The sequence below is a fragment of the Anaerofustis sp. genome (genome assembly GCF_019420015.1).
Classification (GTDB): domain Bacteria; phylum Bacillota; class Clostridia; order Eubacteriales; family Anaerofustaceae; genus Anaerofustis.
The window spans coordinates 1-57,671 of record NZ_JAHZIA010000008.1 but is presented as its reverse complement, the minus strand read 5'-3'; the positions used below and the strand labels follow the sequence as shown (position 1 = coordinate 57,671).

60 protein-coding genes, 1 pseudogene and 2 riboswitches (1 of these 63 running past the window's edge) are annotated in these 57,671 nt (G+C 31.5%); of the genes and pseudogenes, 45 read left to right on the top strand and 16 right to left on the bottom strand.

Features of this window, described 5'->3' with window-relative positions:
- The 8 genes from QZ357_RS01665 to QZ357_RS01630 form a co-directional block, all read left to right on the top strand.
- Nucleotides 1–98, top strand: the 3' end of a protein-coding gene (locus QZ357_RS01665) for a Cof-type HAD-IIB family hydrolase (protein ID WP_290771100.1). It extends 712 nt beyond the left edge of the window; 98 of the gene's 810 nt are visible here — the last part of the coding sequence; its start codon lies beyond the left edge, outside the window; the stop codon is at nt 96–98.
- A gap of 266 nt (nt 99–364) precedes the next feature.
- Entirely contained in the window at nt 365–1,213 is an 849-nt protein-coding gene (locus QZ357_RS01660; protein WP_290771098.1) for a patatin family protein, read from the top strand.
- Between the two features lie 171 nt (nt 1,214–1,384).
- Nucleotides 1,385–2,443: a D-alanine--D-serine ligase VanG gene (gene vanG, locus QZ357_RS01655; protein WP_290771095.1), complete on the top strand. Its 1,059-nt coding sequence runs from the start codon at nt 1,385–1,387 to the stop codon at nt 2,441–2,443.
- Nucleotides 2,427–3,173, top strand: coding sequence for a D-alanyl-D-alanine carboxypeptidase family protein (locus QZ357_RS01650; protein WP_290771093.1), 747 nt, complete (start codon nt 2,427–2,429; stop codon nt 3,171–3,173). The genes vanG and QZ357_RS01650 overlap by 17 nt, the downstream gene beginning before the upstream one ends.
- 1 nt (nt 3,174) lies before the next feature.
- Nucleotides 3,175–4,200, top strand: a complete 1,026-nt coding sequence (locus QZ357_RS01645; RefSeq protein WP_290771091.1) for an acyltransferase — start codon at nt 3,175–3,177, stop codon at nt 4,198–4,200.
- Nucleotides 4,187–5,293, top strand: coding sequence for a serine racemase VanT catalytic subunit (vanT, locus tag QZ357_RS01640; RefSeq protein ID WP_290771088.1), 1,107 nt, complete (start codon nt 4,187–4,189; stop codon nt 5,291–5,293). The genes QZ357_RS01645 and vanT overlap by 14 nt, the downstream gene beginning before the upstream one ends.
- A 126-nt stretch (nt 5,294–5,419) precedes the next feature.
- Nucleotides 5,420–6,247 (top strand): Mrp/NBP35 family ATP-binding protein, encoded by an 828-nt coding sequence (locus QZ357_RS01635; protein ID WP_290771086.1) that lies wholly within the window; start codon nt 5,420–5,422, stop codon nt 6,245–6,247.
- A gap of 19 nt (nt 6,248–6,266) precedes the next feature.
- Nucleotides 6,267–6,560 carry a Dabb family protein gene (locus QZ357_RS01630; protein WP_290771084.1) on the top strand — a complete coding sequence of 98 codons (294 nt, stop codon included), beginning with the start codon at nt 6,267–6,269 and terminating at the stop codon, nt 6,558–6,560.
- Nucleotides 6,561–6,664: 104 nt separating this feature from the next.
- Here QZ357_RS01630 and hemZ read toward each other — a convergent pair whose 3' ends face one another.
- From hemZ to dtd, 4 genes are read right to left on the bottom strand one after another with little or no spacing between them, the layout of a single operon-like run.
- A complete protein-coding gene (hemZ, locus tag QZ357_RS01625) occupies nt 6,665–8,014 on the bottom strand; it encodes a coproporphyrinogen dehydrogenase HemZ (protein ID WP_290771082.1) in 1,350 nt (449 codons plus the stop codon).
- Nucleotides 8,015–8,641: an MBL fold metallo-hydrolase gene (locus QZ357_RS01620; RefSeq protein ID WP_290771080.1), complete on the bottom strand. Its 627-nt coding sequence runs from the start codon at nt 8,639–8,641 to the stop codon at nt 8,015–8,017. It lies immediately after the preceding gene.
- A gap of 1 nt (nt 8,642) precedes the next feature.
- The gene (locus QZ357_RS01615) at nt 8,643–9,170 is read right to left on the bottom strand and encodes a hypothetical protein (protein WP_290771079.1); all 528 of its coding nucleotides are present in this window, start codon (nt 9,168–9,170) and stop codon (nt 8,643–8,645) included.
- A 3-nt stretch (nt 9,171–9,173) separates the two neighbouring features.
- On the bottom strand, nt 9,174–9,623 hold the full coding sequence (dtd, locus tag QZ357_RS01610) for a D-aminoacyl-tRNA deacylase (protein ID WP_290771077.1): 450 nt from the start codon (nt 9,621–9,623) through the stop codon (nt 9,174–9,176).
- A 343-nt stretch (nt 9,624–9,966) separates the two neighbouring features.
- Here dtd and QZ357_RS01605 point away from each other — a divergent pair, with 343 nt between their 5' ends.
- Genes QZ357_RS01605 through QZ357_RS01580 form a run of 6 tightly spaced genes read left to right on the top strand, consistent with a single transcriptional unit; the run spans nt 9,967 to nt 16,113 of the window.
- The gene (locus tag QZ357_RS01605; protein WP_290771075.1) at nt 9,967–10,524 is read left to right on the top strand and encodes a nucleoside triphosphate pyrophosphatase; all 558 of its coding nucleotides are present in this window, start codon (nt 9,967–9,969) and stop codon (nt 10,522–10,524) included.
- Between the two features lie 4 nt (nt 10,525–10,528).
- A complete protein-coding gene (gene radC, locus QZ357_RS01600) occupies nt 10,529–11,203 on the top strand; it encodes a DNA repair protein RadC (protein WP_290771073.1) in 675 nt (224 codons plus the stop codon).
- A 33-nt stretch (nt 11,204–11,236) separates the two neighbouring features.
- Nucleotides 11,237–11,935, top strand: a complete 699-nt coding sequence (gene ispD, locus QZ357_RS01595) for a 2-C-methyl-D-erythritol 4-phosphate cytidylyltransferase (RefSeq protein ID WP_290771071.1) — start codon at nt 11,237–11,239, stop codon at nt 11,933–11,935.
- 9 nt (nt 11,936–11,944) lie between these two features.
- Nucleotides 11,945–13,783, top strand: a complete 1,839-nt coding sequence (locus QZ357_RS01590) for a thiamine pyrophosphate-dependent dehydrogenase E1 component subunit alpha (protein ID WP_290771069.1) — start codon at nt 11,945–11,947, stop codon at nt 13,781–13,783.
- On the top strand, nt 13,780–14,760 hold the full coding sequence (locus tag QZ357_RS01585) for a transketolase C-terminal domain-containing protein (protein ID WP_290771067.1): 981 nt from the start codon (nt 13,780–13,782) through the stop codon (nt 14,758–14,760). The genes QZ357_RS01590 and QZ357_RS01585 overlap by 4 nt, the downstream gene beginning before the upstream one ends.
- A gap of 21 nt (nt 14,761–14,781) precedes the next feature.
- The gene (locus QZ357_RS01580; protein WP_290771065.1) at nt 14,782–16,113 is read left to right on the top strand and encodes an E3 binding domain-containing protein; all 1,332 of its coding nucleotides are present in this window, start codon (nt 14,782–14,784) and stop codon (nt 16,111–16,113) included.
- A 30-nt stretch (nt 16,114–16,143) separates the two neighbouring features.
- Here the strand turns inward: QZ357_RS01580 and QZ357_RS01575 are convergent, their stop codons facing one another.
- From QZ357_RS01575 to QZ357_RS01555, 5 genes are all read right to left on the bottom strand, one after another.
- Nucleotides 16,144–18,177: a hypothetical protein gene (locus tag QZ357_RS01575; RefSeq protein ID WP_290771062.1), complete on the bottom strand. Its 2,034-nt coding sequence runs from the start codon at nt 18,175–18,177 to the stop codon at nt 16,144–16,146.
- A complete protein-coding gene (locus QZ357_RS01570; protein ID WP_290771060.1) occupies nt 18,174–18,887 on the bottom strand; it encodes a hypothetical protein in 714 nt (237 codons plus the stop codon). The genes QZ357_RS01575 and QZ357_RS01570 overlap by 4 nt, the downstream gene beginning before the upstream one ends.
- A 174-nt stretch (nt 18,888–19,061) precedes the next feature.
- A complete protein-coding gene (locus QZ357_RS01565) occupies nt 19,062–19,304 on the bottom strand; it encodes a helix-turn-helix transcriptional regulator (protein WP_290771058.1) in 243 nt (80 codons plus the stop codon).
- A gap of 160 nt (nt 19,305–19,464) precedes the next feature.
- Nucleotides 19,465–20,181, bottom strand: coding sequence for a class I SAM-dependent methyltransferase (locus QZ357_RS01560; protein WP_290771056.1), 717 nt, complete (start codon nt 20,179–20,181; stop codon nt 19,465–19,467).
- Nucleotides 20,181–21,281, bottom strand: coding sequence for an HAD-IIB family hydrolase (locus QZ357_RS01555; protein ID WP_366934105.1), 1,101 nt, complete (start codon nt 21,279–21,281; stop codon nt 20,181–20,183). Before QZ357_RS01555 ends, QZ357_RS01560 begins: the two co-directional genes overlap by 1 nt.
- A gap of 77 nt (nt 21,282–21,358) precedes the next feature.
- Between QZ357_RS01555 and sfsA the strand changes: the two genes are divergently transcribed.
- From sfsA to QZ357_RS01535, 3 genes are all read left to right on the top strand, one after another.
- Nucleotides 21,359–22,048, top strand: coding sequence for a DNA/RNA nuclease SfsA (gene sfsA, locus QZ357_RS01545; RefSeq protein WP_290771054.1), 690 nt, complete (start codon nt 21,359–21,361; stop codon nt 22,046–22,048).
- A gap of 103 nt (nt 22,049–22,151) precedes the next feature.
- A complete protein-coding gene (plsY, locus tag QZ357_RS01540) occupies nt 22,152–22,775 on the top strand; it encodes a glycerol-3-phosphate 1-O-acyltransferase PlsY (RefSeq protein ID WP_290771052.1) in 624 nt (207 codons plus the stop codon).
- Between the two features lie 30 nt (nt 22,776–22,805).
- Nucleotides 22,806–24,389, top strand: a complete 1,584-nt coding sequence (locus QZ357_RS01535; RefSeq protein ID WP_290771050.1) for a hypothetical protein — start codon at nt 22,806–22,808, stop codon at nt 24,387–24,389.
- A 61-nt stretch (nt 24,390–24,450) separates the two neighbouring features.
- On the opposite strand, the gene QZ357_RS01530 is transcribed toward QZ357_RS01535, so the two are convergent.
- A complete protein-coding gene (locus tag QZ357_RS01530) occupies nt 24,451–25,734 on the bottom strand; it encodes a hypothetical protein (RefSeq protein ID WP_290771048.1) in 1,284 nt (427 codons plus the stop codon).
- A 141-nt stretch (nt 25,735–25,875) separates the two neighbouring features.
- A riboswitch (THF riboswitch) is annotated at nt 25,876–25,968 on the top strand.
- A 64-nt stretch (nt 25,969–26,032) separates the two neighbouring features.
- Between QZ357_RS01530 and QZ357_RS01525 the strand changes: the two genes are divergently transcribed.
- The 6 genes from QZ357_RS01525 to QZ357_RS01500 all read left to right on the top strand — a co-directional run bounded on the left by QZ357_RS01525 (nt 26,033) and on the right by QZ357_RS01500 (nt 34,990).
- On the top strand, nt 26,033–26,566 hold the full coding sequence (locus QZ357_RS01525; protein WP_290771046.1) for a folate family ECF transporter S component: 534 nt from the start codon (nt 26,033–26,035) through the stop codon (nt 26,564–26,566).
- Between the two features lie 16 nt (nt 26,567–26,582).
- The gene (locus tag QZ357_RS01520) at nt 26,583–28,256 is read left to right on the top strand and encodes a formate--tetrahydrofolate ligase (RefSeq protein ID WP_290771044.1); all 1,674 of its coding nucleotides are present in this window, start codon (nt 26,583–26,585) and stop codon (nt 28,254–28,256) included.
- 72 nt (nt 28,257–28,328) lie between these two features.
- Nucleotides 28,329–28,706 carry a dihydroxyacetone kinase phosphoryl donor subunit DhaM gene (gene dhaM, locus QZ357_RS01515; protein ID WP_290771042.1) on the top strand — a complete coding sequence of 126 codons (378 nt, stop codon included), beginning with the start codon at nt 28,329–28,331 and terminating at the stop codon, nt 28,704–28,706.
- A 64-nt stretch (nt 28,707–28,770) separates the two neighbouring features.
- Nucleotides 28,771–28,868, top strand: a riboswitch (SAM riboswitch).
- A gap of 65 nt (nt 28,869–28,933) precedes the next feature.
- The gene (metK, locus tag QZ357_RS01510) at nt 28,934–30,085 is read left to right on the top strand and encodes a methionine adenosyltransferase (protein WP_290771040.1); all 1,152 of its coding nucleotides are present in this window, start codon (nt 28,934–28,936) and stop codon (nt 30,083–30,085) included.
- Between the two features lie 92 nt (nt 30,086–30,177).
- A complete protein-coding gene (locus QZ357_RS01505; protein WP_290771038.1) occupies nt 30,178–30,603 on the top strand; it encodes an Lrp/AsnC family transcriptional regulator in 426 nt (141 codons plus the stop codon).
- Nucleotides 30,604–30,721: 118 nt separating this feature from the next.
- Nucleotides 30,722–34,990 (top strand): 2-hydroxyacyl-CoA dehydratase, encoded by a 4,269-nt coding sequence (locus QZ357_RS01500; RefSeq protein ID WP_290771036.1) that lies wholly within the window; start codon nt 30,722–30,724, stop codon nt 34,988–34,990.
- Nucleotides 34,991–35,022: 32 nt separating this feature from the next.
- Here the strand turns inward: QZ357_RS01500 and QZ357_RS01495 are convergent, their stop codons facing one another.
- From QZ357_RS01495 to QZ357_RS01475, 5 genes are all read right to left on the bottom strand, one after another.
- Nucleotides 35,023–35,667, bottom strand: a complete 645-nt coding sequence (locus QZ357_RS01495) for a D-Ala-D-Ala carboxypeptidase family metallohydrolase (protein ID WP_290771034.1) — start codon at nt 35,665–35,667, stop codon at nt 35,023–35,025.
- 157 nt (nt 35,668–35,824) lie between these two features.
- On the bottom strand, nt 35,825–36,352 hold the full coding sequence (locus QZ357_RS01490; protein WP_290771032.1) for a dihydrofolate reductase family protein: 528 nt from the start codon (nt 36,350–36,352) through the stop codon (nt 35,825–35,827).
- Between the two features lie 20 nt (nt 36,353–36,372).
- Nucleotides 36,373–36,732, bottom strand: coding sequence for a DUF3788 family protein (locus QZ357_RS01485; protein WP_290771030.1), 360 nt, complete (start codon nt 36,730–36,732; stop codon nt 36,373–36,375).
- 176 nt (nt 36,733–36,908) lie between these two features.
- Complete coding sequence (locus QZ357_RS01480; protein ID WP_290771028.1) at nt 36,909–37,754, bottom strand: DegV family protein; 846 nt, start codon at nt 37,752–37,754, stop codon at nt 36,909–36,911.
- A gap of 1 nt (nt 37,755) precedes the next feature.
- A complete protein-coding gene (locus QZ357_RS01475) occupies nt 37,756–38,217 on the bottom strand; it encodes a MarR family transcriptional regulator (RefSeq protein ID WP_290771026.1) in 462 nt (153 codons plus the stop codon).
- A gap of 175 nt (nt 38,218–38,392) precedes the next feature.
- On the opposite strand from QZ357_RS01475, the gene QZ357_RS01470 reads away from it, so the two are divergent.
- The 14 genes from QZ357_RS01470 (at nt 38,393) to QZ357_RS01405 (ending at nt 49,997) form a co-directional block, all read left to right on the top strand.
- Nucleotides 38,393–39,118, top strand: a complete 726-nt coding sequence (locus QZ357_RS01470; RefSeq protein WP_290771024.1) for a PspC domain-containing protein — start codon at nt 38,393–38,395, stop codon at nt 39,116–39,118.
- Nucleotides 39,111–39,443, top strand: coding sequence for a hypothetical protein (locus QZ357_RS01465; protein WP_290771022.1), 333 nt, complete (start codon nt 39,111–39,113; stop codon nt 39,441–39,443). Before QZ357_RS01470 ends, QZ357_RS01465 begins: the two co-directional genes overlap by 8 nt.
- A 92-nt stretch (nt 39,444–39,535) precedes the next feature.
- Nucleotides 39,536–39,928: a secondary thiamine-phosphate synthase enzyme YjbQ gene (locus QZ357_RS01460; RefSeq protein ID WP_290771020.1), complete on the top strand. Its 393-nt coding sequence runs from the start codon at nt 39,536–39,538 to the stop codon at nt 39,926–39,928.
- 212 nt (nt 39,929–40,140) lie between these two features.
- Nucleotides 40,141–40,602 (top strand): ribosome maturation factor RimP, encoded by a 462-nt coding sequence (rimP, locus tag QZ357_RS01455; protein ID WP_290771018.1) that lies wholly within the window; start codon nt 40,141–40,143, stop codon nt 40,600–40,602.
- A 19-nt stretch (nt 40,603–40,621) separates the two neighbouring features.
- Nucleotides 40,622–41,821, top strand: coding sequence for a transcription termination factor NusA (nusA, locus tag QZ357_RS01450; RefSeq protein ID WP_290771015.1), 1,200 nt, complete (start codon nt 40,622–40,624; stop codon nt 41,819–41,821).
- Nucleotides 41,822–41,841: 20 nt separating this feature from the next.
- Nucleotides 41,842–42,117: a YlxR family protein gene (locus QZ357_RS01445; protein WP_290771013.1), complete on the top strand. Its 276-nt coding sequence runs from the start codon at nt 41,842–41,844 to the stop codon at nt 42,115–42,117.
- A 20-nt stretch (nt 42,118–42,137) separates the two neighbouring features.
- Nucleotides 42,138–44,534: a translation initiation factor IF-2 gene (infB, locus tag QZ357_RS01440; protein ID WP_290771011.1), complete on the top strand. Its 2,397-nt coding sequence runs from the start codon at nt 42,138–42,140 to the stop codon at nt 44,532–44,534.
- A 5-nt stretch (nt 44,535–44,539) separates the two neighbouring features.
- Entirely contained in the window at nt 44,540–44,905 is a 366-nt protein-coding gene (gene rbfA, locus QZ357_RS01435; RefSeq protein ID WP_290771009.1) for a 30S ribosome-binding factor RbfA, read from the top strand.
- Nucleotides 44,889–45,830, top strand: coding sequence for a DHH family phosphoesterase (locus tag QZ357_RS01430; protein ID WP_290771007.1), 942 nt, complete (start codon nt 44,889–44,891; stop codon nt 45,828–45,830). The genes rbfA and QZ357_RS01430 overlap by 17 nt, the downstream gene beginning before the upstream one ends.
- Nucleotide 45,831: 1 nt before the next feature.
- Complete coding sequence (truB, locus tag QZ357_RS01425) at nt 45,832–46,740, top strand: tRNA pseudouridine(55) synthase TruB (protein ID WP_290771005.1); 909 nt, start codon at nt 45,832–45,834, stop codon at nt 46,738–46,740.
- 8 nt (nt 46,741–46,748) lie between these two features.
- Nucleotides 46,749–47,663 carry a bifunctional riboflavin kinase/FAD synthetase gene (locus tag QZ357_RS01420; protein ID WP_290771003.1) on the top strand — a complete coding sequence of 305 codons (915 nt, stop codon included), beginning with the start codon at nt 46,749–46,751 and terminating at the stop codon, nt 47,661–47,663.
- 142 nt (nt 47,664–47,805) lie between these two features.
- Nucleotides 47,806–48,579, top strand: a complete 774-nt coding sequence (locus QZ357_RS01415) for a transporter substrate-binding domain-containing protein (RefSeq protein ID WP_290771001.1) — start codon at nt 47,806–47,808, stop codon at nt 48,577–48,579.
- 28 nt (nt 48,580–48,607) lie between these two features.
- Nucleotides 48,608–49,276 (top strand): amino acid ABC transporter permease, encoded by a 669-nt coding sequence (locus QZ357_RS01410; protein ID WP_290770999.1) that lies wholly within the window; start codon nt 48,608–48,610, stop codon nt 49,274–49,276.
- Entirely contained in the window at nt 49,269–49,997 is a 729-nt protein-coding gene (locus QZ357_RS01405) for an amino acid ABC transporter ATP-binding protein (protein WP_290770997.1), read from the top strand. The genes QZ357_RS01410 and QZ357_RS01405 overlap by 8 nt, the downstream gene beginning before the upstream one ends.
- Before the next feature lie 67 nt (nt 49,998–50,064).
- Here the strand turns inward: QZ357_RS01405 and trxA are convergent, their stop codons facing one another.
- Nucleotides 50,065–50,391, bottom strand: coding sequence for a thioredoxin (trxA, locus tag QZ357_RS01400; RefSeq protein WP_290770995.1), 327 nt, complete (start codon nt 50,389–50,391; stop codon nt 50,065–50,067).
- Between the two features lie 172 nt (nt 50,392–50,563).
- Between trxA and QZ357_RS01395 the strand changes: the two genes are divergently transcribed.
- The 8 genes and pseudogenes from QZ357_RS01395 to QZ357_RS01360 form a co-directional block, all read left to right on the top strand.
- Entirely contained in the window at nt 50,564–51,952 is a 1,389-nt protein-coding gene (locus QZ357_RS01395; protein ID WP_290770993.1) for an aminotransferase class I/II-fold pyridoxal phosphate-dependent enzyme, read from the top strand.
- Nucleotides 51,952–52,641: a deoxynucleoside kinase gene (locus QZ357_RS01390; RefSeq protein WP_290770991.1), complete on the top strand. Its 690-nt coding sequence runs from the start codon at nt 51,952–51,954 to the stop codon at nt 52,639–52,641. Before QZ357_RS01395 ends, QZ357_RS01390 begins: the two co-directional genes overlap by 1 nt.
- Nucleotides 52,638–52,967 carry a cyclic-di-AMP receptor gene (locus QZ357_RS01385; RefSeq protein ID WP_290770989.1) on the top strand — a complete coding sequence of 110 codons (330 nt, stop codon included), beginning with the start codon at nt 52,638–52,640 and terminating at the stop codon, nt 52,965–52,967. Before QZ357_RS01390 ends, QZ357_RS01385 begins: the two co-directional genes overlap by 4 nt.
- Before the next feature lie 2 nt (nt 52,968–52,969).
- The gene (locus tag QZ357_RS01380) at nt 52,970–53,839 is read left to right on the top strand and encodes a hypothetical protein (protein WP_290770987.1); all 870 of its coding nucleotides are present in this window, start codon (nt 52,970–52,972) and stop codon (nt 53,837–53,839) included.
- Nucleotides 53,839–54,768 carry a stage 0 sporulation family protein gene (locus QZ357_RS01375; protein ID WP_290770985.1) on the top strand — a complete coding sequence of 310 codons (930 nt, stop codon included), beginning with the start codon at nt 53,839–53,841 and terminating at the stop codon, nt 54,766–54,768. Before QZ357_RS01380 ends, QZ357_RS01375 begins: the two co-directional genes overlap by 1 nt.
- A gap of 9 nt (nt 54,769–54,777) precedes the next feature.
- Complete coding sequence (locus QZ357_RS01370; protein WP_290770983.1) at nt 54,778–55,755, top strand: PTS transporter subunit IIC; 978 nt, start codon at nt 54,778–54,780, stop codon at nt 55,753–55,755.
- 10 nt (nt 55,756–55,765) lie between these two features.
- Nucleotides 55,766–57,256, top strand: coding sequence for a threonine synthase (gene thrC, locus QZ357_RS01365; RefSeq protein ID WP_290770981.1), 1,491 nt, complete (start codon nt 55,766–55,768; stop codon nt 57,254–57,256).
- Nucleotides 57,256–57,671, top strand: a pseudogene (locus tag QZ357_RS01360) (homoserine kinase); the annotation flags it as partial. The gene thrC and the pseudogene QZ357_RS01360, both read left to right, overlap by 1 nt.

Here is a 57,671-nt window from a genome sequence, read left to right as displayed (position 1 = left end):
CAAGTGATGTTGTTTTGGATCTTGATAATAATAATGATCCCGTATGTCATGTCATCGAAAATATAATAGAGAGAACTTTGTATACGGGGATGTTTTAAAAGGAGCGTAATGCTCCTTTTTATTATACTTAAATCTAAGTTATATAAAACTGATATTAATTTAGGTATAAATAGAATTGGACTTAGAATGAAACAATTAAATATTTTAGTTTATGTGAATTATTAAAATTTTTGTTATGTATATAAAATTTATGGCAAAGATTTTATATACATATTTTGAATATAAAAGTTTCTATGTTATTTGAAAGATGAGAGAATGGTGCTATAATATCTGTTAAAATATAAGAACAAACGTGGAGGTGGCTATGTATAAAGGTGGACTTGTTCTTGAAGGCGGTGGGATGAGAGGTATTTATACCGCAGGTGTTTTGGATTTTTTTATTGATAAAGATATATATTTTGAAAATACTTATGGGGTTTCAGCCGGAATTTGTCATGCTTGTTCCTATCTTGGAAAACAGAGAAACAGGGCTTACAGGGTAAATGTCGATTATCTTGATGATAAAAGGTATGCGAGTTTTTACAGTTTAGTTACAACCGGGGATTACTTCGGTGCCAAGATGTTATATGATGAAATACCAAATCGTCTTTATCCTTTCGATAAAAAAACATACGAGTTGTTTGAAGGAAATTTGTATGCTGTTGTTACAAATATGGAAACAGGTAAAGCCGAATATATAAAACTTGAGGATATGGATAAGGATATCGTTTATGTAAGAGCTTCCAGTTCTCTTCCTTTACTTTCAAGGATTGTCGAAGTTGACGGAAAAGAATATCTTGACGGAGGAATAGCTGATTCGATTCCCATTAACAGAGCAAAGGAAGACGGTAACGAAAAAAATGTTATTGTTCTTACTCAGCCTGATGGATATAGAAAAGAAAAAAATAAACTTTTGCCTGTAATGAAAATAAAATATAAAAAATATCCAAATTTTATCAATTCAATGGCAAACAGACATATAAATTATAATAATTCACTGGATAAAATCGAAAGTGAAGTTAGTAATGGAAGAGCCTTTGTTATAAGACCAAGCGTTGATATGAGTATTGACAGACTGGAAAAAAATAGAGATAAACTTGATGAATTGTATAATCTTGGTTATAACGATGCAAAGAAATCTTATGATAAATTGTTAAACTTTATATCTGATTAAAAAGAACCATTTGGTTCTTTTTTTATTAATTTTTCTTAATAACTATTAAAAAAAATTTAATAACATCTTAACCGGGACTTCAAGATTTAATTCTTTTAAAAATTTATAATAATATTACAAAATCACTATATACTTTGCAAAGTTTTATATTATTTTTAGAAGGTGAAATTTATGAAAAAAGATGTTTTAGTTGTTTTCGGAGGAGCTTCATTTGAGTATAACGTTTCTTTGGAAAGTGCTCACAGTGTTATTAAGTCAATCAACAAAGAAAAATATAATGTTCATTTGCTTGGAATAAAGAAAAATGGAAGTTGTTATTTGTATGAGGGTGATATAAATCTAATAAAAGATGACAAATGGTTTGATGATGAAACCTGTTATAAAGTTTTTCTTTCTATGGATAAGAACAAAAAGGGTATTAATTATTTAAAAGGAGATAAGTTTTATTTTAAACACATCGATGTTGTTTTTCCTGTTCTTCACGGAAAGAACGGAGAGGACGGAACGATACAGGGGCTTTTAGAGTTTACAGAGATTCCTTTTGTTGGGTGTGGTGTGTTGTCTTCGGCTTTATGTATGGATAAATACAGAGCTCATAAATTGGTTGAATCTTTTGGATGTAAAGTTCCAAGTAGTATATTGATAGATGATATTAATGATAAGGATAAAGTTGTTAACTTTATCGATAATATAGGGTTTCCTGTGTTTGTAAAACCTTTAAAATCAGGCTCGTCTTTCGGTATTACTAAGGTAATAAATAAAGAAAGATTATATAAAGCTTTAAAGGAGGCTTTTCGTTATGATAATAGAGTTGTGGTTGAAGAAAATATTGATGGTTTTGAAGTGGGAGTAGCTGTACTTGGTAATAAAAAAATTGTTAGAGGTTTGATAGATGAAATAGAAACCGGAGGAAAGTTTTTTGATTATAACGAAAAGTACACTCTGGAAAAATCAATAATTCATTTACCTGCAAGGATAAATAATGAGCTTACAAAAGAAGTTTTAGATTTGGCGGGAAAAATATATAAAATCTTAGACTGTAAAGATTTTGCGAGAGTGGATATGTTTATAGATAAAAATAACAATATATATTTTAATGAAATAAATACCATTCCGGGTTTTACCGTTCATAGCAGGTATCCCAATATGTTAAAGGGGATAGGTCTGAGTTTTGATGAAATTGTAAATGCACTTATTGAAATGGGTGATTGTGATGAAACTATTTATTGATAAGGATATGATTTATGACGGCGAGCTTGTTTTGGTAAATAGAAACTATCCTTTAAAAAGCGAACCTTTAAAGTCGGGTATGAAAAGTATAGATTCTCAAAATGGTATTTATATAAAAAGTAAAATGGCATTTATGCTTAAGGAACTTCTTTTTGATATCGGGGTTAAAAATGAATTTGTATATGTAAGCGGCTTTAGAACCTTATCAGAACAAAGAAATATTTATGAAAGTTCCATAGAAGAAAATGGTGTTAATTTTACAAATAAATATGTAGCGTATCCAATGTGCAGTGAACATCAAACCGGGCTTGCCATTGATATAGGCAAAAGATGTGAAGAAGTTGATTTTATAAGACCTGATTTTCCTGATAAAGGGATTTTTAAAAGTTTTAAATGTAGAGCCGTTAAATATGGGTTTATAGAAAGGTACAAAAAGAATAAAGAAAAAATAACGGGAATATCTTATGAACCGTGGCATTTTAGATATGTAGGATATCCTCATTCTATAATTATGGAAAAAGAAAATTTATGTTTGGAAGAGTATATCGAGTATGTTAAATCATTTAAATATAAAGAAAAAAGTTTATTTTATAGTGATATTAATAATTTGATAGAAATATTTTATGTTCCATTTGAAAAATGTGGATACATAGATATACCGGATAATATTTCTTATACAATATCAGGTAACAATATTGACGGTATTATTGTTACCCTTTGGAGAAGTTAAAATGGAAAAAAGAATAGGGTATGGCGGAATTGATATTTTTAAGTTGATTGCCGCGTTTATGGTTGTTGCGATACATATAGGTCCATTATCTTCCATTAATGAAAATCTTGATTTTTATATTACATATGTATTGTTTCGTGTTGCGGTGCCATTCTTTTTAATGGTATCAGGGTATTTTGTTCTTTATAAGGTATTAACTTCTTCTGATGGTATAAATATATTAAAATCATTTTTAAAAAAGATTCTCGTTTTATATTTGGTTGCGACATTATTATATATTCCAATAAATTTATATGCCGGACATTTTGAAAATATTAAAAGTATGGGCAGTATTTTAAAAATGTTTTTATTTGACGGAACGTTTTATCATTTATGGTATATGCCTTCTGTCATTATGGGAAGTATGTTGATATTTATACTAAGTAAAAAATTTGATTTAAAGCAGATTTTTGTAATAACTTTGATTTTATATGTTATGGGGCTCTTGGGAGACAGTTATTATGGAGCTATATATAATATAAAATACATAAAGTGTTTTTATGATTTTCTTTTTAAATTTTTTGACTATACGAGAAACGGAATTTTTTATGCACCGATATTTTTAATGATAGGGATTTTATTCAGAGGCAGAAAAAAAGCCTTTAAAGAAAATGTAAATGTTTATGGGTTGATTATATCTTTTGTGTTTCTTTTAATTGAAGCGGGGGTGCTTAGAAAATTAAATTTACAAAGACATTCCAGTATGTATGTTTTTCTTATTCCTTTAGTTATATTTTTGTTCTCTTTTATTTTGAGATTTAATATAGGGAATAAAAAAACATTGAGAAGTTTATCTATGTATGTTTATATAATCCATCCTTTTGTGATTGTTTTATGTAGGTTCATATTTAAAAATGTTGTATTTTTAAATATTGTAATAAATAACTCGATATTATTTTATATTTTGGTTTGCATTTTTTCTTATTTGTTTTCTGATATGCTCAGGAAGTTATTTTCTTATAGAGGGTTAATAAGTGGAAAATTATAAAAGAGCTTGGATAGAAATAAATCGAGATAATTTAATTTATAATGTAAACCAATTTAGAAAAATAATAGGGGATGGTTGTAAGTTGATGCCTGCAATAAAAGCCAATGCCTATGGTCATGGAGATGTTGAGGTTGCAAGCATTTTAAATGAAGCGGGAGTGTATGATTTTTGTGTGGCTAGTTTAGATGAGGGTATAAGACTTCGTAAGAATGGTATAGTCGGGAATATATTGATTCTTGGGTATACAGATGTGAATTTTGTATATCTTATTAAATTGTATGATTTAACTCAAACTGTTATTAATTATGAATACGCATTAATGCTTGATGATAGCAAAATAGATATTAAAGTTCATATTGCAGTTGATACAGGTATGCATAGGCTTGGGGAAAGTTTTTATTCTGTCAATAGGATTTTAGATATACTAACTTTAAAACATTTAAACGTTGAAGGTGTGTTTAGTCATTTATGTGTAAGTGACAGTATAGATAAAAATGATATTATGTTTACAAAACTTCAGATAAAGAGGTTTGAAGAAGTTAGAAAATTTTTAATAGAAAGAGGGTATAAAAATTTAAAATATCATATTCAAGGCAGTTATGGGGTCTTGAATTATCCGAGTTTAAAATATGATTATGCAAGAATAGGTATTGCTCTTTATGGTATTTACAGTAAAAGTGAAGATAAGGTTCTGTGTGATATTAACCTTAAATGTGTTATGACGTTGAAGTCCAGAGTAGAGCTTGTTAGGGATATTGGTGTTAAAGAAAGATTAGGGTATGGACTTGATTTTAAAGCAGATAAAAAAATGAAAATAGCAGTTGTATGTATAGGGTATGCAGACGGTATCCCAAGAAACCTTTCAAATAGAGGGTATGTTTTGATAGGTGGCAGAAGAGCAAAAATAGTTGGACGGATTTGTATGGATCAGCTTTTTGTTGATGTAAGTAATATAAATGAGGTAAAGATTGGAGATGAAGTTGTTTTAATAGATGAAAATATCAGTGTAATGGATATGGCAGATTTGGGGGATACAATTTCAAACGAAATTGTAAGTCGTTTGTCGAAAAGAGTATCAAGAGTGATTATATAATGTATTTTATATGCTTTATTCTTTAATTTATTTCTAAATTTCGTTTTATATGTATAAAAAATAAAGTATTAGTGCTATAATGTATAGAAAATGAAAATTAATATTGATTAAAGAGGTAATGTTGTAATGAGTGAATGTTCACATGATTGTTCAAATTGTTCTGCAAATTGTTCATCAAGAGAGCAAAGCAGAGAAGATTTTCTTGTGAAACCCCATAGGAAAAGCAATATAAAAAAAGTTATAGGTGTTGTAAGCGGAAAAGGGGGAGTAGGTAAGTCTTTAGTTACATCTCTTTTGGCAAGCGGAATGAGAAAAGAGGGATACAATGTAGGAGTTTTGGATGCCGATATAACAGGTCCATCAATACCTAAAATTTTCGGTGTAAGCGGTAATGTTTATGCGACTAAGGAAGGCGCTTATCCTAAGAAGAGTGAAGGCGGGGTTGATATTATGTCTATAAATCTTCTTTTGGATGACGATACTAAACCCGTTGTTTGGAGAGGTCCTGTTATAGCAGGTGCCGTAGGGCAGTTTTGGACTGATATTATATGGGAAGATATTGATTATATGTTTGTTGATATGCCTCCAGGAACAGGAGATGTTCCTCTTACCGTATTTCAAACGATTCCCGTTGACGGAATTATAATTGTTGCCTCTCCGCAGGAATTGGTTTCAATGATCGTTGAAAAGGCAGTTCATATGGCGAATATGATGAATATAAATGTTTTGGGTCTCGTTGAAAATATGAGCTATATAGAATGTCCAGGATGTGGTGAAAAAATCAGTGTATTCGGGAAAAGCCATGTAAATGAAATTGCAGACAAATATGGATTGGATGTCCTTGCAAGTATACCTATTGATCCTCAAATAGCACAGAAATGCGATGAGGGTAAGATTGAGCAATTGGATAAGCCTTATTTGAGTAGTGCTTTGGAAAAATTAAAAAAATTGTAGAGGCAGGGAAAGTAGTCTGATGATAAAGCATATTGTTTGTTTCAAATTAAAAGATAGCAGTGATAAATCCTGTAAAATGGCAAAAGAAACTTTAATGTCAATGGAGAATCATGTTGATGTGATAAAAGATATAAAAGTCGGAATAGATTTCCTTCATTCTGACAGATCGTATGATATTATTCTTGAGGTTATTTTAAATAACAAAGAAGACCTTGATATATATCAAAATGATCATTATCATGTGGATGTTGTGAAGAGTTATATGCATAAAGTGAGAGAAAGCAGCATTTCTGTGGATTATGTGATAGATTAAAATTAAAAATTATTTTTATTCTGTATATGGGAAATATAAATCCCATATGCAGAATTTGATTATAATAAAATTATTATTAAGTATTTTTCATAAGCAGTACTCTATTATATATACATAGAGTATTCTTTTTCCTTTTCTTTTATTATACTGTCTATATTTTTCATGTATATGTTTGTATCTTTTGTTGTGTTTATCCTGTATGTTTTGTCTTGAGATTTGTTATATATTTTACCGGCACCTCCTGCTCCGATTGCAAGTATGGTGCTTTTATCTTTCATTGTTTTTATATTGTATATACACTCTTTTTCTTGTTTACTAAATCCCACATTTTCTCCCATACAAAGGCTTTGTTTTTGTTTGTATAAATAATAAGGATTGTATCCTTTGTTTTTTAATAACTGAAAACATCTTTTTTGTGTGTTTTGAAAATCTTCGTTTTCGAATTTTATGGTGTCTAATGCACTTCCTCTTTTTAATGCCAAAGTATGTATTGTTATATTATCTATATCCATGTTAACAAGTTTATTTACTTCTTCAAAAAATGATTCTATATCGTCATTTAGTCCCATAATTAAATCGGAATTTATTATGAAACCGTATTTTTTTATCAATTTTATGCCTTCTGTAAAATCTTTTGTTTTGATATTTCTGTTACAATTTATTAGTACTTCATCCGTCATCGACTGTGGGTTTAGGCAGACTCTCGTTACTCTTTGTTTTTTTAATATTTCCAGTTTTTCTTTTGTCAATAAATCTGCTCTTCCAAGCTCAAAAGTAAATTCTGTATCAATATTTATATATTTGTTTATATTCGAAAGCAGTTTATCTAGATTGCTTTCTTTTAGTATTCCCGGAGTTCCGCCTCCAATATATATGGAATCCAGAAAAATATTTTTTTCTTTGATTATATTTTTTAGGCTCTTGATTTCTTTTATTAGGCAGTCGGTATATATATCCAGCTCTTTGCTTGTTTCATTTAATATTTTGGAAGGAAATGAACAATAAGAACATCTTTTTGGGCAAAAAGGTATATGGATATACAAGCTTGCGAGTTTATCGTTTATGAGTTTTTCTTGATTCTTCTTGGTTTCCAAAAGCAGGTTTATCTTTTCGTCATACATAAGGTAATTTTGGGAAAGAACTTTTTTTACTTCCTCTATTGTTTCATTACTGTATAAGTTTAGTATATTTATGGGTTTTACTCCGGTCAATACTCCGTAGGGGAAGGATTTGCCTGTTTCTTTTTGCAGTACTTTGTATACCAATCTTTTTGTTGTATTTTTGAGAGAAAGTGTTACTCTTTCTTTGTATGTTTTTTCTTTGTACTCTAAATATATAAAATTACCCTGTAAGTATAATTTTATTTTGATATTTTTATACTTATCAGGGTAAAACATTTGAAGTATTTCACGAACGTGAATTTCTTTTATGTTATTATCGGTAGTTATATTCATTTATGCTCTGAAAAACCCGTTTGATTTTTTTTCATCTTCAATGGTTGTTGCCTCTCCGTGTCCTGACAAAAGAGTATAGTTTTTATTTAGAGTATAAATTTTATTTCTTATGGAGCTTTCCAGTTCTTCGATACTTCCTCCATATAGATCTGTTCTTCCTATTGAACGGTAAAACAATGTATCACCGCAGAATATGACTCCTGCATCATCTATTTTATAGCATACTCCGCCTTTAGAATGTCCGGGAGTATAAATTACTTCTATTGTACTTCCCTCAAAATCGATTTTTTCATCATCATAAACGAATTCGTCGGCATCTTTTATTGTTATATTCATTCCCATCATAAGCGCAGAGCCATTTTTGTTTGGATTTAACAACATTTCATTGTCTTGTTCATGAATATAAACTTTTGCTCCGATTTCGTTTCTTATCATATCGACTCCTGCGATATGATCGAAATGTCCGTGAGTAAGAAGAATTTTTTCTATATTTAAATTTTCTTTTTTTATATAATCCAGCAATCTTTCGTCATTATGTCCCGGATCTATTATTATTGAATGTCCGTTTTTTGTAAGTATATAACAGTTTGTTCCTACAGGACCAAGTTGGAATGCTTTTATATCCATGTTATTTTCTCCTCTCTTCTTCCTTGCATATTACGCAATTTCCTTTTGTAAGGAAGGTTTCCTTTTTATAATATTTTGCCATTTCAGGATCAAGTTCAGTAAGTATTGCCATATGTTTTTTACATAATGTTTTCCCGAAGTTGATTAAATACGAGCTTGGGATATCCGTTTCGTATAATAAAGGTTCTCTTTGAATATCTTCTTCACATATGATTATCATATATGCTTCATCCTCGTCATTGTAGTCGGTGACAAATTTAAATGAAATATCATTTTTGGTAAAATAGTCTACCAGATATGTTTGGATTGCATCGTCTGTCATCTCACTTACGATGATTTTTTTTATCGGGAGAATATTGTTTATTTTTTCAATGAAGAAAGTAACTGCTTTTGTGTCTGCGATATCTCCTTTTAAATAGCAGTATATTTCATCCTCAAATACTCCGAGAATTCTTTTCGTTTTGCATATATTGTCTATCATTAAATCATTTTTAAGAAATTCATTTACATCCAATCTTTCTTCGCCCATATTTTACTCCTTATTTTTTGTATCAAACAATATTGTAACAGGACCGTCATTATTTATTTCAACGAGCATATCTTCGCCAAACATTCCTTTTTTTACGGGTATATTTTGTTTTGCTATTTCATCCATAAAATATTCATATAACTCGTTTGCATCATCTGGATTCATTGCTTTTGTAAAACTCGGTCTGTTACCTTTTTTGGTGCTTGCGGCAAGAGTAAATTGAGATATAATTAACATTTCTCCGTTAATATCTTTTATGGATAAATTCATTTTGCCTTCGTTGTCTTCAAAAATTCTTAGGTTTGAAATCTTTTTTACCAAATAATCCGCATCGGTTTTAGTATCGCCTTCCTGTGCGCAAAATAAAACATTGAAACCTTTATTTATTTGAGATATTATATTACCGTTTACGGATACTTTTGAATTTCTTACTCTTTGAACTACAGCTTTCATATAAAATTTTTCCTTTATATCTTAAAAATCATCAATTTCCAACAATGCCTTATTATATCATTTAAGAGTGTGAAAGTCCATATTAACAAAGACATAAAATATGTTTTAAACATATGTCTGTTTATATTGTATAACTAAATTATATATGCTAATAAAATATTTGTTTTATGGTGTTTTGAAATACATAATGAATATTAATCTATTATTGATTATATCTTTTTTTAGACTCACACATCATTTAAAATGTAAAAAGCGTAAAAGCTGTTGAATTAAATAGTATAAGAAACAATATATCTTGAAAGGATATGTGTTTTTTGGTATATTTATTATAAATGAGGTTTTTATGAAAAGTATTATTTTGGCGTCTAAATCTCCCAGACGGAAAGATATTTTAAATATGCTTGATGTCAAATTTGAGATAGAAGTTTCGGACGTAGATGAAAATTTTGACGATAAATTATCCGTTTATGAAAATTTGAAAAATATAGCATCAAAAAAAGCAGAAGCAGTGTTTTGCGGTAATGAAGATAAAATAATTATATCTGCGGATACAATTGTTTATCTTGACAATGAAGTTTTATTAAAACCAAAAAACAAAGAAGATGCGAGAAGGATATTATCAAAGCTTTCAGGCAGAACTCACAGTGTAATAAGCGGAATGTGTGTGATGAGTAATGATAAAGTTGTGAAAGAGTGTGTTGAAACTTATGTTACTTTTAAGAAACTTACTAAGGAAGAAATAGAAGATTATATAAGCTCGGACGAGCCTTATGATAAAGCCGGCGGATATGCAATTCAAGGAGTTGCCGGTAAATTTATAAGCGGAATAAAAGGTGATTATTTCAATGTAGTCGGACTCAGTATAAGTGTTCTTTATGATATATTGAAAGATTTTAGGTAATGTAATGAAGACAGATAAAGAAATAATATATAATATTGAAAAAAAATTATTTGAAGAAGGTATAGGTGAACTTGAGGATAAAGAACTTATTTCTTTGATTCTCAGAAAAGGAGATTCTACAAAAACCGTTATTGAGTTATCCGAAAATGTAATAAGGAGATACGGCTCTTCACTAAGGGATTTGATTGGGGTTACAAAAGAGGAGCTTAAGAATGATAATCCCGGAATGACGGATATCAAAGCTTCCATGATTTTGGCTTCTTTGGAAATAGGAAGAAGAGCGTATTTAAAGAAAGACGAAAAGAAGATGATAACCTGCACGGATGATGTTGTTAATCTGCTTTCTTATGATATGAGTTTTTTGAGTGAGGAACATTTTAAGGTTATTTTATTGAATACCAAAAATGTGATTATAGATATAGAACTTATTTCAATAGGCACCATAAATACGTCATTGGTTCATGTAAGAGAAGTGTTCAAAAATGCAATAAAGAAAAATGCCAATACGATTATACTAACGCATAATCATCCAAGCGGGGATTCAAAACCCTCAGACCAAGATAAGTCTTTGACGAAGAGGTTGGTTGAAGCGGGAGAGTTGTTAGGAATAAAGGTTTTGGATCATGTTATTATAGGTAAAGACAATTACTTTTCATTTATGGAAGAAAATATGTTATAATAATATATTATTTATTCTTTGAGGAGTATATACATGAATGAAGATTTTGTAAGTGTAATAATTCCCGCAGCCGGAAGGGGTACGAGAATGGGTAAAAGTATAAATAAGCAATATATTACCCTTGATAACAAAACGATTCTTACTCATACTATAACGGCTTTTGATAAATGTCCGTATATTGACGAAATATTGATTGTTGTGGCGGATAATGAAGAAAAGTTATTTAAAAACAAAGTTTTAAAAGAATATAAAATTAAAAAGCCTTATAAACTTGTAATAGGCGGAAAAACCAGACAGGCGTCTGTATATAATGCAGTAAAAAAGGTAGACGAGAGATGTACCATTATATCTGTACATGACGGGGCAAGACCTCTTATATCAAATAAAGAGATAATAAATACCGTACTCGGAGCAAAGAAGTTCGGAGGATGCGTTTTAGGGGTGCCCGTAAAAGAGACGGTCAAACAAGCCGATGAAAATGGTTTTGTATCAGGAACGGTTGAAAGAAGTTCTCTTTACAATATAAGAACACCTCAGGTCTTTAAATCTGAAATTTTAAAAGATGCATATAAAAATGCTGAAGAAAAGGGAATAGTAGGAACAGACGATTCTTTTCTTGTGGAGCAGAATAATGTAAAAGTTAAGATAATAAAAGGTTCTTACAACAATATAAAAATAACAACACCGGAAGATTTGATTTATGCACAGGAAATTCTATCCAGCAGGAAATAGGGGGTAATAATGAACATAAATAACCAAAAGATTGTAGAATTATTCTATAAAATGCTTAAGGTACGGGTTTTTGAGGAAAAGCTCGCATCACTATACGAAGATGGTAAAATACATACTGAACTTTATTTGTCAATAGGTCAAGAAGCTGTAAGCGCTGGTGCAATGGCAGCGATAAACGGTAAAGATAAAGTATTTACTTCTCACAGGAACTTTGCTGCATCTATTTGTCTTGAAATGGATGTTGAGAAAATGTTCAGAGAAATAATGGGGCTTGACGGAGGCTATACAAATGGTATTGCCGGACCCGGCTATATGGCAGATATAAAGTCTGACATATACGGTGCTTCTGCGCTTCCTGCAGGAAATGTTTCTGTAGCCACAGGTGTTGCGATGGGAGAAAAGATACATCATACAAACAATATAGTAGTTTCGTTTATAGGCGACGGTGCAGTAAATGAAGGTGTATTTTCGGAAAGTGTAAATATGGCATCGATGTTTAAACTTCCGATTATATATTTGGTTGAGAATAACGGGTATGCAAAAGGTCAAAGTTTTGCCAAGACTTCTACGGTTAAAGATATTGCATCGCGTGCAGGAAGTTTTTCAATTCCCGGTATTATTGTTGACGGCAATAATGTTCTTGATGTGTACGAGGCTATGCTTACTGCCGCAAGCTATGTTAGAGGAGGAAAAGGTCCTATTATTTTGGAGGCGAAAACTTATCGTTTCAGCGGGCATCATTTAGAGGATAAGGCACTTTATAGAAGTTCAAAGGAATTAAAGTCGTGGTTTGAAAAATGTCCTATAAAAATTTTGAGTAACTATATGCTTCAAAATATGGTAGGTATAGATGATGATCTTCAAATGATGAAGGATACGATTTCAAATGAAATGGACAGTATAATAAATAAAATACTGAACGAGAAACAAGTTCCAAAAGAAATACAGGAAGAAAAAGAAGAAGAGAAAATTTCTAAAAAAACACAAATAGAAGAAGAGCTTAAATCGTTGCTTGAACAAAAAGAATTCTTAAAACATGCTGATACTTCGGTATTGATAGAAGAACCTAAATTAAAAATACCTCTTACTACAAGTGAAGATTTAAAAGACACTGAAGAGGATATAAGGGCAAACGATAAAGTCTTTGACGAAATAAGAAAACTGAAAAATATTTTCCCCGAAAGAGATGATATCGAAAAAGAAGAAATAAAAGTTGAAGATATTTTAAAGAACGGTCACACACATAAATTAATTTCGAATACAGATGGTTTTGCAGATGTTGACTTCAGTGACAGTTTGAAGAGAAAATCAAGAGAAGCTGAAGACGAAGATATAGTAACTGAAGAAGAAAAAAAATATATTTCTAATGCTCAAACGGTACTGGACAATATATTTAAAGAAATAGACGAAGAAGAGAAAAAGTATAAGCCGGATACAGAGGGGTCTTTTGATTACATCAATTTTATTTCGGATGATGAAAACAAAGATGATAAAGAAATTACATATGTAAGTTCATCAAATGAAAGACATGCGGACTTTAACAGGTTAAAAACTCAAAATATAGATCAAGCTGAAAATAAAAATGATGGTTTATATGTTAATGAAAGAGAAGATGTGCTTTCTAATTTGGACGTAGATGATGAAATTATAAACGAATATATGAGAAAAGTGAATGACAGTGTGAATAAACCGTTTACCGTTATAGACAGAAATCCATCTCAGGTTATAGATGTGAGTGACAATAATAACGGAAATGATATATCGGATTTACACAGTATGTTGAAAATCGATAATCAAGACAAAGGATCCGGCAATGACTATGATTTCTTTGGGGAGGCAGATAGATGATGGAAATAACATTTAAACAGGCCATTAAAAATACTCTTTTATATGAACTCAGAAAAAATCGAAACAGTGTTTTTGTTTCGCAGGATATTGGCGTTTTCGGAGGAGAATATAAAATAAGTAAAGGTTTTGATGTACAAATACCGGAAGAGAGGATTATAGAAGTTCCTGTAAGTGAGAATGCTTATATAGGCTCAAGTGTCGGACTCAGTCTTAACGGATTTAATGTCATTACTGAAGTACCCGGAACAAAGTTTTTAATAAGGGCTCTTGATCCTATAATAAATTATGCTTCAAAGCTGAATTTATTGGGAACAAAAACTCCGGGAAGTTTGTTGATACGTTGTCCCATCGGATATACTCCTTATTCAAGCGTGCAGGATAATGAATCTATTGAATCTGTTTTGGCTCATTTCCCCGGAATAAAGATTGTCTATCCTTCAACTCCGAAAGATGCTATGGGTTTGATGAGGAGTGCATTTTTTGAACATGAACCTGTTTTATTCTTTGAGAATAAAAATTTATATAATACAAAAGGGGAAATAAGCGAGACGGCGGAAGAAAGAATTCCGATAGGAAAAGCAAGTATAGTGCGTGAGGGTAATGATATAACTGTTATTACTTACGGAAGTATGGTTAAGGAGGCTCTAAAAGCAAGTGATGTTGCTTATATGAGTGATGTAAAAGTAGAAGTAATAGACCTTAGAACGATAAAACCTATCGATAAAGATACCGTGATTAAGTCGGTTAAAAAGACCGGAAGGGCAATTATTTTGTATGAAGGATACAAGACTTGTTCTGTAGGCAGTGAAATAGCCGGAATTCTTGCAGAAAGTGAAGCTTTTGATTACTTGGAGGCGCCTATTATCAGAATGTGTAATGATGATAATATTACCCCATTCAGTCCAATGAAAGCAAAAGAAGTTTTGCCTAGCTCGGGTAAATTGTTGGAAAAGATAATGCAGCTGGTTGAATACTAGTCGGGAGGAGGAATTAAGATAATGACAAACTTAGGAAACACAAAACAAAAAGCAAGTCCTGCCACCAGGAAACTTGCCAAGGCATTGGGAATTGATTTGTCGCAGATTGAAGGAAGCGGGGCAAACGGAAGAATAGAGGCAAGAGATTTGGAAGCTTATCTTAACAATAAAAAGAAATCTGACAATGAAAGACAAGAGGATATATTTATAAAGTCAAATTTCGAAGACGAAGATTTTAAGATGTTGGAGCAGAGAATTAATATGATTAATGAAGCATCAAATAACGAGAATGAACATAGCAATACAACGATATATGCAAATGATAATTTAAGTGAAGGTATGGATAATATAGACAGTGCTGATTCTGATATAATTCAATTTATGATTAAACATCAAAATGATATATATGACGATGAGGAAGCTCCAAAAGATATTATTGTAAATTATGACCAGACTTCGAGTACGATTACGAGTGAAGTTCGGGATGATGCTGAAGAAAGTGTCAGTGAAAACAGTAATAATAATGATAAAGATGAGAGTATTTCCGATGTTAGTGATAATAATGAAGAGAATAATCTCTATATACCAATTGCAGAAGAGATTGTATCGAAAGAATATAATGAAAACGGAGACGAAGTACCGGTTGTTCCCGTTGAAAATAATGTTATACATCAAGTAATAGTTCCGATTGAAGAAAACAGTGATGATTACCCTGATACTGAAAGAGAAATTAATGAAAGCTTCGGTAAAAGAGTGGTTATAACATTAAATGATGATACCAGAAGCAGTGTTGTTATCAATAAGGAAAATATAACTGAAGAAGAAAATGCACAAAATCAAGTTGTAATAGAAACACATACTCACAATGCCGTTACAATGGGTATTAAAGCTAATCTTAATTTGGTAAAGGAGATGCTTGTTTCATACAGTGATTTAAGTGAAAGAAAAATATTTAATACAGTTGTAAAATCAATTGTATTTGCCATTGAGAAAAATAGAATAGAATCTTTTGATGGAAATGTTCTTATTTACAGATACAAAGACGATAATTTTATCGGGAAAAAACTCAGCGGTATTAATGAACTTACTGTAAGTCAAATGGATAAAAAGTCTGAAGATATTTCCGAAGGAGAAGACATAGATTATAGAATAACGGATTTAAGTCCTTTGAATATAGATTATTATTATCCAAAAGCCTGTGAACAGAAAGTTGATATAGTAGTTATCATTAAAGAAGATAAAGCTAAGGTTTATTTAAGTGCAAGTGAGGAATTAATAAGTTCCGTTGAATGTGCAAAAGTTTTATCTACAATAAAATCAGTTATTAATAATCCAAGCCTTATGTTAGTATAATAAAAAGCACTTCTAATAATAGAAGTGCTTTTATATTGTTATATTACTGAACTCTTCGTCTATTTTATCTTCGTCCAACTCGTCTATGTCCAGAGATGATGCGATTTCATCCAATGCATTGGAATTTTTGCTTTCGTTGTTTTTTGATACTTGATCAATATTTTTTTCCTGTTCCGTAATTTCTTTTTTTAGAGAATTTAACTCTTCGTTTATGTCTTTATATTTACTTCTTTTGTTTATATCATTTAGTTCTTTGTTTAAAGCCCTTTCAAGTTCGTCTATTTTATTTGAGGTTTGTTCGACTTTTTTTATGATTTTTTGAAGTTCGCTTTCTTCTTCTGAGTATTCTTCCTCAAAATTGGAATCTTTATAATGATTATTGTCTGTTGAATCATTTTCCAATGTTATGTCTTCGCTTGTGTTTGTATAATCCTTTATTTCACTTTCGTCAAAATCTATATCTTTAATATTTTGTACTTCCTCATTTTCGATTATATCATCCACATTGTCTTGATGTGATAAAAAATCATCCATTATATTTATCTTATCAAGCTCTTTTATAATCTCATTTAAATCTTCATCTTTGTTGATATAATCTTTATTTTCATTTGTTTCCTTTACTTCTGATATTATTTTATTTTCTTCTTCTTGATTATATTCTTTTGTATTATTTATCGGTTCTTCTTCTGTATAGTTATTATATGTAATCTCATTTTCGATTATTTCGAAATTACTTTTATAACCGTAGATTTCATTTTTTGTATAGTAAGATTTTTCTTTTTGTTTTAAATGTATTCTTATAAATAAATTATTTAAATTATAAACTTGTCTTAGCCCGAAATTATATAATATGCAAAAACCTATAACCTCAAGAGTTTCAATAATATTTGTATTCTCTTTTAGGGATAATTTATCCGTTATTATTAGCAGTATATTTTTTAATGTATCAAAACTTATGTAAATTAATAAGTAGCATAAAAATAATTGGGGTGTAATGGCTTTTATTATCATTAATATCAGTGATACTATAAAAATAGGAATTTCAAGTATCGGGTTAACTGTTGAGGTAAGGTATTCATATGATTTTACAATATTTTCAAATGAATTTATACTTTTGTTTTTAGTGTAGTTTATATATGTTTCATATTTATTATTGTTTAAATATAAAGCTGTATTTTTTGCTTCTTCAAAAGCAAGGGCGTTGTAGTCCAATTCGTATTTATCTGTGAAAGTATTAACCAGTCTGTTTTTTAGATCATTGTTAGGGTTTATTGCATTATCATTAAACCCTCCGACCTCAACGACTTTTTTTGTGTTATATAATGTAAAATTTTTTCCTATTTCTATTCCATTGCAGAATTCATAGTTATATGTTTTTAAGAACAATTTGTTTTTTATGTTCTTTATAATATCCATTGAAGATAGAAAATCATGGGTTTTTATACCTGTATATTTCAGGTGTTTTTCATTGATGTATTTTTTTGTTTTTATTATACCCATTGAAAATAGAGTTTCATCATCTGTATTAAATGCCTTTGTTAACTCACAAAGTGAATTTTCCTCGAAAAATATTTCTTCTTCCATCACAATGAATAAATCGGTATATATATTATCCAAAACCGCATTTATATTATTCCACTTGCTTCCGTTTTCTTTATTTATAAGGTGTATATTTTTGTTTTTGTATTCCGACAGGATTTCTTCTTTGTTCAATTTGTATGTAAAAGTTTTATTTTCTTTTGTTAAATTTAGCTTGTTTATAAGTTTTTTTGAAGCTTTTGGGTTATCAGAGCCGTTTACTATGTATATGTCAAAGTTATCATAGTTTAACTTTTTTAATTCTTGTACTTTTATTATAAATTCGTTTATTTTGTTTTCTATATTTAATATTATTGTTATATTCTTTGAATTGTTATATGAAGAAATGTCTTCATAGTGTTTTTTATTCTTAATTATTTTATTAAATACCAAAAAAGAAGGGATTATTCCGGATATGAAAGAAATAATTCCGTACATCAGTGTGTAAACGATTATAATGATAAAGATTATGTATGATGTATTCATAAGTTCTCCTGTTTGGTTAAGTAATTTTTTAAAATTAATTTGAGTTTTACGTTGTCGGTTTCATTTTTTAGCTTTTCTAATATCAGCAATAATATTTTTTTATTTTTAAAATCGTTGAAAAAATTAAAAATTTCTTTTTCGGAAAAATCAGAAGACTTTTCCCCTGCCGTAATGATGGCTTTTGCAAAAGTTTCGATATCTCCTCTGATACATATTGTTTCGAGAGCTTCATTTCGTATTATTTTCGATTTGTTATTTAAGCATTTTTGAAGAAAAATATTGATTTGTTCATCTTCTCTATTGTATGTATTTAATTTTATGATTAAATTTTCAAGTTTTTTAGAATATAAATTTGTATATGCTAATTTTAAATTATCGTCGGTTTTTCTGTTTATGTCATTTATGAATTTTACAGTAGTTTCATTAATATTATTTTTCATTGTAAGTTTTATAACCGAATAATAATAATTTTCTTTATATTGACTGTTATTTATATTATGTATCAAATATTCTATCGTGTCACTATCGGGATAATTGCCGTTTTTGAGATTAGACAATACTGTATCAAGGGTTTCTTTGAATTTTTTTATTTTTACTTCATAAAATTTTTTATGCAGTGTATAAAAATTTTTATTTATAAAGAAATACAATAGTATTAATATGAAAATACAACTTGCAGTGCATGTTACTATAATAGTAAATCTTTCCATTTTTTCTCCTTCAATTTATTTTGATTTAAATTTCAAAAAGTTTATTTAAATGATTATTTTATTATTAAATTGATTACAAGATTTATAAATAATGACTAAAGTATAGCACATATTACATATTTTTACAAAAATGAGTTTATAAAAAAGACCCTTTAGGGTCTTTTTATAATGGTTTTACTTATTGTTGTACTTCTTTTCTTTAAAAGAATCATCGTTAAAAAAATCATATAAGCTTATATTGAGTCCGTTGCATATTTTTATTATATTCTTTATTGACGGAGAAGTTGACTTTCCGTCTTTTATACTGTAAATTGTTGTTGGTGGAATATTATTTTGTTTACAAAATTTATTGATATTTAACTTGTCTTTTTCTAATAATTCAATAATTCTTTTATAAATTAATTCTGAAATTTCCATTTTCATTATTCCTTTTCTAAATTATCATTATTAAAAGTATTTGTAGTTTTTTAGTAAATATTCCATTATAAGTCTATTTTATAAGTGATATTTCTTGAAAGTTTAATTACTGTATTGTTAATAAAGTTTTTCAAATGATAATTGGGTATTATTATATTTTTTACGTGGAGAGAACAACTTGGATTTTATCGCTTTTTTTATCTGGTTGTTTTTTTGTAAGGAAGTCATAAAAGTCAATATTTTTAAATCCTGCATTTTTTGCAATAATTTTTATGTTTTCAGTGGTGTAAATTTTTTGTTTATGTGATATTTTTGTTATTTGTCTGTTATTTTCAAATATTTCTATGTCTGTATATAATAAATTTGTCGTTTTTTTTCTTTTTATCTCGAAAGATATGTTTTCATATTTTAATGTTTCATCTTTTGATTTATAATTAGGACTTATAATGTCAAAAGTAAATATACAATTCTCATTCATCATATTTATTATATTATTAAACATGATTCTCAGCTCATCTTCATTCATAATATAATTGATACTGTCGCATGCGGAATATATCAAATCAAATTTTATATCTGTCATAAAATTTGTCATGTCTGCTTTTATTAAGTTTATTTGCTTGTTTTCATAAAAAGCATTTTGATCGGCAAGGCTCAGCATTTCTTCACTTAAGTCAACTCCGTATAGATTTGCTTTTGTAATATCCGAAAAATATAATAACAGATTCCCATTACCGCATCCCAAATCCAATATATTTCTCCCCGTACAATCTTTGTTTGACAGAGATAACAAATAGTCTCTCCAAATCTCATAATCGACGAAGGAAGTATATAAATCATAATATCGGCTGAATTCTTTGTAACTGTTGTTATTCATTAAAAAAACTTCTCTTTTATAAATTTATTTACCCCATCATTAAATACACTTTCACATATATACATTGCCTTATCTTTAAGTTCTTTTACTCCGTTTTCCACTGCAACTGAAACTCCGGACTCTTCAAACATTGAAAGATCCGTTATACTGTCGCCGAAAGATATGATGTTTTCTTTTTTTAATCCTGTGTATTCTATTAAATATTTTAACGCATTTCCTTTGTTGGTACATCCAAATTCAAATGTTGTTTTGAAAGATTTTGAATAATTGATTTCTTTGTGTTTTTCACCAAGGTAAGAAAGTGTTTTTTTCGTATCCGGGTTATTTACGTAATCAAAGGTACATATTCTTGTAAGGGGAATATTAAATGGCATTTCGCTTAAAGATTTTATTTTATGAACACTAAAGTCTTTTACCGTATTTTTGACTTTTGAGAAAAACTCTGTATTCTTTTTTACAAATTCGGGAGCATATTTACAATCCGTTATGTATAAATCTTTTTTTGATTCTATGAGATAAAGTAATGTATCATCATCTTTTAAAGTATTTAAAATATCTAATTTTACTTCTGCTGGGATTAATGTTTGTTTTATGATATTCTTTTCTTCTTTTTCGTAATCGTATTTTATGATGCTTGCACCGTTGTCGCATATTATATAATCCGGTTTTATTTTATATGCGAAATTATAAGCTTGATAAAATCCTCTTGCCGTTGAAAAAACAGTAATGTATCCTTTTTGTTTTAATTTTCCAAAAGTATCTATATATACATCGCCAATTGAGAATTCATCTTTTAATATAGTATGGTCAAGATCCGTTACAATCATTTTAATATTTTTTAATTCGTTTTGTTTTGTCATAAGTGAAGCCTCATATAATTTTTTATTGATATAGTCGTAGTTTTCTTTTTTATGGGGAAGAATACAATTTGAACAGTCTTTTATTCCGTTCTTTGTGTAAGTAAAATTCCCTCCGCAGTATTCGTTTGTTAAATATAACGGGCAATAACAAAAAAGACAGTTGAAATTTTTTTCTTCTTTGATTTTGTGACAGGGAAAATATTCACATTCTTTATTTTGAAAAAATTTAAAATTATCCATAAAATTAATTTTAAATTAAATTCTTTATTTTTGCAATATGCTTTTGATATAATAATATGTCTGATAGAGGTGATAATATGAGATATAATAATATAGTAAAAGCTGATTTTAAAAAGCGTATTAACCGATTTGTTGCTGAATGTGATATAAAAGGTGAAAATATAAAAGTACATGTGAAAAATACGGGAAGATGTAAGGAGCTTTTAAAAGAAAATGCTTTTGTGTATTTGCAAAAGTCCGATAATCCGAACAGAAAAACGGCTTATGATTTGATAAGTGTTTATAAAGGGAAAGAACTTTTTAACATGGACAGTCAAGTTCCCAATAGACTTGTAAAAGAAGCTATTGAGAATGGAAATATTAAGCTTGAGGGATTTGATGAAGATATGATAATAAAACCTGAAACAAAATACGGAAATTCCAGGCTTGATTTTTTTATACAAAATAAAAACCGAAAGGCATATGTAGAGGTAAAAGGCGTTACTCTTGAAGAGAATGGCATTGCAATGTTTCCGGATGCTCCAACCGTTCGTGGTATTAAGCATATCAGGGATCTTATAGATGCGCTAAAAGAAGGTAATGATGCTTATCTTATATTTGTTATTCAGTTTAGGGGGAGTAAATATTTTACTCCGAATCCTTCTCATAAGGATTTTATCGAAGCGTTAAAGGATGCAAAAAATAGCGGAGTTAATATATTGGCATTTGAATGTTTTGTGAGCATGGATGAGGTAAAAGTAGTACATGAAATTGAAGTTAAGCTTTAATGCATTTTACGACAAAAAATATTAAAATTTCATGTAACATACTTCTATTTGTATTTTATTATGCTATAATACAAAAGTAAATTTATATAAAACTGGAGTTTTTATGAATATTGAAATTACATTTTTAAGTATTGTTATAATTGTGGCGTCTTATTTAATAGGATGTATAAACGGAGCGTATATTTTTTCTAAAAGTGTTAAAAAAGAGGATATAAGAACGTACGGAAGCGGAAATGCCGGAGCAACCAATGCCCTCAGAACTTACGGCTTTTTTTCTGGGTTGCTTGTATTTTTGATAGATTTCTTTAAAGGTATGCTTTGTGTTCTTTTGTGGTATATTTTTCATCAAAGTGAGTTCGTTGTTCTATTGTCTGCTCTTTTTTGTGTTGCAGGACATAACTGGCCTGTTTTTATGGGATTCAGAGGCGGCAAAGGCGTATCGGCAAGTGCTGGGATTCTTGTGATGGTGGATTATAAGCTTGCACTGGCTGCTATACTCATAGGTGTGGTATTGGCTCTTTTAACGAGAATGGTTTCTGTCGGTTCTTTAAGTGCCCTCACTTTGAGTGCCGTTTTCTTTATAATATTTAAAGTTAATATTTGTTATATAATTTTGGCTTGTGTTTTATGCATTTTAAGTATTTATCAGCATAGACTTAATATAGTAAGAATAATAAACGGAAATGAAAATAAGTTGAGTTTCGGAAGTAAAAAAAAGGATAAATAATTTATAAAATATTCGATCGAGGATTTGATTATGAGAGAAAGTTCTAGGAAAAATTTAAAAATAATTTGGTTTGTTACAATCTTATTCGGTTTAATAAGCGGAGGGATACTGGTATCATTTGCGATTAGTCATGATTTTATATGGTTATTGCCAATTTGTCCTTTTTTAATTGTTTTGATGTATTATTTATCTTTGTATTTTAAGTATAAATCGTACAGTATTATATACAATAAAAAGGGATATGATACTGCTATGCTTTATATGGATCCTTTTTATATTTTGTATGAAGAACCTGATAAAAAATCTTTTGGACGGGTGCACAACAAACATTACTTTTCTTTGGGAGTATTGATTCCGAAATTTAAGCTCCCCGAAAATGATAAAGAATTTGAAACTTTAAAGAAAAATTTTACTTTTTCCACATTTGAAAGTATTGCGGGAAGTTTATTGCTTTTGGTTCTTTCATGTCTTGGTACTTATTTCCTTTTTGTATATATTTTTTCGGATATGATTTTGTTCTGCGTAGATGTTGTGCTTATATTTTTGATATTGTTTTCTTCGACTCAAATATTGTTTACAATAATTGAGGGTAATATTTGCCTGGGAATTCCGAATGATAAAATTGACAGTGGTGAAGTCGATGAGGAGGGACATCATATAATAAAGCATGTTCTTACCGAAGAGCAATATGATTATCTTCTTGCCTGTAAAATGTTAATATACGGAAGTTATAATAAAGATAACGAAAACATAAAGAAAAATTATCTTCTTAAGAAGATTTCCGATTATTTAAACAAAGATTTAACTATAGACGATATTTCAAAAGATGACATATATATAGTCGATTTTGTTTTGAAAGACTATCTTGATGCAAAATTCGGCAGGTTAAATGTAGGTTACAGTCGATATATAAATTATTTGTATGATAATTATGAGGAAATTGTTGTAAATAAGACATCTCCTTTGAAGGAAGATATAAAGGACTATTTGATTATATGCTATCATATGATATGTTATTATGTAAAAAGAAAAGATTTGAAAAAAGCGAATGAACTGCTTGATAAACTTCTTGAAGTGCAAATGGATGAAGATAAGAATAAAGATCTTGTTTACTTAAGAAATAAAAGCATGGCTTTGTTAAAAAGAGAGAATAGGGTTCTTGAAGATGTTTTAAAAGATGAGAACATTGTCTATAACGGACTTGACATCTTCAGTAAAGTTACTGAAGATTATGTACAAATTGAAAAAGACAGTGTTTATTTGACGGAAACAAAGACAAAGAGGGATAAGATACGAAAAGAAAGAGAAAAATATTTATTAGCCAAAGAAGAAGAGAATAAAGATATAAAAGAAAAAGATAATGCTTCAAAAGGGAAAGGTTTATTTAAAAAGAGAAAAAATAAATCAGATCAATCTTTGGACTCTCTTTTGGAAGAGGATAATGATAAAACCATTGAAGATGAAGCAAATAATGAGGATAATGAAATAAACAAGGAAGAAGCTTCGTGCAAAGATTTAAAAGAAGATATGGAAGAAGATGTTTTACAAGACGGAACAACAGATTCTAATGATGATATGCTCGATACAAATGAAGAAAATAAAAAAGAGGATTAATCCTCTTTTTTTATTTTTTTATAAACGATACTGTTTTAAAAATAATTATATTTATGGAATCTTAAATAAATTTTTTTCTTCCAAGTCTGTTGAAATCCCTGTAAAACTCTTTGTAGTATCGTGGCATTGATGTAGGTACTTGTACCTTTATCGGCATAAGAGATTGTCTGGATACTGCACAAAGGGCGAATATAACCTCATGTAAAGATATGTTGTCTACTTTCCCTCCTTTTAACATTTCTCTTCCTTTTATAATTAGGTCGCCTCCGAATAAAAAGCTGTCTCCGCCAATGGAATTTATTGCATGAACCATTTCTTTTGCTAGTGATATATCGTTTATATATATACTATCGGCATTTTTCAGTTTGCTTGTTCCGTCTGCAACACTTGCTATTACAGCCAGATAAGGAAGGAGATCCGGGACTTTGCTTATATCGATATTAAAAGCACTTATTTTGTTCGGTCTTGCTATAATGTCTCCGTTTTTGTTTGCTAAAATTTTAATTCCTATGACTTTTAATATGTTGAGTATTTTTTTGTTTTGCTGTTTACTTTTTAAATTTAAGTCTTTTACCATTATTTTATGACCTAAAGCACTTGCGGTTATCCATAATCCTGCAGTGGTGTAGTCATTTTCTATTTTTATATTGCAAGGTTCATAACTTGCATTTGTTATTTCAAATTCTTTGAAATTATTGTTTTTTACATCAACTTCAAAGTCTTTGAGTATTTCTATTGTGCGTTTTATATAACTTTTATCTTCTATTTCTCCTCCGAGTATAATTACTTTTGAAGTTTTGTATGCTTTTGGAAGAAGAGAAAGTATTGTTGAAAGGTATTCCTTTTTTATGTCTGAACGTATATAAAATACGGATTTTGAAATACCGCTTTGTATTTTTATGGGGTATTCGTTTTTTTCCATTTGTACTTTTGTAAATCCTTTTTTGAAAAATAAATTATAAAAAGAATTTATCGGGTTTGATATTATAACGTTTTTATATTTGTACTGGAATTTTTTCTTTGAAATAAACAATATTGGAGCAAAACTTTTAAGTAAATTTAAATTATCTTTTAGATCAATTTCTTCCGTTTCGGTATCAAAAGGGTATGAGCCCTTTACCTTAAGAGTTTTTCTTTTCCCTTTATATTCTTTAATTGTTATATTTGCCCCTAAGGCTTTCAATATATCGAGTATTTCTTTTGTTTCTTTATCTAAAAGAACGTTATTTATTGTGCTGTACTTATCTGAAAATAAGGTGCATATAAGATATCTTTTTAAATCTTCGTATACCGGTTTTGTGGTTACCTTTCCGTTCAATGTTACGTTTTCAAATGTTATTTCCATTTATTACCCCAATGTCCCATTAAGAATTTATATATCATTCTACTATTTTTAATACCAAATATCAATTTATTTAACATAAATTGCATAAATTGCCACACTGCAATAGCTGTTTGTGTTATAATTATACGGTAAAATATAATATACAGAGTAGATAAGATGCGTTAAGTGTTAAGGGATGGGAAGTTGCCTTTAAACGAAAACCTATGGTTGCGGTGTCTTGTCGCATCCGCTGTAATTTAACATTAATTTAATATGTTTAATAGCGGAGCTTTGTCTAGAATACTTAGGAGGTAAAAGTATGAATAGAGCAAGCTCTAGTTTGGTCAGCACAAAGAAATTGGTTTATGCCGGCTTATTGATTGCAATGGGGATGGTTCTCAAAATGTTTGAGATTTCCGTTACGCCGAATTTTAGGATAGGTTTTACAACTGTTCCTACAATTTTTTCGGGAATAATCCTCGGACCCGTTTATGGTTTTGCAATAGGATTCTTATCAGATTTTATTCAATTTGTAATAAAATCCGATGGAGGGGCATTTCACTTGGGATTCACTCTTACAAGTGCATTGTACGGCATGATACCCGGACTTATTGCTATGTTTTTAAAGAAAAAAAACATTGAAATAAAAGGTGGGCATATTTTCTTTATGGTGTTGGTATGTGAAGTATTGTGTTCAATGCTGTTGAATACCGCATTTTTGGTGCAGATGTATGGATATGCTACAATAGCTATGATGCCGCAAAGGCTATTTAAGGCTGTAGTAATGATTTTTATAAGCAGTGCTATTGTGTATTTGTTATATAAAAATACTAAAAATAAAATAAAGGTTTAAGGAGAGGTTTAATAATATGGGTTACAAAAGTGATATTGAAATTGCTCAGGAAGCAAAGATGGAAGACATCAGAGAAGTCGCGAAAAGAGTAGGTTTAGGTGAAGACGATATAGAGCTTTACGGTAAATACAAAGCAAAAGTAGATTATAACGTTTTAAAAAGAACAAAAAGCAAAAACGGTAAATTGATTCTTACAACCGCTATTAATCCGACTCCTGCCGGAGAGGGGAAAACCACTACCACAATAGGGGTTGCGGATGCCATAAGAAGACTTGGCTACAATACGATAATGGCGTTAAGAGAACCTTCTTTGGGCCCTGTATTCGGTATAAAAGGCGGAGCAGCCGGCGGAGGATATGCACAGGTTGTTCCAATGGAAGATATAAATCTTCACTTTACGGGAGACTTACATGCTCTTACGGCTGCAAATAATTTACTTGCGGCTATGATTGACAATCATATTCATCAAGGTAATGAGTGTAACATAGATACGAGAAGAATTGTTTGGAGAAGAGCCGTAGATATTAATGACAGGCAACTTAGGAATATAGTTTGCGGTCTTGGAGGAAAGGTAAACGGAACGCCTAGAGAAGATGGTTTTGACATTACGGTTGCAAGTGAAGTTATGGCAATCTTTTGTCTTGCGGATAATATCACTGATTTAAAAGAAAGACTCGGAAATATAGTTGTTGCATACAATATGGATGGACAGCCCGTAACTGCGAGAGATCTTAAAGCCAACGGTGCTATGGCAACTCTTTTGAAGGATGCCCTAAAGCCTAATTTGGTACAATCTCTTGAAGGAACTCCTGCATTTATTCATGGTGGACCTTTTGCAAATATCGCTCACGGTTGCAACAGTGTAATAGCGACTAAGATGGCAAAACATTTTTGTGATTATGTTGTGACGGAAGCAGGTTTTGGTGCAGATTTGGGTGCAGAAAAATTTCTTGATATAAAATGCAGGCTTGCAAACCTTAAACCTGATGCGGTTATCATAGTAGCGACGGTAAAAGCGCTTAAATATAATGGTGGAGTTGATAAAAAAGATTTAGGCAAAGAGAATCTCGATGCTTTGAAAAAAGGACTTCCAAATTTGATTAAACATGTCGACAACATCAAAAATGTATTTGGGCTTCCTTGTGTGGTTGCTATAAACAAATTCGTAAATGATACGGATGATGAAATCAACTTGATAAAAGAAGAGTGTAAAAAGCTCGGTGTAAATGTAGTTTTAAGCGAAGTTTGGGAAAAAGGCGGAGAAGGCGGAGAAGAACTTGCAAAAGAAGTTATCAAGCTTTGTGAAGAGGAAAACGATTTTAAATTCTCTTACGATTTGAATTTACCTATAAAAGACAAAATAGAAACAATCGCAAAGAGAATATACGGGGCAGACGGTGTGGACTATACTAAAAAAGCCGAAAAGGAAATAGCAAATTTCGAAAAACTCGGTTTCGGGCATATGCCTATTTGTATAGCGAAAACGCAATATTCTTTGTCTGATGATCCCGCTAAACTGGGAAGACCTGAGGGATTCAGAATTACAATAAAAGATTTGACGGTTTCTGCCGGAGCAGGGTTTATAGTTGCTCTTGCGGGGGATGTTATGAAAATGCCGGGACTTGGCAAGGAACCTGCTGCGTTTAAAATCGATGTTGACGAAAACGGTAAAATTTCAGGATTATTTTAAAAAAGAGGCTTTTGCCTCTTTTTTAGCACAAATATAAAAATAAAATATTTCTGTATAAAAAAGGAGAGGTATATGATAGGAATGGTTATAGTTTCTCACAGTGAGAAAATCGCACAAGGTGTTAAAGATTTGGCAAAACAGATGGCGAAAGATGTTCGGATAGTTGCTGCGGGAGGTTTGAGTGACGGCAGTATTGGAACTGATATGGAAAAAATAATGAACGGAATAAATGAGGCTGATGAAGGAGATGGGGTTGTTATTTTCATGGACTTGGGCAGTGCCGTTATGACAGCTGAAATGGCAGTTGATATGTGTGAAAAAGAAGTTACGATGATTGACGGACCTATAGTTGAAGGAAGTATAGCATCTGCCGTTGTGATACAAAGCGGAGGCGGTATCAATGAGATAAAAAAAGCGGTTGATGAATGCAAAACAATAAATAAATTTTAAATTTTTTATTTTCTTGCTTTTAGACATATAGTATGTTAATATGACATTATAATTAAATGAAAAGACCTTATTTAGAGAGGTGGAGTGAATAGGCACGATGAAACCCGGCAACCGACATTTGTACGGTGCCAATACCTACGGGATTTTTCCGAATGATGAGGAATTAAGTCAATCTCATAGGTCCCTATGGGAATTTTTTTATTTTAAGGTCACAAAAGGAGAGAATTATGAGTAAACATTTTTTTACATCCGAATCTGTTACTAAAGGTCATCCCGATAAAATATGTGACCAAATAAGTGACAGTGTATTGGATGCTATTCTAAAGCAGGATCCATATGCAAGAGTTGCTTGTGAGTGTGCGGTTAATACGGGACTTGTTTTGGTTATGGGTGAGATTACCACAAGCGGTTATGTTGATATTCCGAAGATTGTAAGAAAGACAATAAACGATATAGGCTATACCAGAGCCAAATATGGCTTTGACGGTAATACATGCGGTGTTATAGCTTCTATAGATGAGCAATCTGGTGATATTGCAATGGGGGTGGATAAATCTCTTGATAAAGAAGATGAAAACGGAGCCGGAGATCAGGGGATAATGTTTGGGTTTGCCTGCAACGAAACATCTGAATATATGCCTCTTCCTATTTCTCTTGCCAATAAACTAGCTTTAAGACTTACCCAGGTAAGGGAAGATGGAACACTGGATTATCTAAGACCGGACGGGAAAACGCAGGTAACGGTAGAATATGACGGAGATAAACCGATAAGAATTGATACCGTGGTTATATCGACTCAACATGATGAAAAAGTTTCATTGGATACTATAAAGAAAGATATGATTAATCATGTTGTAAATGAAGTTATAGATGAAAGTCTTCTTGATGAAAATACAAAATACTTTATAAATCCTACGGGAAGATTTGTGATAGGTGGACCACAAGGAGACAGCGGACTTACCGGAAGAAAAATTATAGTTGATACTTACGGAGGCTATGCAAGACACGGAGGCGGGGCTTTCTCGGGTAAAGATCCAACAAAGGTGGATAGAAGTGCTTCTTATATGGCAAGATATATTGCGAAGAATATAGTTGCCAGCGGTATATGCGATAAAATAGAAATAGAAGTTGCATATGCTATTGGAGTTGCAAATCCTGTGAGTATTTATGTAAATACATACGGCACGGCAAAAATCGATGATGAAAAAATAATTGAAATAATAAATGAAAATTTTGATTTAAGACCAAGCAAGATAATAGAACATCTTGATTTAAGACGTCCGATTTACAAAAATACAGCAGCGTACGGACATTTTGGCAGGGAAGAGTTTCCTTGGGAGAAACTTGATAAAGTTGACGATTTGAAAAAATATTTATAAATTTAAGTAAATGTTAAAAAACTGTTTATTATTTTAAGCAAATGTAGTAATATGGTTTTAAAGATAGCAAATATTACTACAGGAGTTTCAAAATGGATGCAATTGATAAGAAAATAATCGAGAGATTGAATGTTGACGGAAGAATTACAATGAAAAATCTTGCAAAAGAACTTGATCTCTCAGCTCCCGCAGTTGCGGAAAGAGTGAAAAGATTGGAACAAAGAGGCATTATTACAGCTTATAAAGCTATAATAGACAGAGAAAAGCTCGGACAGGGAATAACGGTGTTTATAACCATAGATATGCCTGCAAGTAAATATGATGAATTTAAGCAGTTTGCAAACAGTGCAAGCGAAATAAGTGAATTTTATTATTTGACGGGGCAATATTCTCTTATTATAAAAGCTTATGTTACGAGTACCACTCATTTGGCGGAGCTTTTGGAAGAAGCGCAAAAATTCGGAACGACTGAAACTTTTGTAGTTATGTATGCACATGTAAAGGACAGTGTTTTTTAAATAAATATGTAAAGATTTATGTATAAAAAAAGTCGAAAATTAAATGAAAATTCGGCTTTTTTTATTGCTATTTAAAAATTAAAGAACTATAATAAAGGATACTTTTGGGGAGGGTGTTATGGAAACAATTAATAAACTAGGTATTGATATAGGTTCCACCACCGTTAAGGTGGCTTTGATGGACAGTGAGAATAATCTTATTTATTCTAAATATGAAAGACATTTTGCCAATATTCAAGACACTCTTTTACATATGGTAAAGGAGGCTCTTGATAAAATCGGGAATTGTAATATACACCCAGTTATAACAGGTTCGGGTGGGTTGAGTTTATCCTCTTACCTTAATATACCTTTTGTTCAGGAAGTTATTGCGGTTTCGACGGTTTTAAGGACTTATCATAAGCAGACCGATGTTGCAATCGAAATAGGTGGAGAAGATGCAAAAATAATTTATTTCGATGGCGGTATCGAGCAGAGAATGAACGGGATTTGTGCCGGAGGTACGGGTTCTTTTATAGATCAAATGGCGTCTTTGTTAAAAACCGATGCCAATGGGCTTAATGAGCTTGCCAAAGGATATGAAAATATTTATCCGATAGCTGCCAGGTGCGGGGTTTTTGCAAAGAGTGATATTCAGCCTTTGATAAATGAAGGGGCTACAAGAGAAAATCTTGCGGCTTCGATATTTCAGGCGGTTGTAAATCAGACAATAAGTGGACTTGCTTGTGGAAAGCCAATAAGAGGTAATGTTGCATTTTTGGGCGGGCCTTTATATTTTATGAGTGAACTTAAAAATGCGTTTATAAGAACTCTTAATTTAAAAGAAGAAAATGTTATTTCTCCTCAAAATCCTCATTTGTTTGCGGCAATAGGCGCTGCGCTTAGCAATGAAGAAGATGAGTATATAACATTAAAAGAACTTGAAAAACGGTTAAGCAGTAAAATCAGACTTAACAGTGAGATAAAAAGAATGGACAGATTGTTTGAAGATGAATCAGAGTATGCTGATTTTAAAAGAAAACATGATGTACATACCGTAAAGAAAGGAAGTTTGGAAGATTATAAAGGTAATTGTTACCTTGGTATAGATGCCGGTTCCACTACTACAAAACTTGCTCTTTGCGGTGATAATGGAGAGCTCTTATATTCATTCTACAGTAACAATAACGGATCTGTGTTAGACACAACTATCAAGGCTATGAGGGATATATATTCAAAACTTCCGTCAGATGCTAATATAGTTTATTCATGTTCTACCGGTTATGGGGAAGATTTGGTTAAATCCGCATTTATGTTGGATGAAGGGGAAGTGGAAACCATAGCTCATTATTATGCAGCCTCTTTCTTTGATCCAAAGGTAGATTGTATATTGGATATAGGCGGACAGGACATGAAATGCATAAAAATAAAAAACGGTTCTGTCGATAATGTTCTTCTTAACGAAGCCTGTTCATCGGGATGTGGTTCTTTTATTGAGACTTTTGCAAAGTCTCTCGGGTATAGTGTTGAAGATTTTGCAAAAGAGGCTTTATTTGCAAAGAATCCCATAGATTTGGGTACCAGGTGCACGGTATTTATGAATTCAAACGTAAAACAGGCGCAAAAAGAAGGTGCGCCCGTAAGTGATATTTCCGCAGGTCTTGCTTATTCGGTTATAAAGAATGTTTTATATAAAATAATAAAATTAACTAATCCTAATGACTTGGGTAAACATGTTGTGGTGCAAGGCGGTACTTTCTATAATGACGCTGTACTCAGGGCTTTTGAAAATATATCGGGCCATGATGCGGTAAGACCGGATATTGCCGGTATTATGGGGGCTTTCGGTGCGGCTTTGATTGCGAAAGAAAGGTATGAAGATGGAAAAGAAACATCTATGCTTGATTTAACCGGTATAGATAATCTGACCTATACTACCATGATGACCAGATGTAAAGGCTGTACAAATAATTGTTATTTGACCATAAACAGTTTTGAAGGCGGAAAACGAAAATTTATAACGGGAAACCGATGTGAAAAAGGTGCAGGCATACATAAAGATAAACCAAAAGATATAAACTTATTCGAATATAAAAACAAAATTACCTTTGATTATGAGCCTTTATGTAAGGAAGAGGCCGTAAACGGCACAGTGGGCATTCCAAGGGTGTTGAATATGTATGAAAATTATCCGTTTTGGGCGGTATTGTTCAAAGAACTTAAATTCAGGGTAGAGCTCTCTCCTATGTCGTCGAGAAAAATATACGAATACGGAATTGAATCAATTCCGAGTGAATCGGAGTGTTACCCTGCAAAACTTTCTCATGGTCATGTTACTTATCTTATAAGAAAAGGAATTAAAACAATTTTTTATCCTTGTATTCCTTACGAAAGAGATGAAACCCCTGATGCGGGGAATCATTATAATTGTCCTATAGTTACTTCATATGCAGAAAATATTAAAAATAATGTAGAGGAAGTAGAAAGCGAAAATGTTAAATTTCTAAATCCTTTCTTTGCTTTTACTAACAAACATACAATAAAAGAAGGCATAATCCGAGAATTTGCAAAAGGCGGAGAAACAGGATTTGATTTGGACAAAAATGATGTTGCCAAGGCTGTTGACAAAGCATGGGATGAGCTTTTGAGGGTAAGAAACAAAATAGCTAAAAAAGGTGAAGAAGTCGTTAAGTATCTTGATGAAACGGGAAAAAGAGGTATCGTTCTTGCGGGCAGACCATATCATATAGATCCCGAAGTAAATCATGGAATAGACAAGATGATAAATTCTTACGGTATAGCCGTTCTTACAGAAGACAGTGTATCACATCTTGCCGAAGTCGACAGACCTATTATTGTGATGGATCAGTGGATGTATCATTCAAGACTTTACAAAGCAGCGAGCTTTGTAAAAACCAAAGATAATATAGATTTGGTGCAACTTAATTCATTCGGTTGCGGGTTGGATGCCGTTACGGTTGACGGAGTAAAGGATATACTTTCTTCCGGAGGAAAAATACATACAGTTCTTAAAATTGATGAAGTAAACAATTTGGGCGCTGCAAGAATAAGGATTCGTTCTCTTCTTGCGACTCTTAAAATAAGAGACAGGAAAAAAACAAAGAGGAAAGTTAAGGGTTCCGATTATCACAGGATTGAATTTACCAAAGATATGAAGAAGGATTATACAATACTTTCTCCGCAAATGTCTCCGATACATTTTTCTTTATTTGAAGCTGCATTAAATGCATGCGGATATAAATACGAAGCATTAAAAGACGACAGTAAAAATGCGGTCGATATAGGGTTGAAATATGTAAATAATGATGCGTGTTATCCTTCTTTGATTGTTGTCGGACAGATAATGGAAGCTTTAAATTCGGGTAAATACGATACTGATAAATTGGCAATTATGATAACTCAAACCGGAGGCGGCTGCAGAGCTACAAATTATATAGGATTTATAAGAAGAGCTCTTGAAAATGCAGGTATGGGGCACATACCCGTAATATCGCTTAATGCTAACGGTATAGAAACAAACAAAGGGTTTAAAATAACACCGAAACTTTTAAACAGAGGACTTCAGGCCGTTGTATACGGTGATTTATTTATGAGAGTTTTATACAGAATGAGACCTTATGAAGTTGTAAAGGGTTCGGCAGATATGCTGCATAAAAAATGGGAAGCGAAATGTATAAGAGATTTGTCTGCTCCCAAAGTATCAAAAAAAGTATTTAATGAAAATATAAGAAATATTATAAGAGAATTTGATGAGCTTCCGATAACAAATGAAGTTAAACCAAGAGTAGGTATTGTAGGTGAAATTTTAGTTAAATTTTTACCGGGTGCTAATAATCATTTGGTTGATTTGCTGGAAGAAGAAGGGGCAGAGGCTGTAATGCCGGATTTGCTCGATTTCTTGCTTTATTGTTTTTATAACAGCAACTTTAAAAGTGAAAAGCTCGGTATGAAAAAGATGAGTGCCAAAGTAGCCAATCTAGGTATTAGCTTTATTGAAACATACAGAAAAGTATATAAAGAAGAGTGTGAGCGAAGTGTTCATTTTCATTCGCCTGACAGAATAAATAAGCTTGCTTATTATGCAAGTGATGTTGTGTCTATTGGGAATCAGACGGGGGAAGGGTGGTTCCTTACGGGAGAAATACTCGAACTTATTAAATCTGGTGTAAACAATATTGTTTGTACTCAGCCTTTCGGGTGTCTTCCGAATCATGTTGTGGGTAAAGGTGTTATTAAAAAGATAAGGAAGATGTATCCTTTATCTAATATTGTTGCCATAGACTATGACCCCGGAGCAAGTGAGGTAAACCAGTTAAACAGAATAAAACTTATGCTTTCTCAGGCTAATATGAATCTTAAAGCCGCGGAGGAAACTGAAGGTATTTAATATAAAAAGAACATCATTTAAGATGTTCTTTTTTATTTGTAAAGTTTTTTCCATGTTGCCTTTCCTATAATTCCGTCTGCAGTCAGATTTGATTTTTTCTGGAAATTTTTGGTTGCATTATATGTTGCCGTTCCGAAAATTCCGTCAGAAGCTATTTTGTATCCTTTTTTAATGAGTCTGTTTTGTGCTTTTTTTACGTAATTTCCTCTGCTTCCTCTGGATATGATTGGGTAGTATGCAGGATTTCCTCCGAAAGTTTTTACGGAGCGATATGAATTTGAATAGTAATAATAAAACTTATTTCCTCTACTGTCTATATGAACAAAATTTGCGTTTGGGTAGCATCCTATTCCTTTGATTCCTATCGATTCCGCATATTTTGCTATTGTTTTTACGTTTATTCCCTGTATGAAAATATCAAAGGCCCTTCCCTTTGTATGATAGCTTTCACTTGCTCCACCTATTTTTTTGTTATAAGAAACAGTTCTGTATCCTGAATTTATGTGTATGGATTTATTAAAATGAAGCCTTATTTTTTCAAGCTTTTTTGCATGGTCTATATCTATATATATTTTATCTGTTCCGTCGTGACAGGCAAATTCTCTTATTTTAAAATGAGGTGCTCCCGGTACCGACTTGTTTCCGTCTTTTGATTTTGAATATATTTTTACATTCATTGTTTTTCCTCCGTTTCGGGAATATTATTTCTCTTTATAATATGTAAATATCCGTTTGCTTGTGAAGATAAGATATTTTATTAATTATTGATTTTTTTGTTTATCGGTTATTTTAATTTAATAAAAAAACAGCCTGAATTTTATCGGCTGTTTTGTGTTATCTTGGAATATATATTAAATCTGTAATACCGTTATAAGTTTTTGTACCTATGAGTTTTAGTTTTAATTCTCTATTTTTTTGGAATAAAGGAATACCCTCCCCCAAAATTGTTGGAATAACTGAGATATAATACTCGTCAATTAAGTTATCTTTAATAAGTTGATTGACTGTATTTGCCCCTCCGCAAATCCAAATATTTTTACCTTGTTTCTTTTTCAGTGTTTTTACTATCTCAGAAGGTTTTTTATCTGTAAATATAATGTTGTTTGTTGATTTTTTTTCTCTATGGGTAACAACGTAGCAGGTCTGCTGCTCATATATCCAATTATCTTTTGACAGTTTTGTTATGATTTGATGATAAGTATTCCATCCCATAATGATAGTATCCGTATTTTTTATAAAATCATTATAACTGTCAAGATTTGATTCTTTTTCTTCTTGCCCCTCAAGCCAGTCAACGTCACCGTTTTTGTCGGCGATGTATCCATCTATGCTCATTGATATAAATAAAACTGTTTTTCTCATTTTCCCTCTAAGTTTATATTTTATTTATTGTATGCTTTTTTCTTGAAATTTGCATATTTTATTTTTAAAATCGCTTTTATATCTTCATATATTTTATTATTCTCCGTTATGTTTATCGTAAGCCATTTTTGTCCGTTTCCTTCTTTTGTTTCGCTGTATATTTTTTGAATTTCACAATCAAAATCAGGTAACTCAATGTTAAAATCTTCTTTTTCTTTTTGTCCTATAACTATCATAACCGTAAAATAATTTTCTTTCGGATATACTACACATAATGATTTATTGTTTTTTCTGAATTTAACGTTCCATCCAAACTCAAAAGTGCACTTGCTGAATTCATATGTGGGTTCTATATTGTAGATTTTTTTATATATTCGCAAAAATCATTCCATATCGGATTATCTATATACTTTCTTATATCTTCTTTTGAAGGAAAGTGTTCTTGATTATTTCTCTCAAACATTTCTATACTTCCTTTTGATAGATTTTAGATACAGAGTTAATAAAATGGATTTATTTAACAATACTGTTTCTTATTTGTTATCAGAAGAATTTTTTATATTGTTTCTTTTTTTATGTATGCTATTCCTATAGCTCCCGGACCGGAATAGGTTCCTACCGTAGGACCTATTGAAATCGTTTCGCTTTCTTGTATATCCAAATGGCTGAACATAAAATCTTTAAAATTCTCTATTGCTTTATGAGCATGGGCGTGTCCGAAAGCCACAGGATATGAAAAATCAATATCGTCTTTTATATTTTCAAGTATAAATTTGTAGGAAAGTTTTTTCCCTCTGACTTTACCAGCTTGTACGATTTCGCCGTCTACAACCTGTAAAATCGGATTTATATTGAGCATTCCACCGACAACTGCTGTTGTTTTTGATATTCTTCCTCCGTACATTAAATACTTTAAAGTATTTACGCACACAAGTAATCTTATGTTTTTTATCATATGTTCGAGTTTTATTGCGATTTCGCTGGCAGTTTTTCCCTCATCTCTCATTTTTACGGCTTCGTTTATAAGTAAATATGTTCCGAAGCTGGCAATTTTTGAGTCTACAATGTGTATATGATCTTTTGAAACTTCTTCTTTTGCAATATGGGCGGATTGAAGGGTTCCACTTAATTTTGAAGAAATTAAGATAGCCACTATTTCATCGCCTTTATCGATATATTTTTTAAAAACATCTTTGAACTTATTGGGGTTTGGCTGTGATGTTGTCGGAAGGCTATCCCCGCATAGCATTAGTTTTTCATAGAATTCTTCATTCTTTATGGTTACACCATCAAGGAATTCTTCATTTCCGAATCTTACGCTTAAGGGAATGACTTCCACATCAAATTTTTTTATTAGATCTTCGTTTAAATCACAAGTGCTGTCTACAATAATTTTTACCATTTTATTTACCTGCTTTCTTTTTGCTTTTAAAGAACTTTTCAAGTTCCACAACCGCTTCTATTAAAATATCCCGTTTTCCTTGAGGAAAGAAGTTGAGCATTTCTTTAACCATGTTTTCATGGAATTTTGTATGGTTTTCTTCCACTTCTTTTCCAAGGTTTGTAGAGTAAATATTTATCACTCTTTTATCTTCGTGATCCCTTTGTCTTTTAAGATATCCTTTTTTTTCTAAAGCATTTACTCCGGTCGTTAAAGTTCCGGGGGTAATGTTTAGGCTTTTTGCAATATTTGAAGAAGTGTTTGTATTTGATTTTTCGTTCTTTACAACAGCTTCTATCACATGCATTTCTCTGATTGAAAGATTTTGGAATTTTCCTTTTTTTAAAGCGTTTTCTTCAACTTTCAAAATTTCATTGAATATTTCTACTAAAAATTCGTTTAAAATTTGTTCTTGTTTGTTCATTATATTATTTCCTTTTGAACTTCAAATTAATTAGATTATATATTGTTTCTGTGATAAAATCAACTTAAGGAAATTTTTTGGAAAAATCTTTTTAATCCGTTTTTAATGTTAGATTAATTGCAAATTTATATTGTATATATATTATGATTTTAAAGTATATAATTCGGAGGATATTATGAGTGAAAAGAAACTTTATAAAAGCAGAGATGATAAATATATAGGCGGGGTGTGCGGAGGTATAGGTGAATATTTTGAGATAGATTCCACTATTATAAGGCTTGCTGCGATTTTATTGTCTTTTGCAACCAGCGGAGTTTTGGTTTTTATATATATTTTGCTTTGTTTTTTGATTCCTTATGAACCCATTATTTCATATACAATGAATGATAAGTACGGATACAATAAGAATGCATATTCTTCTTATGACATGAACAGCATGAATATTAACAATGAAAAAGGAGAAAGCAGAAAGCAGAAGAATTTAGGGGTTTTCCTTATTATTATAGGTGCTATATTGTTTTTAGGAAAAATTCTTCCTGATTTTTTATCCAGATTTATAGTTCCTATCGGTCTTCTTGTTGCGGGAATCCTTTTGATTGTTTCTGCTGCTCCTATTTCTTCTGATAAAAATAAAAATATGGCTGATGATGAAAAGCAGGGAGAAGAGGATTTAAAAGAAAATACAGTAAAAGAAGACTGCACGGAAACTTCCTTAAATGAAGAAGATGTCAATGTTGATTTAAAAGACAATGAAGTTGTAACAACTGGAGATGATGATATTGATGTTGCAATTGAAGAAGAAATTTCTTCAGAGGAAAAGAGGAAAGGGAGTGGAGAATACGGTGAGTTTACCGTTGACGAGATAATAAAGATGAGAGAAGAAGGTAATAAAGATGAATAAGCAATTAAAAATTATATTAGGAGCTTTTTTAATACTGATTGGTGTCGGATATATTTTGGACTTGCTCAATATTTATATACTCTCTTTTGATGGGTTTTTCAGAACAATAAAGTTTATTTGGCCTTTATTTTTGGTTGTAATCGGATTATTTATATTAACAACCAGTAAAAAAATAAGGGTTTGTGTCATAAGTATATTTTTGGCATTGCTTTTTGCGGGTACATTTTATTTTACATCATTATCTCATAATAATATTTTTGACAATCATTACGATTTTGATTTTAACGAAGAGTATGACGGTTTTTCGAATTTTTCCGATAATTAAAATTGAGACCTATAAATACAGGTCTTTTAATATGTATATAAAATGATAAATTTATATGTATTTACTTAAATTAATATGATAAGGAGATATTTATGTTTTTTGAATTTGATATAAGAACTGACAGTGAAAATTTTCATAACATTACAGGCTGTGTAAAAGAAGCGGTTAAGAAGAGCGGAGTAAAAAATGGGATATGTATTGTTTATTCTCCTCATACAACAGGGGGAATAACGATAAATGAAGCAGCAGATCCGGATGTTGTAGATGATATGATCTATGCTTTTGATAAAATATTTCCGGACATGGAAGAGTTTAAACATTATGAGGGTAACAGCAGTGCCCATATAAAAACAAGTCTCGTCGGAAACAGCGAAACCGTTATTGTAGAAGATGGCAATCTTTTGCTTGGTACTTGGCAGGGTATATATTTTACTGAATTTGATGGACCAAGGCGTAGAAAATTTTATGTTAAAGTATTGGGATAGTCATATATTTGTGTTTTATTAATCGGATTTGAATTGTTTTGTATTTTTATTATTTATTTTTTTATTATTTATTTTCTAGTTATAGAAGTTTTGAGATAAAATATGGTATTTTTATTGCATTTTTATTACATTGGGTGTATAATATAGCATGCTAGATGAGTGGGCTTATGTCCACTCATTGTTTTATATTGATAGAATTAGGAGGGCTTTTTTTGAAAGTTACCGATAGAGTAGAGGCCTTAAGCGAGGATATTTTAAGGCAGAACGAATGTGAACTTGTGGATATTGAGTTTAAAAAAGAAGGAAATAACAAGGTTTTAAGACTTTATATTGAGAGAATCGAAGGTAAAGTGAATCTTGACGATATAAGCAATGTAACGAGACTTCTTTCAAAATTGTTGGACGAAGAGGATTTTATCGAAGAGGAATATATTTTGGAAGTTTCTTCTCCCGGAGTTAACAGAGTTATAAAGAAGGAAAAAGACTTTGTGAAATTTACAGGAAGCAAGGTTGACGTTGCATTATTTAAGCCGATTGACAAAAGAAAGAAATTTACGGGTATTTTGGAAGGCTATAAGGACAATAACATTCATGTTTTGGTTGAAGGCGAACATTTGGTTATTCCTCATGATGCCGTAAGTAAAGTGAATTTGAGTTTTGATTTTAAATTTTAAGTAAGGAGTTTTTGTAAAAATGGCAAGAAAGAAAAAAACGGTAGTCGATAATTCTTTAAAAGATTTCATAGAAGCATTAGATGAGATTAATAAATCAAAGGGTATTGATAAAGAAGAAATTATAGTTGCGGTTGAACAGGCATTGGTTGCGGCATATAAAAAAGATACCAGAACCAATGTTGATTTGGTTGTTAATATAAACAGAGTATCAGGAGCGATAGATGCATTTTATTCAAAGGAAATTGTGGAAGAGGTTGAAGATGAAGATAAGGAAATTTCTCTTCATGAAGCCTTGGTTTTGGATAAAAATGCTATTCTTGGGGGAAATGTAGTAACGCATATAGATCCAAAAGGATTTGGAAGAATTGCGACACAAAATGCAAAACAACTGATTATTCAGAAGCTTAAAGAGTCTGAAAGAAATATAATCAGTGATACATTTATGAAAAAGAAAGATGAAATGGTTACAGGGGTAATTCAAAGAGAAGAATATAAAGACATCAAGAAGATGATACACGGAGAACCTGTTATAGAGCAAAACAGAATTATCCATATCGATTTGGGTAAGGCAGAAGGTATAATGAATAGTCAAAATCAAGTTAAAGCCGAACATTATCATCCGGGTATGAGACTTAAAGTGTATGTTTCTGATGTAATAATTACTCCTAGAGGACCTCAGATTATTTTATCTAGGACTCATCCGGGACTTGTTAGAAGATTATTCGAAGAAGAGGTTGCGGAAATAGCGGACGGTATAGTCGAAATAAAATCAATTTCAAGAGAGGCCGGAAGCAGAAGCAAGCTTGCCGTTTATACTTCAGACGAACAAATTGATCCTGTAGGTACATGTATAGGTCCAAAAGGGTTTAGAATCCAAAATGTTTTAAATGAAATAGGAGATGAAAAAATCGATGTAATCAAATGGAGTGAAGATCCTGTTGAATACATCAAAAATGCTCTTGCGCCTGCTGAGGTTTTAAAAGTAGATATACTTCAAACTGAAGAAGCTGACGGTAAAAATGTAGCGATGGTTGTTGTTGATGATACACAGCTGTCTCTTGCTATAGGTAAAGACGGTCAAAATGTAAGGCTTGCGGCAAGACTTACCGGATGGAAAATCGACATAAAAAGCAAAAGTCAGTTCGATATGAGCAATGATGCGGACGAGCAGTTAAATCAAGATGCAGAGATCGTATCTTCTGATTTAATTGAAGAATAGTCATATAAAGGGGTGGCAATATGAAAAATACACCGCTTAGAACATGCATTGTATGTAAAAATAAATTTCCTAAAAAAGATTTGATAAGAATAGTAAGAGATAAAGAGAACAGTCAAGTTCTTTTTGATAAGACAGGAAAAATGAACGGAAGAGGTGCTTATGTATGCACCGATAAAAGTTGCATTGATAAATTGGATAATGTAAAAATTATATCTTATGCACTTAATGTTAATACGACAAAAGAGAATATGTCGGATGTAAAAGAAGAGATAAAACATTATATAGAAAATAAATAAAGGGGAGGGTTCAAAACTATATGAGAGTTTATGATATGGCCAAAGAATATGGCTTCCCAAGCAAAGAGTTTGCTGAGATAATGAAAGGTATGGGCATACCTGTTAAAAATCATATGAGTGCCGTTACTGCTCAGCAGGAAAAGTATTTCAGAAACAATTTTAATAAAGAAGATTACTTAAACAGTAAAAAAGAAGTTAAAACGGAAGTTAAAAAAGAAGAAAAGGCGGCATCAAAGCCGGCAGAGAAAGTTAAGAATACAAACAACAAACAAGTTAAAAAGAAAAAAGAGACAATAAAACCGGTATTTGTAAAAGAGGAAAAGGAAGAACCTGAAGTTGTTGTTATTTATAATGAAGATAAAAAGACAAATAAAAATAAACCCAATAAGGGAAATAAGCATTATAATTACGATGCTGTGGAAGACAGTAACGATAATCATATAAAAGGTGAAAAGTTCAAAAAGAAAAAAACTGACAATAAAAATCATAAATCTGAAAGACCACAAAATGCTAACAAAAAGAATAAAAATAAAAAGGACAATAAAAAAGAAGTTGTTCCTAAGTTTATAGATAATTCAAAAAAATCAAAGGGTTCAAAATCAAGATATAAGAAAAAAAATAAGTTGGAAAGAGAAGAAAGACAACTTGAAAATTCTGTTGTAAGTGAAATTACCATTCCTGAAGGAATAACAGTCGGAGAACTTGCTTCAAAGATAAATAAAGCTTCTACCGAGGTTATTAAAGTTCTTATGGGTTATGGAGTAATGGCAAATTTAAATCAGTCTATTGATTTTGATACTGCATCTATAGTATGTGAGGAGTTCAACATAACATGTGTTTTGGAAGATGAAAATAAGGCTATAGACGATTTATTTGATTCTCATTACAAAAATGAAGACGAATTGGTTAAGAGACCTCCTATAATTACTGTTATGGGACATGTTGACCATGGTAAAACATCGCTTCTTGATGCAATAAGAGATACAAATGTAATTGCCGGAGAAGCAGGTGGAATTACGCAGCATATAGGGGCATATACGATAAATATTAATAACGAAAAAATTACATTTATAGATACTCCTGGACATGAAGCCTTTACGGCAATGCGTTCAAGAGGTGCTTCTGTTACGGATATTGCGGTTTTGGTTGTAGCGGCAGATGATGGGGTAATGCCTCAGACAGTTGAAGCCATAAACCATGCAAAAGATGCAAAGGTGCCTATAATTGTTGCAATAAACAAAATAGATAAACCCGGGGCAAACCCTGACAGAGTAATGCAGGAGTTGACGGAATACGGGCTTGTAAGTGAAGACTGGGGTGGTGACACTATATGTGTTAAAATCTCGGCAAAACAAAGACAAGGTATTGAAGATTTACTTGAAATGATACTTTTGGTTGCCGAAGTTGAAGACTTAAAAGCTCATCCAAGTAAAAAAGCAGTTGGTACCGTTATTGAAGCGAGACTTGATAAACAAAAGGGTACTGTTGCAACATTACTTGTAAAATCCGGTGTTCTTAACGACGGTGATACTGTTGTATGTAATGATGTATATGGTAAAGTAAGAGCCATGATGGACGATAAGGGCAATAAAATCAAAACTGCAGGACCTTCAACTGCAATTGAGATTTTAGGGTTTAGTGAAGTTCCCGCTGCCGGAGAAAAATTCTTTGTTGCAGAGAATGAAAGAGAAGGCAGAAAATATGCCGAAAGACGAAAAGCAGTAATGAAAGAAAATGCTCTTAGAAAGAGCGGTCCGGTAAGTCTTGATGATTTATTCAATCAAATAAGCGAAGGAGAACTTAAAGAGCTTAAATTAATTGTTAAAGCCGATGTTAGAGGTTCGCTGGAAGCTTTAACTCAGTCTCTTGAAAAATTGAATGAAAATGAAGACGGTGTGAAAGTCAGTGTTATTCATGGCGGAGTAGGCGCTATAACCGAAAGTGACGTTACATTGGCAGCTGCTTCAAATGCTCTTATAATAGCATTTAATGTAAGACCGGAAGCTAATGCAAAAGCCGCAGCTGTAAAAGAAGAAGTGGAAATAAGAAGTTACAATGTAATCTATCATGTTATGGAAGAGATAGAAAAAGCTCTTAAAGGACTTCTTGATCCTGAATTTAAAGAGGTTGTTGTTGGTACTGCGGAAGTAAGGGAAACATTTAAAGTTCCTAATGTAGGTTTGGTTGCGGGATCTTATGTAACCGAAGGTACTATAAACAGAAATGATCAAATCAGAGTTATCAGAGACGGTGTGGTTATTTTTGAAAGTGAAATAGCATCGTTAAAAAGATTTAAAGACGACGCAAAAGAAGTTCAGGCTGGATATGAATGTGGTATCGGAGTTGAGAACTTTAATGATATAAAAGTAGGGGATACTTTCGAAACATTTAAAATGGAAGAGATTGAAAGAGAGTAATTTATATGGGGTATAGACTTGAAAGAGTAAACGAGCTTATCAAAAATGAGTTGTCACTTTTGATAGAGCTGGAACTACAGGATCCTAGGATTAAAGAAGCTATAATAAGTGTAGTGAGGGTAAAAGCAACACCTGACCTTAAATATGCAAAAGTATATGTAAGCGTTATGGGGGAAAATAATAAGAAAGAGGAAATCATAGGAGTTTTGGATAAAGCAAAAGGGTATTTGAGAAAGTCTATAGCAAAAGTTTTAAATACCAAGAATACTCCGGAACTCATATTTGAATTAGATGAATCTTTGGATTATGCAATGCATATTGATGAAGTTTTAGCTAATCTTGAAATAAAGGACCATGAAGACGATAGATAAATTTATTGAAATATTAGAAAATAATGATACATTTTTGATAATAACTCATGAAAATCCTGATGGTGATGCATTGGGTTCATCTTTAGCGATGAAAAAGACTTTGGAACTTATCGGCAAAGATGTTGATCTTTATGCCCAAACCCCAATTCCGGTGAATCTGGAAGATATGATTCTTGAAAAGGATATTGAAGAGTTGGATAATTTAAAAGCTAACTATGATATTTGTCTTTGCATGGATTGTAGCAGTGAAGATTATTTATTCGGAAGCAATTTAAGAAATTTGTGCAATAAAATTATTCTTGTTGATCATCATGTGACAAATGAACGATACGCAGACATAAATTTGGTGAGTGAAAAAGCATCGGCAACAGGGGAGTTGGTATTCGCTATAAGTTCAAGATTACTTGGTACAATTCCTTTGGACATTGCCAGTCTGATTTATGTTGCAATATCAACTGATACAGGCAATTTTGCTTATTCAAATACAACTCCGACAACTCATATTATTGCCAGTAAACTGTTGAAGGCGGGCGTAAATCAAGGTAAAATCAACGAGATGGTAAAACTTAAAGATATAAAGAGTCTTATGATACGCAGAAAATCCTTGGAAAATATTTATGCTTTTAAAGATAATAGGATACTGGTTATGGTGCTTGATGATGAATCAATCAATTCTTCTACCGATACAGACGGACTTATTGATGCGATAAGATATATAAAAGGGTGCAATATTGCAGCTCTTGTAAAAAGAGCCGATGAAGAAAGCTATAAAGTTTCTTTGAGAAGCGGCGGATCTGATGTTGATGTTTCAGAAATAGCAAGATTATACGGTGGCGGCGGTCACAAAAAAGCAGCGGGATTTACTTTTAAAGGAAGTAAAAACGAAATTCTTACCGTAATAAAAGATATTGATTTAGGGGATTAAGTTGATAAACGGAGTTATATGTATAAACAAAGAGCAGAATATGACAAGTCACGATGTTTGTTTTAAACTGCGAAAGATACTCGGTACAAAAAAAGTAGGACATAGCGGAACATTGGATCCTATGGCAACGGGGGTAATGGGAGTTCTTGTCGGCCGGAGTACAAAGTTGTCAAATTATATAACAGGCTTTGATAAAGAATATGTTGCAACAATGGTCTTTGGTAAAACAAGTGACAGCTATGATATATGGACAGAGATGGAAGATGTGGGTATTGAGGATTTTTCATATAATGAATTCAAAGATGTTATCAATTCTTTCAAAGGTGAAATAATTCAAAAGCCCCCTATATATTCTGCCATTAAGGTTGACGGAAAACCTCTTTATAAATATGCTTTAGAAGGGAAAGAAGTAGATATTCCTTCGAGAAAAGTCTATATAAATGATATAGAAATTTTAAGATGTAATATTCCTTATTCAGCTGAAATAAAGATTTCATGTTCAAAAGGAACCTATGTAAGAAGTCTTATAAACGACATAGGAAGAAGACTTAATACCGGGGCAGTAATGAGTTCCCTTGTCAGAACAAGAAACGGTGTTTTGAATATAAATGACAGTTTTACAATTGCCGAAGTTGAGAAAAAAGTCAAAGAAAATAAGATTGGCGAAATTTTGCATAATGATGACTTCTTTTTAAAAGATTTATTTAGGGTTGATGTAAACCCTTTAAGCAGTAAAATAATACTTAACGGAAATGCACTTATAAAGAAAAATATCCTTACGGATATAAATGGTGTTGAAGAAAATACTTTGCTTAGGCTTTATTTAGATGATAAGTTTATCGGTATAGGCAAAAGAGTAGAAGAAGACGGTGTATTGATAAGGCCGGTAAAGATTTTATACGGAGAATAGAATAAGTAATGAAAATAATACATTCTTTTGGAGAAGCGGATAAAAACGAAGAACTATCTTTAGCTTTCGGTTATTTTGACGGTATACATCTCGGACATAGAAAAATAATTGAAGAAGAAAATAAAACTTTAAAAAATGGTGTGGTAACCTTTGATAGGCACCCTCTTGATTTGATTGACAAAAGCAAGGCTCCTAAAAGATTGATGACTCTTGACGAAAAAATTTCGTATCTGGAAAAGTTGAATGTCGATTATTTATTTATAATTCATTTTGATTTTGATTTTATGAATCTTACTGACAGAGAGTTTATTAATATGGTAATTGACAATGTCAATATGAAGAAAATGAAAGTCGGATTTAATTATCATTTTGGCAAAAACGGTATGGGAAATGCGGACATGCTAAAAGAAATATCAAAGGAAAAAGATTTTGATTTAAAGGTTGTCGAAGAATATAAAATCGGGAATGAACGTGTATGCAGCACTGCAATAAGAAGATTTATAAGCGACGGCAATATAAAAAAGGCAAATGAGTTTTTAGGAAGAGCCTACAGCGTGGAAGGTAAGGTTTCTCATGGCAAACATTTAGGTAAAAAAATAGGGATACCAACTGCTAATATAATTCCCGACGCAATGAAAATCATGCCTAAAAGAGGGGTGTATGTAACAAGAGTTACAGTTGACGGTAATGTTCATTACGGAATAAGCAATGTAGGAATCAATCCAACCTTTAATGAGGAAATGAAAATAGAAACAAATATTTTCGATTTTGATAAAGATATTTACGGCAAAAGTATAAAGATAGAATTTCTTGAATTTGAAAGAGAAGAAAGAGCTTTTGATTCTATAGAGGATTTAAAAGAGACAATAAACAAAAGCATAAGCTTTGGAAAAGATTATATAAAGGGTAAACTTAATTATTAAAATTATTTTTATATTTAAATTCATTTTTATTTAATTTTATAAGAGAAAATAAAAATTTCACTTTATTTCATAAAAGTATTGGTAATTTATCCTTAATAAGATATAATAGAATTAGTATTTCGTATATAAGAGGAGGACGAAGATGAAAAAAGGAAAAAGAATTTTAGCGTGTGTGTTGGCATTGGGACTCGTTTTGGGGTTTGCAGGCTGCGGAGCAAAGGATGACGCAGGTAGTGGAGAAAAGACATATATTATTGCGACAGATACTGCATTTGCACCATTTGAGTTTACTGATGAAGAAGATAACTTTACTGGTATTGATGTTGATATCTTATCTGCAATCGCAAAAGATCAAGGGTTTGACTATGAACTTCAGTCTTTAGGTTTTAAAGCAGCTGTTGCAGCTTTGGAATCAGGTCAGGCAGACGCTGTTATCGCAGGTATGAGCATAACTGACGAAAGAAAAGAAAAATATGATTTTTCGCAAGCTTATTATGATTCAGGCGTTGTTATGGCAATAAAAGCAGATGACAGTACAATTAAAGGGTACGAAGATTTGCAAGGTAAGAGTGTAGCTGTAAAAACAGGTACAGAAGGTGCTACTTTTGCAGAATCTATAAAAGACAAATATGGATTTGAATTAAAATATTTTGAAGATTCTCCAAAAATGTATGAAGATGTAAAAACAGGAAATACTGTGGCATGTTTCGAAGATTACCCTGTAATGGGTTATGGTATCAGCCAAGGTAACGGACTTAAAATGGTAACTGATATGGAAAAAGGTTCTTCTTACGGTTTTGCTGTTCTTAAAGGAAAGAATTCAGAACTTATAAAAATGTTTGATGAAGGACTTAAAAATATAAAAGCTAGCGGTGAATATCAAAAAATATTAGATAAATATATTGCAAGCAAATAGTTATTAAATATTTATTTGGAGTGATTTAATGAATTTATTAGAGGTTTTTACTGACGCAGCCCCATTACTTTTTGAAGGGTTTGCAATGACAATAGAAATAACTATCATATCTTTATTAATAGCATTTTTCCTAGGACTTATCTCTTGTGTGATGGGGATATCAAGTTTTAAACCTTTTAAAGCTATATCTAAATTTTATTTATGGTTAATTAGAGGTACTCCGCTTTTGGTACAATGTTTCTTTGTATATTTTAGTATACCGCAATTGATTCAATCATTTGGCATTGATTTCAGACTTACTGCTTTCTCTGCCGGAGTTATAACTTTGTCTCTTAATGCAGGTGCTTATATGTCTGAAATATTCAGAGGTGGTATACAGGCTGTTGATAAAGGTCAAATGGAAGCTGCCAGAAGTTTAGGGCTTCCAAAGAACAGGGCTATGATTAAGGTTATATTGCCTCAGGCGTTAAAAATTTGTATTCCTTCACTTGTAAATCAGTTTATTATTACGTTAAAGGATACATCTATCATTTCTGTTATCAGTTTAGGTGAGGTAGTATATCAAGCCAATATCTATATAGGAAGAACAATGAATTCTTTTGCTACTTGGACGATTGTAGGAATTATGTATTTAATTGCTATTACTATACTTTCTTCACTTTCTAATTATGTTGAAAGGAGAATAAGTAATGAGTAAATTAAGAGTAACGGATTTACATAAATCTTTTAAAAAGTTAGAAGTATTAAAAGGTATTGATCTTGAAATTACAGAAGGCGAAGTTGTTTGTATTATCGGTCCTTCAGGTTCTGGTAAAAGTACGTTTTTACGTTGTTTAAACTTACTTGAAACTCCAAGCCGAGGCGAGATTGAAATTGATGATCAATTGATAACCGATAAGAAGAATGATATTAATAAGATGAGAGAAAATATCGGAATGGTTTTCCAACAGTTTAATTTATTCCCTCATTTGACAGTTAAGAAAAATATCATGCTTGCGCCTGTAGATTTGAAACTGAAAACTCCAGAAGAGGCTGAGAAAAAAGCTATAGAGCTTTTGGATAGAGTCGGACTTAAAGAAAAAGCTGATGTTTATCCTAAGAAATTATCGGGTGGACAACAGCAAAGGGTTGCTATAGCAAGAGCGCTTGCGATGGAGCCGGATATTATGATGTTTGACGAACCAACCTCAGCTCTTGATCCGGAAATGGTAGGGGAAGTTTTAAATGTTATGAAAGAGCTTGCCGCACAGGGGATGACAATGGTTATTGTTACTCATGAAATCGGATTTGCAAGAGAGGTTGCAGACAGAGTTATATTTATGGACGAAGGGATTATTATAGAGCAAGGACCACCTTCAGAAGTAATAGGAAATCCTAAAAATCAAAGAACAAAAGACTTTTTAAATAAAGTATTATAATAAAAAAAGAAGCAAAGCTTCTTTTTTTATTTGAAAATATAATTATAACGTTTTTGATTAAATGTTTTTAAAGTGATTCTATTATTTCAATATATCTTTCTTTTGGGTATGCCCCCACTTCTCTTGCCACTTGTTCTCCGTTTTTAAAGAATATCACCGTAGGGATACTCATAACTCTGAACTGCATAGAAAGTTCTCCGTTTTCGTCAACATCAAGTTTGCAAACTTTTATTTTATCAGAATATTCTTTTGCAATTTCGTCTATAGTAGGAGCAAGTCCTTTACAAGGTCCGCACCAGTTTGCCCAAAAATCAACCATTACGGGTTTTTCGCTATTTAAAACTTCATTTTCAAAGTTGTCTTTTGTTATAATTACAATATTTTTATCAGCCATGATATACCTCCTTATTTATATTATTTCATACTATATGATATTATATCATTTAATTATGAATAATTATATATTTAATTAAATTTTTAATGTTATATTTATTTATTAGAATATTTTTTGTGTTATAATCAATTCATTAATGATTTTGGTGTATGAAATATTAAGGAGTATGGACATGAAAAAAATATTGAATGAAAATATATCTCGCTACGTTGAAAAAAATCCTGTAAGACTTCATATGCCGGGACATAAAGGAAGAAGTGCGGGTGAGAATGATTATTATTATAAGGATATAACCGAATTATCATCTTATAGTGACAATTTATTGTCACCGAAAGATGTGATTTTATCGTTAAATCAGTATATTAAAGAGATTTTTAAAAGCAAAAAGTCTTTCATTTGCGTAAATGGAAGTACGGGAGGTTTGGAGATTTCTCTTTTATACTCTTTGAAGAGTAAGGATAAAGTCATACTTCCAAGAAACAGTCATATAGCCAATTATTATGGTATAAGCTTGGCTGACGGACAGCCTATATATATATACCCCTCTGATATTGTTCGTGGCATTAAAGAAGATGAATATGTTGAAGCAGTTAAAAAAAATAAAGATGCGAAAGCAATTGTAATCACCTACCCGACATATTTCGGATATAGCATAGATATTAAAAATCTTTGCGAAAGGATAAAAAGAATAAATAATGATATTATAATTATTGTGGATGAAGCACATGGGGCGCATTTTCTGTTTAATAGAGAGTATCCATGTTGTGCAATGGATTCTAAGTCAGACATTGTTATTACATCGATGCATAAAACTTTGACGGGACTGACTCAAACTTCGTTGATTCATATTAACAGTGATTTGATAGATTTGAAAAAATTCGAAGTGTATTTTAAAATGATGACTTCAACATCGCCGTCATATCTATTTTTACAATCCGTGGAAGAAGCGGTGCATTTTTCGGCGGAAAATGGTGAAGAAATATTAGACAATATAAAAACATGGTATTTTGAAACAAAAGAAATCATTGAAGGAAATACGGATTTTATTTTGGAGGAGTTTGATTCTGACTGCCATGATTATACAAAAATATGTATCAATACAATAAACAGTGATATTGACGGATATACGTTGGAAAAATTACTGGAAAAAGATTATAATATATTTACAGAGTGTTCAACGAGTCTGTATACTCTTTGTTATTTGGGATTAAAAAGTAATCATGAAGATGTAAAGTTACTTCAGGATGCACTTTTGGATATACAAAAGAGAAAGATTTCACTGGATAAAAAAGAAGAGATTGTATTTGGAAGTGAAAGTAATCCTGAAATAAAATACAGTATGAGAAATACTCTTGATTTTCAAAGAGAGAGTGTCTTGTTGAAGGAGTCTATAGGAAAAACCAGTTATGGTTTTATTGTTCCTTATCCACCCGGATATCCACTTGTTACTCCGGGAGAAGTTATAAATAAGAATATATACGAATATTTAAATAAGATAAAAAACAAACAAATTGTATTAGGTTTAAATGAAGGATTTGTTGATATTGTTAAGGAGAAATGATGAGCAGAGGGAAATTATTTGTTATAGAAGGGCTGGACGGAAGCGGTAAGCAAACGCAAAGTGAACTTCTTGCAAAAAGATTGAGAGCTGACGGATACAATGTTATAAGAGCGAGTTATCCGAATTACAAAAGTGAATCTTCCGCATTGGTTAAAATGTATTTAAACGGAGATTTCGGTAATGATGCCGAGGATATAGATCCTAAAGTAGCGTCAACCTTTTATGCTGTTGACAGATATGCCACGTTTAAAAAAGAATATGAAGAGTTTTATAACAATGGTGGTATAATAATAGCAGATAGATATGTTACTTCCAACATGGTTCATCAAGGATGTAAGATAAAGGATATGAAAAGAAAAGAAGAATTTTTTGATTGGCTTTTGGATTTTGAATATAATATTTTTAAAATACCAAAACCCAATAGAGTATTCTTTTTGGATATAAATCCTTCGGTATCAGAGAAGCTCATTGAAAAGAGATGTAACAAATTTACAAATGACAGTAAAAAAGATATACACGAAAGTAATTTTAAATATTTAATGTCTGCGTATGAAAATGTTAATTTCTTAGTGGATAAATACGGATTTGAAAAAATTGAATGTGTTCGTAACGGTAGTTTAAAAAGTATAGAGGAGATAAATGATGTTCTATACATGGAAATAAAAAATACACTCGGAGGTGTAAAATGAAATTAATTATTGCTATTGTTCAAAACGAAGATGCCTTTATTTTATCGGATGCTCTTACTGATGAAGGGTATCAGGTTACCAAATTAAATACCATTGGCGGATTTTTGAAAATAAAAAATGTAACCCTTATGATAGGTACAGAAGACGAAAAGGTTGAAAGAGCACTTGAGTTAATGAAGAAAATATGCAAGAAAAGGGAGCAGGTTGTTTCAACTCCTGTTGATGCTTCATTTATGGAAAGTCCGCTTACTGCATATACAGCAAGCGTTGAGGTTGGAGGAGCGACGGTGTTTATACTGGATGTTGCTCAATTTGAAAAGTATTAATTATGTTTGACAATTTACTTAAAACCGAAAAAGATATTTTAATCAATCATATAGAAAAAGATATGTTATCTCATGCGTATTTGTTTTATGGTGCGAAAGATGATGTGTTAGACAAAACCGTAGTGGAATTTTTAAAAACACTGTATTGCAAAAATGACAAATTTTATTGTGATGAGTGTGAAGAGTGCATAAAAATAAACACAAATAATAATATAGATGTGATGCATATACAAAAGGATGGGACGAGCCTTAAAATAAAACAGATACGTGATATGCAGTATAAAGCGGGACTCTCAAGCAGAGAGTACAAATATAATATATTTGTGCTTCATGATGCTGATACAATGACTGTTGAAGCTGCTAATGCTTTTTTGAAAACATTGGAAGAACCTGTTGAAGATACTGTAATGATCCTTACTGCTTCCAGTAAAGATTTAATGTTGCCGACTATACTTTCTAGATGTACCGAAATTAAAGTTTGGGACGATAAAGTATCTTCTTCTGTTTCAGTTGAAGAAAAAAAATATATTTTGGAAAATTTACTTTCGGTTTTTTCGGGAAACGAATTAAACAATGTTCATATAAGCAAAAAATTATCCGCTGATAAAAATAAAGTAAAAAATTATGCCGTTTTTATAATGAAATTTTTGTCGGATGTGTTAATATATAAAGAAAGTAATTTGGATACAGTTTTTAATGATATTGATGAATATTACAAAAATTATATGATAGAGGTTAACAAACTTGTCGGTAAATACAAATTACAAAAATTAATAGACAAAATGTTATATATAAATGAAATGATTAATTATAATGTAAATGCTTCGTTGGCGTTTTTGAATTTCTTTATATATATCGGAAAGGATATATAATGCAAAAAGTAGTAGGTGTTAGATTTAAACCTGCGGGTAAAATATATTATTTTGATCCTACAAATATATACTTAAAATTGGGTGACAATGTTATTGTCGAGACGGCGAGAGGACTCGAATACGGGACTGTTGCCGGAAGGGTAAAATATGTTGAGGAAGAGGAAGTTACAAAACCTATAAAGCCTGTAATAAGAAAGGCAACATCCAAGGATACAAAGATTCATGAGGAAAATCTTTTAAAAGCCGAAAAGGCATTAAAAGTATGTAAAAAAGAAATTGCTAAACAAGGACTTGATATGAAGCTTATAAGAGCCGAATATACTTTTAATGCTCAGAAAGTTATTTTCTATTTTACCGCTGACGGAAGAATAGATTTCAGAGAGCTTGTTAAAAATCTTGCTTCAATATTCAGAATAAGGATAGAATTAAGGCAAATCGGTGTAAGGGACGAGTCAAAAATATTAGGTGGAATGGGACCTTGCGGATGTGATTTGTGTTGCAATAAATGGCTTGGAGAATTTGAGCCTGTTTCTATCAAAATGGCTAAGGAACAGGGGTTGTCTTTGAATCCATCAAAAATTTCCGGCATATGCGGAAGGTTGCTTTGCTGTCTTCAATATGAACATAATTGTTATGAAGATGCTTTATCAAGGCTTCCAAAGGTTTCAGACAGGGTAAAAACACCTGACGGTATTGGCGTTGTGGAAAGATTGAATGTTCTTAAAGAAACATTTTTGGTTAAATTGGAAAATGACGGTGATATAGCATTTAAAGAATTTACCAGCGATGAGGTAAAAGTTATCAAAAAGAAGAAAAAACATTGTGGTAATAAAGATACATGTCAAAATAAAAGTTGTCCAAATCATCAAAAGCATAAAGAAGAAGATCCTATAAGCGATGAATTGAAGGAATTGGAAAAGGAAAATTAGGAGAATATTTTGAAGAATTTTTTTAAAACGTATTTTGTTGATACTCTTTCGAGCATGGCTTTGGGGTTGTTTTCAACTCTTATCATAGGAAGTATATTAAACCAAATCGGTGTGGTTTTTCATATAAGTTTTCTTACGGATACGTTATATCCTGCACTTAAAACGATGACTGCTCCTGTTATAGCTGTCAGTGTTTCTTATGGACTAAAGGCAGATCCTCTTGTTATATTTGCATGTGCAGGTGCCGGACTTATCGGCGGAGATCCTATAAGTGCACTGCTATGTGGTATAAGCGGTTCTGTAATAGGGATGCTTGTTTCAAAAAAGACAAGTTTGGATATTATCATAACACCTATCGTTACGGTAATTGCAGCCGGATTGGTAGGATTTTATGTCGGTCCTGTCATGAAGAATTTTATGCTTTTGCTTGGTGATATAATAATGAAAGCTTGCGAGCAGGAACCTTTTGTTATGGGGATTTTAGTAAGTGTTATTATGGGCATTATACTTACACTTCCTATAAGCTCTGCCGCACTTGGAATTATGTTGAATCTTTCAGGGTTGGCAGCCGGTGCTGCTTGCGTAGGATGTGCATCTCAGATGATAGGATTTGCCGTTATGAGTTTTAGAGAGAATAAATTGGAAGGATTAATATCTCAAGGACTTGGAACCAGTATGCTTCAAATAGGGAATATTATAAGAAAACCTGTATTATTTTTACCGCCTATAATTACTAGTGCCATTTTAGGTCCATTATCCACAGTGGTTTTTAAGATGACAAATACTGCTTACGGCTCTGGAATGGGGACAAGCGGTCTTGTGGGGCAGTTTGGTATGATTGAATCCATGGGCAGCAGCAGCGGTATATTTGCAATGATGATATTGATGCATTTTATATTGCCGGCGTTTATAACATTAATAATAAGTGAAATTTTCAGAAAGAAAAACATAATTAAACCCGGTGATTTGAAATTAGATTTAAAATAGGAGATTTGATATGGAGAAATTATTTAACAGTACCAGGAACATAGACAATAAATTGACACCTTCACAGGCTATTATAAAGGGCTTGAGTGATGACGGAGGATTATTTGTTCCGGAATTTTTGAAAGACGTGAAATTTGATTATAAAGAGTTTATAGGAAAATCCTATAATTACATAGCAAAAAAAATATTGGGAGCCTTTCTTGATTTTTCTGAAGAACAAATAGATTATTGTGTGGATACGGCATACAGCCTCAATAATTTTGAAACAAAGGATATTTTCAATGTGGTTGAAGTGGAAAAAAATCTTTCTGTTTTAGAGTTGTTTACAGGAAATACTATAGCTTTTAAAGATTGCGCTTTATCGATTTTACCTTTACTGTTAAATTGTGCAAAAGAGAATGAAAAAGATAAGGATAATGTTCTCATTCTTACCGCAACAAGCGGTGACACCGGAAAAGCGGCTCTTGAGGGTTTTCATGACGTTGAAGGAATAGATGTCATTGTTTATTATCCTTATAAAGGCGTATCCAGATTACAGCTTCTCCAAATGTTAACTCAAAAAGGAAATAATGTTAAAAGTTATGCCGTTAAGGGGAATTTTGACGATACCCAAAACGGTGTTAAAGAAATATTCAATGATACGGAATTTTGTGAAGAATTAAAAAAATACGGTGTGAAATTATCTTCGGCAAATTCAATAAATATTGGAAGACTTCTTCCTCAAGTTGTTTATTATTATCATGCTTATGCCAGATTGATAGAGAATAAGAAGATAAAAGAAGGCGATAAAGTAAACTTTATAGTTCCTACGGGGAATTTCGGTAATATACTTGCAGGGTATTACGCTTATTTAACAGGTCTTCCTGTAAATAAATTAATATGTGCATCAAATGATAACAATGTATTGTTTGACTTCTTTAAAAGCGGTATTTATGATAAGAACAGAGAGTTTAAAAAGACTATCTCTCCGTCAATGGATATTTTAATTTCTTCTAATCTTGAAAGACTTATTTACCATATGTATAACGGTAATGACAAAAAAGTATCGGAACTTATGGGAAAATTAAGCAAAGACGGTAAATATACTGTAGATAAAGAATATATGGAAAACGCAGATAACTTTATAGGCGGATATGCCACAGAAGATGAGATAAGAGAAGCTATTAAGTATGTTTATGAAAATGACGGATATTTAATGGATACTCATACTGCGGCAGGTTATAAAGTTTATAAAGATACAAAAGAAGATGACACCTACTCTGTTTTATTATCCACTGCCTCTCCTTATAAATTTTCGAAAGATGTATATCATTCGATTTTTGACGGAGAAGTGAAAGCGAATGATGATGTTGAATATATGTATAAGCTTAATGAAAAAACAGATGTAAAAATACCTAATCCCGTAAATGACATAGAACATTTTGACAGAAGGGAAGAAGAGGTAATTACAAAAGAAGATATGAGAAAATCCATAATAAAATATATAGAAGGTAAGAAATAATGTTTGAAATAAAAGCTCCCGCCACAAGTGCAAATTTATGTTGCGGTTTTGATACTTTTGGGCTTGCCGTAACTTTATACAATACTTTTAAAGTAGAGAAATGCGATAAATTTATATTTGACGGAAAAGAGGAAAATATAAATGCTACAAATAATTTGATACTTAAAAGCATGCTTACTACTTGTGATTTTTTGGATAAAAAACCGGTTGGAGTAAAAGTGGATGTTTTCAGTTCAGTTCCTTCAACAAGAGGTCTCGGAAGCAGTGCAACATGTGTTGTTGCAGGTATTATAATGGCTTATAAATCACTGAATATAAAAGTGGATATTGATGATGTGTTTAATATAGCTTCAAGTATCGAAGGGCATCCCGATAATGTTGCTCCTTGTATATTTGGTGGAACGACTCTTTCTTA

Bases quoted from the DNA above. Each gene is read 5' to 3' on its own strand.
- QZ357_RS01660 (WP_290771098.1), top strand. From the start codon at position 365: ATGTATAAAGGTGGACTTGTTCTTGAAGGCGGTGGGATGAGAGGTATT.
- vanG (WP_290771095.1), top strand. From the start codon at position 1,385: ATGAAAAAAGATGTTTTAGTTGTTTTCGGAGGAGCTTCATTTGAGTAT.
- QZ357_RS01650 (WP_290771093.1), top strand. From the start codon at position 2,427: ATGAAACTATTTATTGATAAGGATATGATTTATGACGGCGAGCTTGTT.
- QZ357_RS01645 (WP_290771091.1), top strand. From the start codon at position 3,175: ATGGAAAAAAGAATAGGGTATGGCGGAATTGATATTTTTAAGTTGATT.
- QZ357_RS01635 (WP_290771086.1), top strand. From the start codon at position 5,420: ATGAGTGAATGTTCACATGATTGTTCAAATTGTTCTGCAAATTGTTCA.
- QZ357_RS01630 (WP_290771084.1), top strand. From the start codon at position 6,267: ATGATAAAGCATATTGTTTGTTTCAAATTAAAAGATAGCAGTGATAAA.
- hemZ (WP_290771082.1), bottom strand. From the start codon at position 8,014: ATGAATATAACTACCGATAATAACATAAAAGAAATTCACGTTCGTGAA.
- QZ357_RS01620 (WP_290771080.1), bottom strand. From the start codon at position 8,641: ATGGATATAAAAGCATTCCAACTTGGTCCTGTAGGAACAAACTGTTAT.
- QZ357_RS01615 (WP_290771079.1), bottom strand. From the start codon at position 9,170: ATGGGCGAAGAAAGATTGGATGTAAATGAATTTCTTAAAAATGATTTA.
- dtd (WP_290771077.1), bottom strand. From the start codon at position 9,623: ATGAAAGCTGTAGTTCAAAGAGTAAGAAATTCAAAAGTATCCGTAAAC.
- QZ357_RS01605 (WP_290771075.1), top strand. From the start codon at position 9,967: ATGAAAAGTATTATTTTGGCGTCTAAATCTCCCAGACGGAAAGATATT.
- radC (WP_290771073.1), top strand. From the start codon at position 10,529: ATGAAGACAGATAAAGAAATAATATATAATATTGAAAAAAAATTATTT.
- ispD (WP_290771071.1), top strand. From the start codon at position 11,237: ATGAATGAAGATTTTGTAAGTGTAATAATTCCCGCAGCCGGAAGGGGT.
- QZ357_RS01590 (WP_290771069.1), top strand. From the start codon at position 11,945: ATGAACATAAATAACCAAAAGATTGTAGAATTATTCTATAAAATGCTT.
- QZ357_RS01585 (WP_290771067.1), top strand. From the start codon at position 13,780: ATGATGGAAATAACATTTAAACAGGCCATTAAAAATACTCTTTTATAT.
- QZ357_RS01580 (WP_290771065.1), top strand. From the start codon at position 14,782: ATGACAAACTTAGGAAACACAAAACAAAAAGCAAGTCCTGCCACCAGG.
- QZ357_RS01575 (WP_290771062.1), bottom strand. From the start codon at position 18,177: ATGAATACATCATACATAATCTTTATCATTATAATCGTTTACACACTG.
- QZ357_RS01570 (WP_290771060.1), bottom strand. From the start codon at position 18,887: ATGGAAAGATTTACTATTATAGTAACATGCACTGCAAGTTGTATTTTC.
- QZ357_RS01565 (WP_290771058.1), bottom strand. From the start codon at position 19,304: ATGGAAATTTCAGAATTAATTTATAAAAGAATTATTGAATTATTAGAA.
- QZ357_RS01560 (WP_290771056.1), bottom strand. From the start codon at position 20,181: ATGAATAACAACAGTTACAAAGAATTCAGCCGATATTATGATTTATAT.
- QZ357_RS01555 (WP_366934105.1), bottom strand. From the start codon at position 21,281: ATGGATAATTTTAAATTTTTTCAAAATAAAGAATGTGAATATTTTCCC.
- sfsA (WP_290771054.1), top strand. From the start codon at position 21,359: ATGAGATATAATAATATAGTAAAAGCTGATTTTAAAAAGCGTATTAAC.
- plsY (WP_290771052.1), top strand. From the start codon at position 22,152: ATGAATATTGAAATTACATTTTTAAGTATTGTTATAATTGTGGCGTCT.
- QZ357_RS01535 (WP_290771050.1), top strand. From the start codon at position 22,806: ATGAGAGAAAGTTCTAGGAAAAATTTAAAAATAATTTGGTTTGTTACA.
- QZ357_RS01530 (WP_290771048.1), bottom strand. From the start codon at position 25,734: ATGGAAATAACATTTGAAAACGTAACATTGAACGGAAAGGTAACCACA.
- QZ357_RS01525 (WP_290771046.1), top strand. From the start codon at position 26,033: ATGAATAGAGCAAGCTCTAGTTTGGTCAGCACAAAGAAATTGGTTTAT.
- QZ357_RS01520 (WP_290771044.1), top strand. From the start codon at position 26,583: ATGGGTTACAAAAGTGATATTGAAATTGCTCAGGAAGCAAAGATGGAA.
- dhaM (WP_290771042.1), top strand. From the start codon at position 28,329: ATGATAGGAATGGTTATAGTTTCTCACAGTGAGAAAATCGCACAAGGT.
- metK (WP_290771040.1), top strand. From the start codon at position 28,934: ATGAGTAAACATTTTTTTACATCCGAATCTGTTACTAAAGGTCATCCC.
- QZ357_RS01505 (WP_290771038.1), top strand. From the start codon at position 30,178: ATGGATGCAATTGATAAGAAAATAATCGAGAGATTGAATGTTGACGGA.
- QZ357_RS01500 (WP_290771036.1), top strand. From the start codon at position 30,722: ATGGAAACAATTAATAAACTAGGTATTGATATAGGTTCCACCACCGTT.
- QZ357_RS01495 (WP_290771034.1), bottom strand. From the start codon at position 35,667: ATGAATGTAAAAATATATTCAAAATCAAAAGACGGAAACAAGTCGGTA.
- QZ357_RS01490 (WP_290771032.1), bottom strand. From the start codon at position 36,352: ATGAGAAAAACAGTTTTATTTATATCAATGAGCATAGATGGATACATC.
- QZ357_RS01480 (WP_290771028.1), bottom strand. From the start codon at position 37,754: ATGGTAAAAATTATTGTAGACAGCACTTGTGATTTAAACGAAGATCTA.
- QZ357_RS01475 (WP_290771026.1), bottom strand. From the start codon at position 38,217: ATGAACAAACAAGAACAAATTTTAAACGAATTTTTAGTAGAAATATTC.
- QZ357_RS01470 (WP_290771024.1), top strand. From the start codon at position 38,393: ATGAGTGAAAAGAAACTTTATAAAAGCAGAGATGATAAATATATAGGC.
- QZ357_RS01465 (WP_290771022.1), top strand. From the start codon at position 39,111: ATGAATAAGCAATTAAAAATTATATTAGGAGCTTTTTTAATACTGATT.
- QZ357_RS01460 (WP_290771020.1), top strand. From the start codon at position 39,536: ATGTTTTTTGAATTTGATATAAGAACTGACAGTGAAAATTTTCATAAC.
- nusA (WP_290771015.1), top strand. From the start codon at position 40,622: ATGGCAAGAAAGAAAAAAACGGTAGTCGATAATTCTTTAAAAGATTTC.
- QZ357_RS01445 (WP_290771013.1), top strand. From the start codon at position 41,842: ATGAAAAATACACCGCTTAGAACATGCATTGTATGTAAAAATAAATTT.
- infB (WP_290771011.1), top strand. From the start codon at position 42,138: ATGAGAGTTTATGATATGGCCAAAGAATATGGCTTCCCAAGCAAAGAG.
- rbfA (WP_290771009.1), top strand. From the start codon at position 44,540: ATGGGGTATAGACTTGAAAGAGTAAACGAGCTTATCAAAAATGAGTTG.
- QZ357_RS01430 (WP_290771007.1), top strand. From the start codon at position 44,889: ATGAAGACGATAGATAAATTTATTGAAATATTAGAAAATAATGATACA.
- QZ357_RS01420 (WP_290771003.1), top strand. From the start codon at position 46,749: ATGAAAATAATACATTCTTTTGGAGAAGCGGATAAAAACGAAGAACTA.
- QZ357_RS01415 (WP_290771001.1), top strand. From the start codon at position 47,806: ATGAAAAAAGGAAAAAGAATTTTAGCGTGTGTGTTGGCATTGGGACTC.
- QZ357_RS01410 (WP_290770999.1), top strand. From the start codon at position 48,608: ATGAATTTATTAGAGGTTTTTACTGACGCAGCCCCATTACTTTTTGAA.
- QZ357_RS01405 (WP_290770997.1), top strand. From the start codon at position 49,269: ATGAGTAAATTAAGAGTAACGGATTTACATAAATCTTTTAAAAAGTTA.
- trxA (WP_290770995.1), bottom strand. From the start codon at position 50,391: ATGGCTGATAAAAATATTGTAATTATAACAAAAGACAACTTTGAAAAT.
- QZ357_RS01395 (WP_290770993.1), top strand. From the start codon at position 50,564: ATGAAAAAAATATTGAATGAAAATATATCTCGCTACGTTGAAAAAAAT.
- QZ357_RS01390 (WP_290770991.1), top strand. From the start codon at position 51,952: ATGAGCAGAGGGAAATTATTTGTTATAGAAGGGCTGGACGGAAGCGGT.
- QZ357_RS01385 (WP_290770989.1), top strand. From the start codon at position 52,638: ATGAAATTAATTATTGCTATTGTTCAAAACGAAGATGCCTTTATTTTA.
- QZ357_RS01380 (WP_290770987.1), top strand. From the start codon at position 52,970: ATGTTTGACAATTTACTTAAAACCGAAAAAGATATTTTAATCAATCAT.
- QZ357_RS01375 (WP_290770985.1), top strand. From the start codon at position 53,839: ATGCAAAAAGTAGTAGGTGTTAGATTTAAACCTGCGGGTAAAATATAT.
- thrC (WP_290770981.1), top strand. From the start codon at position 55,766: ATGGAGAAATTATTTAACAGTACCAGGAACATAGACAATAAATTGACA.